The 57,671-nt window shown below is 44.5% G+C and carries 45 protein-coding genes and 2 tRNA genes (1 of these 47 running past the window's edge); 32 read left to right on the top strand and 15 right to left on the bottom strand.

The features are described 5' to 3' along the window. Window positions 1–490, bottom strand: the 5' portion of a protein-coding gene (locus FBF61_RS19995) for a hypothetical protein (protein ID WP_138480612.1). It extends 41 nt beyond the left edge of the window; 490 of the gene's 531 nt are visible here — the first part of the coding sequence; its start codon is at window positions 488–490; the stop codon falls past the left edge of the window. A gap of 154 nt (window positions 491–644) precedes the next feature. Between FBF61_RS19995 and FBF61_RS19990 the strand changes: the two genes are divergently transcribed. The 4 genes from FBF61_RS19990 to FBF61_RS19975 all read left to right on the top strand — a co-directional run bounded on the left by FBF61_RS19990 (window position 645) and on the right by FBF61_RS19975 (window position 6,011). Further along, the gene (locus FBF61_RS19990; protein ID WP_138480609.1) at window positions 645–2,885 is read left to right on the top strand and encodes a M28 family metallopeptidase; all 2,241 of its coding nucleotides are present in this window, start codon (window positions 645–647) and stop codon (window positions 2,883–2,885) included. After that, window positions 2,882–3,622: a hypothetical protein gene (locus FBF61_RS19985; RefSeq protein WP_138480606.1), complete on the top strand. Its 741-nt coding sequence runs from the start codon at window positions 2,882–2,884 to the stop codon at window positions 3,620–3,622. Before FBF61_RS19990 ends, FBF61_RS19985 begins: the two co-directional genes overlap by 4 nt. 6 nt (window positions 3,623–3,628) lie before the next feature. After that, entirely contained in the window at window positions 3,629–4,174 is a 546-nt protein-coding gene (locus tag FBF61_RS19980) for a class I SAM-dependent methyltransferase (RefSeq protein ID WP_138480604.1), read from the top strand. A 187-nt stretch (window positions 4,175–4,361) separates the two neighbouring features. Beyond that, window positions 4,362–6,011: a hypothetical protein gene (locus FBF61_RS19975; RefSeq protein ID WP_138481297.1), complete on the top strand. Its 1,650-nt coding sequence runs from the start codon at window positions 4,362–4,364 to the stop codon at window positions 6,009–6,011. Window positions 6,012–6,203: 192 nt separating this feature from the next. Here FBF61_RS19975 and FBF61_RS19970 read toward each other — a convergent pair whose 3' ends face one another. The 6 genes from FBF61_RS19970 to FBF61_RS19945 form a co-directional block, all read right to left on the bottom strand. Next, on the bottom strand, window positions 6,204–7,487 hold the full coding sequence (locus FBF61_RS19970; protein ID WP_138480602.1) for a hypothetical protein: 1,284 nt from the start codon (window positions 7,485–7,487) through the stop codon (window positions 6,204–6,206). A 39-nt stretch (window positions 7,488–7,526) separates the two neighbouring features. Continuing rightward, window positions 7,527–9,080: a hypothetical protein gene (locus tag FBF61_RS19965; protein WP_138480600.1), complete on the bottom strand. Its 1,554-nt coding sequence runs from the start codon at window positions 9,078–9,080 to the stop codon at window positions 7,527–7,529. A gap of 219 nt (window positions 9,081–9,299) precedes the next feature. Beyond that, window positions 9,300–9,929 (bottom strand): response regulator transcription factor, encoded by a 630-nt coding sequence (locus FBF61_RS19960; protein ID WP_138480598.1) that lies wholly within the window; start codon window positions 9,927–9,929, stop codon window positions 9,300–9,302. 83 nt (window positions 9,930–10,012) lie between these two features. Further along, the gene (locus tag FBF61_RS19955) at window positions 10,013–13,030 is read right to left on the bottom strand and encodes a ligand-binding sensor domain-containing protein (protein ID WP_138480596.1); all 3,018 of its coding nucleotides are present in this window, start codon (window positions 13,028–13,030) and stop codon (window positions 10,013–10,015) included. Between the two features lie 106 nt (window positions 13,031–13,136). After that, a complete protein-coding gene (locus FBF61_RS19950) occupies window positions 13,137–14,369 on the bottom strand; it encodes a hypothetical protein (protein WP_166444572.1) in 1,233 nt (410 codons plus the stop codon). A 91-nt stretch (window positions 14,370–14,460) separates the two neighbouring features. Beyond that, the gene (locus tag FBF61_RS19945; RefSeq protein WP_138480592.1) at window positions 14,461–14,841 is read right to left on the bottom strand and encodes a hypothetical protein; all 381 of its coding nucleotides are present in this window, start codon (window positions 14,839–14,841) and stop codon (window positions 14,461–14,463) included. 818 nt (window positions 14,842–15,659) lie between these two features. Between FBF61_RS19945 and FBF61_RS19940 the strand changes: the two genes are divergently transcribed. The 4 genes from FBF61_RS19940 (at window position 15,660) to FBF61_RS19930 (ending at window position 17,571) form a co-directional block, all read left to right on the top strand. Further along, on the top strand, window positions 15,660–16,115 hold the full coding sequence (locus FBF61_RS19940) for a DUF1493 family protein (protein ID WP_138480589.1): 456 nt from the start codon (window positions 15,660–15,662) through the stop codon (window positions 16,113–16,115). 69 nt (window positions 16,116–16,184) lie between these two features. Continuing rightward, the gene (locus FBF61_RS35780) at window positions 16,185–16,421 is read left to right on the top strand and encodes a DUF7683 domain-containing protein (protein ID WP_445438735.1); all 237 of its coding nucleotides are present in this window, start codon (window positions 16,185–16,187) and stop codon (window positions 16,419–16,421) included. Window positions 16,422–16,512: 91 nt separating this feature from the next. Then, window positions 16,513–16,977 (top strand): SMI1/KNR4 family protein, encoded by a 465-nt coding sequence (locus FBF61_RS19935; protein WP_138480587.1) that lies wholly within the window; start codon window positions 16,513–16,515, stop codon window positions 16,975–16,977. Between the two features lie 276 nt (window positions 16,978–17,253). Continuing rightward, entirely contained in the window at window positions 17,254–17,571 is a 318-nt protein-coding gene (locus tag FBF61_RS19930; RefSeq protein WP_138480584.1) for a peptidase associated/transthyretin-like domain-containing protein, read from the top strand. A 322-nt stretch (window positions 17,572–17,893) separates the two neighbouring features. Here the strand turns inward: FBF61_RS19930 and FBF61_RS19925 are convergent, their stop codons facing one another. The 6 genes from FBF61_RS19925 to FBF61_RS19900 form a co-directional block, all read right to left on the bottom strand. Next, window positions 17,894–18,448, bottom strand: coding sequence for a hypothetical protein (locus FBF61_RS19925; protein WP_138480582.1), 555 nt, complete (start codon window positions 18,446–18,448; stop codon window positions 17,894–17,896). Between the two features lie 122 nt (window positions 18,449–18,570). After that, the gene (locus FBF61_RS19920) at window positions 18,571–19,323 is read right to left on the bottom strand and encodes a hypothetical protein (RefSeq protein WP_138480580.1); all 753 of its coding nucleotides are present in this window, start codon (window positions 19,321–19,323) and stop codon (window positions 18,571–18,573) included. A 126-nt stretch (window positions 19,324–19,449) separates the two neighbouring features. Next, window positions 19,450–19,716, bottom strand: coding sequence for a transposase (locus FBF61_RS19915; RefSeq protein ID WP_205748305.1), 267 nt, complete (start codon window positions 19,714–19,716; stop codon window positions 19,450–19,452). A gap of 105 nt (window positions 19,717–19,821) precedes the next feature. Then, a tRNA-Arg gene (locus FBF61_RS19910) sits at window positions 19,822–19,895 on the bottom strand. An 85-nt stretch (window positions 19,896–19,980) separates the two neighbouring features. Beyond that, complete coding sequence (locus tag FBF61_RS19905; RefSeq protein ID WP_138480578.1) at window positions 19,981–20,760, bottom strand: enoyl-CoA hydratase/isomerase family protein; 780 nt, start codon at window positions 20,758–20,760, stop codon at window positions 19,981–19,983. 21 nt (window positions 20,761–20,781) lie between these two features. After that, window positions 20,782–21,420 carry a hypothetical protein gene (locus FBF61_RS19900; protein WP_138480576.1) on the bottom strand — a complete coding sequence of 213 codons (639 nt, stop codon included), beginning with the start codon at window positions 21,418–21,420 and terminating at the stop codon, window positions 20,782–20,784. 193 nt (window positions 21,421–21,613) lie between these two features. On the opposite strand from FBF61_RS19900, the gene asnS reads away from it, so the two are divergent. The 14 genes from asnS (at window position 21,614) to FBF61_RS19835 (ending at window position 38,512) form a co-directional block, all read left to right on the top strand. Beyond that, complete coding sequence (gene asnS / locus FBF61_RS19895; protein WP_138480574.1) at window positions 21,614–23,050, top strand: asparagine--tRNA ligase; 1,437 nt, start codon at window positions 21,614–21,616, stop codon at window positions 23,048–23,050. A gap of 99 nt (window positions 23,051–23,149) precedes the next feature. Continuing rightward, window positions 23,150–26,230: a DUF6443 domain-containing protein gene (locus tag FBF61_RS19890; RefSeq protein ID WP_138480572.1), complete on the top strand. Its 3,081-nt coding sequence runs from the start codon at window positions 23,150–23,152 to the stop codon at window positions 26,228–26,230. A 178-nt stretch (window positions 26,231–26,408) separates the two neighbouring features. After that, a complete protein-coding gene (locus FBF61_RS19885) occupies window positions 26,409–26,666 on the top strand; it encodes a hypothetical protein (protein WP_138480570.1) in 258 nt (85 codons plus the stop codon). Window positions 26,667–26,809: 143 nt separating this feature from the next. After that, on the top strand, window positions 26,810–27,310 hold the full coding sequence (locus FBF61_RS19880; RefSeq protein WP_138480568.1) for a hypothetical protein: 501 nt from the start codon (window positions 26,810–26,812) through the stop codon (window positions 27,308–27,310). A gap of 450 nt (window positions 27,311–27,760) precedes the next feature. Continuing rightward, on the top strand, window positions 27,761–28,624 hold the full coding sequence (locus FBF61_RS19875; protein ID WP_138480566.1) for an RHS repeat-associated core domain-containing protein: 864 nt from the start codon (window positions 27,761–27,763) through the stop codon (window positions 28,622–28,624). After that, window positions 28,621–28,977, top strand: coding sequence for a hypothetical protein (locus FBF61_RS19870; RefSeq protein WP_138480564.1), 357 nt, complete (start codon window positions 28,621–28,623; stop codon window positions 28,975–28,977). Before FBF61_RS19875 ends, FBF61_RS19870 begins: the two co-directional genes overlap by 4 nt. Window positions 28,978–29,167: 190 nt before the next feature. Continuing rightward, a complete protein-coding gene (locus FBF61_RS19865) occupies window positions 29,168–29,464 on the top strand; it encodes a hypothetical protein (RefSeq protein ID WP_138480561.1) in 297 nt (98 codons plus the stop codon). Window positions 29,465–29,644: 180 nt separating this feature from the next. Continuing rightward, window positions 29,645–29,911, top strand: a complete 267-nt coding sequence (locus FBF61_RS34905) for a transposase (protein ID WP_205748304.1) — start codon at window positions 29,645–29,647, stop codon at window positions 29,909–29,911. Window positions 29,912–29,928: 17 nt separating this feature from the next. Next, window positions 29,929–30,774: an IS3 family transposase gene (locus FBF61_RS19860; protein WP_205748309.1), complete on the top strand. Its 846-nt coding sequence runs from the start codon at window positions 29,929–29,931 to the stop codon at window positions 30,772–30,774. Window positions 30,775–31,161: 387 nt separating this feature from the next. After that, a complete protein-coding gene (locus tag FBF61_RS19855) occupies window positions 31,162–32,253 on the top strand; it encodes a hypothetical protein (RefSeq protein ID WP_166444571.1) in 1,092 nt (363 codons plus the stop codon). 81 nt (window positions 32,254–32,334) lie between these two features. Next, window positions 32,335–33,474, top strand: a complete 1,140-nt coding sequence (locus tag FBF61_RS19850) for a hypothetical protein (RefSeq protein WP_138480555.1) — start codon at window positions 32,335–32,337, stop codon at window positions 33,472–33,474. Between the two features lie 97 nt (window positions 33,475–33,571). Beyond that, complete coding sequence (locus FBF61_RS19845) at window positions 33,572–34,783, top strand: serine hydrolase domain-containing protein (RefSeq protein ID WP_138480553.1); 1,212 nt, start codon at window positions 33,572–33,574, stop codon at window positions 34,781–34,783. Between the two features lie 62 nt (window positions 34,784–34,845). Continuing rightward, window positions 34,846–36,807, top strand: coding sequence for an NADH-quinone oxidoreductase subunit L (gene nuoL / locus FBF61_RS19840; RefSeq protein ID WP_138480551.1), 1,962 nt, complete (start codon window positions 34,846–34,848; stop codon window positions 36,805–36,807). A gap of 37 nt (window positions 36,808–36,844) precedes the next feature. Beyond that, window positions 36,845–38,512, top strand: coding sequence for a complex I subunit 4 family protein (locus FBF61_RS19835; protein ID WP_138480549.1), 1,668 nt, complete (start codon window positions 36,845–36,847; stop codon window positions 38,510–38,512). A 4-nt stretch (window positions 38,513–38,516) separates the two neighbouring features. Here the strand turns inward: FBF61_RS19835 and FBF61_RS19830 are convergent, their stop codons facing one another. Together FBF61_RS19830 and FBF61_RS19825 are read right to left on the bottom strand one after the other, a co-directional pair. Continuing rightward, the gene (locus tag FBF61_RS19830) at window positions 38,517–39,644 is read right to left on the bottom strand and encodes an ATP-binding protein (RefSeq protein WP_138480547.1); all 1,128 of its coding nucleotides are present in this window, start codon (window positions 39,642–39,644) and stop codon (window positions 38,517–38,519) included. Between the two features lie 226 nt (window positions 39,645–39,870). Further along, the gene (locus FBF61_RS19825; protein ID WP_138480545.1) at window positions 39,871–40,281 is read right to left on the bottom strand and encodes a hypothetical protein; all 411 of its coding nucleotides are present in this window, start codon (window positions 40,279–40,281) and stop codon (window positions 39,871–39,873) included. Between the two features lie 263 nt (window positions 40,282–40,544). On the opposite strand from FBF61_RS19825, the gene FBF61_RS19820 reads away from it, so the two are divergent. From FBF61_RS19820 to FBF61_RS19775, 10 genes are all read left to right on the top strand, one after another. Beyond that, window positions 40,545–41,660: an acyltransferase family protein gene (locus FBF61_RS19820; RefSeq protein WP_138480543.1), complete on the top strand. Its 1,116-nt coding sequence runs from the start codon at window positions 40,545–40,547 to the stop codon at window positions 41,658–41,660. Between the two features lie 48 nt (window positions 41,661–41,708). Further along, window positions 41,709–42,416: an ATP-binding cassette domain-containing protein gene (locus FBF61_RS19815; protein ID WP_138480541.1), complete on the top strand. Its 708-nt coding sequence runs from the start codon at window positions 41,709–41,711 to the stop codon at window positions 42,414–42,416. Window positions 42,417–42,605: 189 nt separating this feature from the next. Next, window positions 42,606–45,662: a serine hydrolase domain-containing protein gene (locus FBF61_RS19810; protein WP_138480539.1), complete on the top strand. Its 3,057-nt coding sequence runs from the start codon at window positions 42,606–42,608 to the stop codon at window positions 45,660–45,662. Window positions 45,663–45,738: 76 nt separating this feature from the next. Continuing rightward, window positions 45,739–49,398: an Ig-like domain-containing protein gene (locus FBF61_RS19805; RefSeq protein ID WP_138480537.1), complete on the top strand. Its 3,660-nt coding sequence runs from the start codon at window positions 45,739–45,741 to the stop codon at window positions 49,396–49,398. Window positions 49,399–49,515: 117 nt separating this feature from the next. Further along, complete coding sequence (locus FBF61_RS19800; protein ID WP_138481294.1) at window positions 49,516–49,932, top strand: nucleoside deaminase; 417 nt, start codon at window positions 49,516–49,518, stop codon at window positions 49,930–49,932. A 63-nt stretch (window positions 49,933–49,995) separates the two neighbouring features. Continuing rightward, the gene (locus tag FBF61_RS19795; RefSeq protein ID WP_138480535.1) at window positions 49,996–50,601 is read left to right on the top strand and encodes a superoxide dismutase; all 606 of its coding nucleotides are present in this window, start codon (window positions 49,996–49,998) and stop codon (window positions 50,599–50,601) included. A gap of 115 nt (window positions 50,602–50,716) precedes the next feature. Beyond that, window positions 50,717–50,792 (top strand) — tRNA-His (locus FBF61_RS19790). 248 nt (window positions 50,793–51,040) lie between these two features. Further along, window positions 51,041–52,261 (top strand): site-specific integrase, encoded by a 1,221-nt coding sequence (locus FBF61_RS19785; RefSeq protein ID WP_138480533.1) that lies wholly within the window; start codon window positions 51,041–51,043, stop codon window positions 52,259–52,261. Window positions 52,262–52,924: 663 nt separating this feature from the next. Beyond that, complete coding sequence (locus FBF61_RS19780; RefSeq protein WP_138480531.1) at window positions 52,925–56,587, top strand: hypothetical protein; 3,663 nt, start codon at window positions 52,925–52,927, stop codon at window positions 56,585–56,587. Window positions 56,588–56,744: 157 nt separating this feature from the next. Beyond that, window positions 56,745–57,560 carry a hypothetical protein gene (locus FBF61_RS19775; RefSeq protein WP_138480529.1) on the top strand — a complete coding sequence of 272 codons (816 nt, stop codon included), beginning with the start codon at window positions 56,745–56,747 and terminating at the stop codon, window positions 57,558–57,560. The last annotated feature ends 111 nt before the right edge of the window (window positions 57,561–57,671 follow it).

Genomic DNA, 57,671 nt, shown 5'->3' with positions numbered 1-57,671 from the left:
GCACCCACAGCAGGCCACCCAGTATCATAACGACAATCTGTCTGGTATTAAAAGAAGTTCTTTCGATTGTAGTAACTCCCGGATCATTAATTTTAGCAAAGTTGAGGGCCAGGAACGGCGGAATAAAAGCGGTAAAACCCAAGATAGAAATTAAAAAATAGGGAACAGGAAGATAGCCCAGTAATCCGATAATCACAGCAACAGCATGCAGCAAACTAGAAGGATATGATTTCGTGTATCCGTTGTTTTTCGCAAATAAAAGTATCTTGTTAAAAAGGCTGTATAAAAAGATAATGCTGAACAATGTGCGTGCAGCAGGCATGACTTCCAGATTATGCTCATCGCGAAAGAACCGCCACGCTTTGTAAGTCCACCAAAATGGATAGAGGCAAAAAGAAAGAATAGATAGGATTACAAATTTGTTCAGGCTGATGATTTCCTGGGTTTCAAGACCAGAGTCTGCTGATAAAACGCTTTCAGAATTTTCCATTAAAAATGAGGGGGATAAAGTTTTTACTAATGTATACGCTTTGAATTAAAACGTTACAAATTTTGCTATAATATTGGCTGTAAAACCGCTTTAATCAAGGCCAATCACTATATTAGTCAGATCCTTTACCTAACAAAACCTCACTCCATTGCCAATGCAGCCGATTTTCAAAAAAGCAGCCTCCGTTCTCTTGATTTGTATTGTATCAACCGGCCAGCTCCTGGCGCAGCAGCTGATGGGCTTTGGCGCCGAAGCTGCCAGAAAAGAAATTGATCTCGAAACCACATTCGACAAACAATTACAAGCCAACAATCTCCGCGACTGGATGAAGCTTATGACGGCATATCCACACCAGTTGGGGTCACCTTATGGGTTGAAAAACGCGCTCTTTATCAAAGAAAAGCTTGTTTCCTGGGGTTTTGAAACAAAAATCGATACGGTACATGTGCTTTTCCCGACCCCGAAAGTAAGGATCGTGGAAATGACAGAACCAGTGAAATTCAAGGCGTCGCTGACGGAGAAGCCGTTTAAGGAAGATGCCACTTCTGCGCAGACCAAAGATGTGCTCCCGCCCTATCATGCCTACTCGGCCAATGGTGATGTTACTGCGGAACTGGTGTTTGTAAATTATGGAATTCCGGAAGATTATGAGGAGCTGAAAAAGCTGGGGATCGATGTAAAAGGGAAAATTGTGATCGCCAAATACGGGAATTCGTGGCGGGGTATCAAACCCAAAGTTGCCTATGAAAACGGCGCGATCGGCTGTATTATTTATTCCGATCCAAAGGAAGACGGTTATTTCCAGGGAGATGTATATCCCAAAGGTCCGTATAAAAACGAAACGGGTGCGCAGCGTGGCTCGGTGGTGGATTTGCCCCAGGCTCCCGGCGACCCGCTCACAAATGGATTTGTAGCCAGTGCCGAAAACAAACGTCTGTCGGTGGAGGAAGCCCCTGCAATGATGAAAATCCCGGTTTTGCCGATCTCCTATTCGGATGCATTGCCACTCCTGAAAGCATTGGGCGGACAAGTTGCGCCTGCTGCCTGGCGTGGTGCCTTGCCGATTACCTATCACATCGGCCCCGGCCCTGCGAAAGTACATTTGAAATTGGAATTCAATTTTGATATTGTTCCCTGCTACAACGTGATCGCGACTTTGAAAGGGAGCGAATTCCCGGACCAGTGGGTAGTTCGGGGCAATCACCACGATGCCTGGGTATTTGGGGCGGCTGACCCGGTGAGCGGGGCGGTGGCCGAACTGGAAGAGGCGCGGGCACTGGGCGAGCTGGTCAAAACAGGCTGGAAACCCAAAAGAACGATCGTATACTGCTGGTGGGATGGCGAGGAACCGGGCTTGCTGGGTTCTACGGAATGGGTGGAAAAATACAAAACGATGCTTTCAGAGAAAACCGTGGTGTACGTCAATACCGACGGTAACGGGCGCGGCTACCTGGGCGCGGGCGGATCGCATACTTTGGAAAAATTCATCAATCAGGTCGGCCGGGATGTGATCGACCCGGAAAAAGGTACCAGCGTGATCGAGCGGCTGCGTTCGCGCACCATCGTCAGCGGCAACCCTGCTGCCAGGCAAGAAGCCCGCAGCCGGCCAGATCTCCGGATCGGTGCGCTGGGTTCCGGTTCAGACTATACGCCGTTTATCCAGCATTTAGGCATCGCGTCTCTGAACCTTGGCTACGGCGGTGAAGACAGCGGGGGCGACTACCATTCTATTTTTGATTCTTATGACGATTACATTCGGTTTAAGGACGGAGATTTTGCCTATGGTGTAACGCTGGCGAAAACCGTCGGCCGCTCGGTGTTGCGTTTTGCGAACGCAGAAGTACTGCCGTTCGATTTCAGCAATTTTTCCAATACCGTGCAGATGTATGCGACGGATGTGAAAAAGCAATTGGAAACAGCCCGCTCAGCCGCCGAAGAGCATAACAAGCTCCTGGCAGAGGGCCGCTTTGAGGCCGTAGCCGACCCGAAAGAGCCAAAAATGAACATTATCCCAATGCCCGTGGCGCCCTACCTGAACTTCGCCCCGCTGGACAATGCGCTGACGAAGTTGCAGGAAAGCGCGGATGCCTATGCAAAGTTGATTGGCAAATCCGAAAATATCCCAGCCGAAAAGCTCGCGCAGCTAAACCAGATCCTCTACAAAACAGAACGTTACCTTATCAACCCAGAAGGCCTGCCCGGAAGACCCTGGTACAAACACCAGATCTACGCACCAGGATTTTATACAGGTTATGGAGTCAAAACGCTGCCCATGATCCGAGAGGCAATCGAGCAGAAAAACTGGACGGAAGCCGAAGCCGGAATTTTGCGGGTGACGGAGGTTTTGAAGAATTTTAGTGCGGAGGTTGATAAGGCTGTGGGGGTGATAAAATGAACAAAATAACCTTTCTCCTGCTACTCTTTTCCGCCGCCGCTGCGTCGGCTCAGGTTTCAATTGTATCGAAGCATAATTTCAATTTTGTTAAAGGGGTTTATTCTAAAAAGAGCCTGGATTCGCAAGGTTTGCAGGATGTAAAGGAAGTAATTTCGCCTCAGCTGGAAATGGGTGCGGATCAGGGAACATTCGCTTTTATGTTTCCTCCTGAAACCGGGGTTTTGCTTTTTAAATCCAAAAATCTGGGTGATACGGGTAATATTTCTGGCAAGTTGTCGGCGGCCACGGTTGTGCGGATCGATACTATTTTTTACAATCAGGCCTATTTGAGCCCGAAAGATTCACTTTTTAGTTTCGATATCTGCTACGCATTGAATATCAACGGGAAGCGATACTATACTGATTTTCGGCCTCACGATTTTATTCCGTTCAAACGGCCGTTGCTGGATCATGGTCAGTTACTCTGCCTGGCCGGCCAATCGACAGGCTATGATATGTATGCAGACAATGGTTACCCCGATCTTATCCACATCGTAGTTTTTCAAAAAGCCGGTAATTCCCTACAATTAATATTCGAAAGCGGGCAATTGCCTTTTCGTTACGAAGATGAATTCTGGGAAGATGAAGAAAGCATGAAGTGGAACTACGATACAGGTAAGAAGGAGCTTCGGATGGAGATTAAGGGGAACCCGGGGTATGAGGGGGTCTGGGATGGAAATCAGCTGAAACAGAACTGATTACTTATGACAATCAAAGAAGCCGTCGCGCTGATCAGCAAAGGAGTTTACGGGGCCGGTAAACCCCAGAAATGGGTCGATCTGGGCTGTGGAAGCGGCACATTTACAAGAGCACTGGCAGATATATTGCCTTACGAAAGCCAAATTCTGGCGGTAGACCAAAGCATACAGCATCTGGAAAAGACAATGGGGAACAGCGTATCCGTTGATTTCCTGCACGCAGATTTTGAACGAACCGATCTTGGCCTGTTAAATCTTGATGGGATCCTGCTGGCCAACTCACTGCATTACGTAAAAGACAAAAAAGCATTGGTCAGCCGGCTTGAAAAATATTTGTCCACCGACAAAAGATTTCTGATCGTAGAGTACGACTCATTAAGCGCGAACCAATGGGTACCCTACCCGATTGATTTTATTCGGTTGAAAGAATTGTTTACACAACTGAATTACAATAAAGTAGTCAAATTATCGGAACAAAAATCAGTTTATGGCCGGGGTAACATTTATGCTGCAAGTATATTGCCTACCTCCCAAAAAGCAACCCCACCGTAAGCTCTAGTCTCCCCAAACCCTCAACTCATCCTTATCGAGTTTTACGGTTTCTTTTTGGCGGCCGGTTTCCCTTATTTACTTTGGAGTCGCGGACTTGCAGTGCCACGTTTTAAATAACCTCGCTACAGAGTAGTGAACAGACAATCTTGCTTTTTTGAAAGTAATGATCACCAACCTAATCCTTATGATGAAATACACACTCCTGGTATCCCTCCTATTTTTCACATTTGCAACACAGGCCCAGAATAAAGGCCCTCTTGAAAATATCGTAGTCACCTCGCAAAAGGGAAAAACCCAAGTTTCCGCAGGTGAAAATGGCGAATTGCAAGTCAATGTATCTCCAAAGGATGTGCGTAAATATAAAGCTGCGGGATGGGTACATTATAGTGATTTTGGCGCGGAAGGCGATGGCAAAACCGACGATATAAATGCTATCGCAGCGACCCACGCATTTGCCAATTTGCACGGACTTCTGGTAAAAGCCGACGATGGCGACACCTATTACATCGGAGGGAAAGAACGCACGGCTATTATCCAGACCGACACCGATTTCGGTAAGGCGGCATTCATCATTGACGATACCGAAGTGCAGAATCGAAATGCCTCCGTTTTTACGATCAGTTCGGGGCTGCAATCGTTCAAGCTGGAAAAGATTACTTCACTTAAAAGAAATCAGGAAAAAATCGACGCGACTTTGCCGGGTCCGTGCCTGGTTACGGTTACCAATTCCAATGTAAAACATTACATCCGATTTGGCCTCAATCAAAACAATGGCTCTGCGCAAACGGATATATTTATCGTTGATAAAAACGGAAATGTGGATAAGAACGCTCCTATTATCTGGGATTTTGACCAGATTACCCAGATTACCGCACTTCCCATCGACGAAAAACCGTTGAAAATAACCGGCGGGCGTTTCACCACAATTGCCAACAAGGCTGAGTCGAAATACAATTATTACAGCCGGAACATCGCGATCAAAAGATCCAATGTACTTGTCGAAGGTCTCGAACACCGCATTATGGGCGAAGGCGACCACGGTGCGCCTTACGGGGGATTTATCTACATCGGTGACTGTGCTTATGTCACCGTAAAAAACACCATTCTGACCGGGCACAAAACATATAGCACCATCGGCGCGGCGGGCAAGCCGGTTTCTATGGGCACTTACGACCTTTCCGCAAGCCGGTCGCTGAATGTATCGTTCGTGAACTGTACCCAAACCAACGACATTAATGACAGCAAATACTGGGGTATTCTGGGCTCTAATTTCTGCAAAAATATGCTTTACGATCATTGTACCCTCTCCCGTTTTGACGCACATCAGGGCGTCGCCAACGCCACCATCCGCAATTCGACCCTCGGGCACATGGGGATCAATGCCATCGGCAGCGGAATGTTGCTGGTCGAAAATTCCACCATCCGCGGCCGGAGCATCGTCAACCTGCGCTCCGACTACGGCAGTACCTGGCAGGGGGAGCTGGTGATCCGCAACTGTGTTTTCGTACCGGCGGACGGCAAACCAATCACTGCCTCCCTGGTCAGCGGATCCTATTCAGGCCAGCATGATTTCGGTTATACCTGCTATATGCCCGAAAAAATCACCATTGAGAATCTCCGTATCGATGATTCCGGGCATCCGGAAAATTACCAGGGGCCCGCCATTTTCACCAATTTCAATCCGGAAATGACTGACAATACTTACCAGGAAAAATTCCCGTATGTCAAAACCAAAGAGGTTATTCTCAGGAACGTGACGACTGCCAGCGGGGAAGCGGTGAGGCTCAGCGACAATCCTTTCATGTTCAGGGAAGTAAAGGTCAGTACCGGTCAGTGACGTCCTTGGGATCCGGCCAGGCTTTTTAGCCTGACAACGACAAGATATATCTGACTGCTTTGTTAATCCATGCTATTTGCGTCAACGGACAGTACGTTAATTGAATGAACTAGTGCTTATAAATTAGAATTATCTGACTTTCAGTCTGAAAAACCTGTATCGGCACCGGTGACAGATGCTCTGTTTATTGCTCTACCGGACAAACAATTTCGCTTTAAATCGCCCGCTTGCAGTAGCCTCCGGCCTGAACTGGGTACCCACCCCCACATTTGTTACGGTAAAACTGCCCTCCGCAATACCCTTGCTCAACTTCGTAACATTTACGGTTCCTTCGCTTGGCCTCAACGGCATATCAGGGCCCGGTATGTACATGCTGTTATAACCGGTCCCGGGCGGTAAAAAATGGAAATGAGTTCCGTCCGCGGCCAGGTCATACGGATGACTTCCCAGTTCACCCTTCCAGGTAAGAAGAAAATGTCCCCCGCCTTCATCTTCGGGGTTGGCAAGGATATACCTGGAACCCATTTTCACAACAGGTGATGCTGGAAAACGGACCGGCGCGCTCCCGTTAATACTTAGTTCGATCCATCCATCTCCCATGATTGAAATGTTGGATACCAGTAGAAAAGTACCTGCAACAGGAGAATTAAGCTCCATGGTCACCGTAGCACTAGCTGTTCCGTTTACCGACGTCGGCGCTGTGTACGCTACAGTCTGCTGGGTGGCTCTGGTGAGATCGCCCGGGCCGGTCAGCTCCCATGACTTGATAAACCGTGACGGCAAGGGCGCAGGCGTCCCTACCGGATAACCAGGCTCATTGTACGGACCTCCGGGGTTATTTACCAACGGAACAAACAGGTTATCCCAATCGGCCTCGGTAAAGATCATTGCTTTGATGGTTTGCTTCTGTCCGGTCTCCAGTTCCGCTTTGTAGGGAGAAAGTGAGATCCTGTTCATGAGCGACCAGTCGCTGAAATGGGTGGTTTTAAAACTAACAGTTTTGGACTGACTGCTGAAGCTGTCTGCACCCACAAACTTCCACACACCATCGGCCATCTGGTAAGCCAGCCCCAATGTTTGCAGCAAGCCGACGCTGTCAGCATAGCTGGCCCAGGAATAGGTGATCGTCACTGGCTTGGAGAATACCTGCCCGTGCGGCGTGAGCCGGAATGCCGCCCCTATGCCTGCAATATTGGTATTCGAAACCGGCTCGATACCCACGGTAGTGTTTGATGTAAGCGCCCCCTGCGGAACTTCGATGCTGATCTTTCCGTCCTGCGACTGCAGCGAACCGCCTGCCGGGCCGATGGTTTTCGTAACCGCTGTGCCGTTGGACGCTCCGGTGGGACGTACCAGCGGAGCAATTGTAATCGGCTCATCGGGCCCTCCCACATCCCCCCGTTCACAGGCAAGCGGAAGATACATAACGACTGCGATCAGGAGGAAACAGGAGATTCTTTTGAATGAATTTTTCATGGCTCTAATAGAAAAAGGATTATTTAACGGAGGTTTTTGTCAGAAATAGGAAAAGACGGTGCGTATGGCATACGTATCCTCTTTGCTTGCAACAGACCGATATTTGGTCAGGAGCTCTTTCGGGTAGCCGTCGCCATCATAGGTGTATTTGAAATTGTATGGTTCATGCAAAGGGCGGGCGCCCTTCCAGGTTTTCCGTGGGAAAACCATGTTATGTTTTGTATACTGGGTAAAGAGCAGTTCAGGAATTTTAAGATGCGCATAGGGATTGATACAAAAATCGTAATCATAAGTACCCTCTTCACTGCTTCCGCTATTGCTCACATAAATGTCGTGAAGCACACTTCCCCCGCGCATGGTTTTGGAGTAATAATCCGTGAACCTCCCGTTTTCATACTGAAATTGCGCATCGATGCGGTAGTCCTGGGTGATCCCTGATCGCGTGTCCAGTGGCAGATAGCTGGCCTCAACGGTGATCTTGCTCAAATTCTTGTTTTCTTCGAAAGATACAACACGTCCTGCCGCATTGTAGCGGGCTGTTAAAGTTTTCAGAGGAGTGTTACTTTCGTCATAAGTCCGGATAGAAGTTATGTTACCATTTGTGTAGCCGAAGATGTCCTTTTGCATGAGATAGGTCGATTGGTCCGTCCGTTTTCCCCAAACCAGTCTCTGGCTGATTTCTCCGTTAGGTTGGTATTCATAATCTGTTTTTGTCTGAGGCTTGGCTATTCCCCCGGTAATCTTTGCCTCGATAACAGATTTCAATTTCTTGGCGGCCACGTATCCACCGATATCGTACACTGCATTTTCCTGAACGTCTGTTTGTGACAAAGCGAGCTGAGAGTAGGTTCCCCATTTCGACACGGAAAGTTGGAACCTCACCGCTTTGGCGGATAAATAAATCGCCTGGGTACCTGCTGCGAGATAATGGATCTTATAATCCATCTCTTCCTTTGCATCCCAGCTTTTTACGATCAATTGTGCCGGAATGCTGTCATATACTACATCGCCGACTTTGATCAACGGCCGGATAAATACGCGTTTGTCCATGGGTGGCTGGGGATTGCCGGAGCCTTTCCCAAAGCTTCCGGCGGGATACCCAAAGCTCAGCGGGGTATCACTATTTCCCACAGAAACGACTTCCAGCCTGACTTCTTTGTCTGTTTTTGCTTCCAGGGTCAGTGAAACACTGAGCGGCGTACCGCATTGGGCGGCCTTGGATGAACCCGTTACCGGCGTGGCAAATCGTGTCGTCCCGGAAGCGTCATTGATCACCAATCTCTTGATCTTATAGGAACCTTTGGGCAGCTTCATCAAGGGCGTGCCGCAGAGGTTTTCGAAGATCACAGGGCTTGTCAGGTGGATTGGTTTTTGGGGCTCCTTCGGATTTTCAACCGTTACAGAAGCAGTAAGGCTTTCCGAACTATCCCAATGCTCGCTCAGATTAACAAAAACCAGCTTAAAATTTCTCTGGACGGTGGTGTCAGAAGGATCAGGTATATTGACATCCGGTAACTCGATCAGGTCTTTTTTACAGGAGAAAAAAGCAAAAAGCAACAAAATAAAAGTGACGAAAATGATTGAAGATTTCATGGCTGTTGTTTATGTAATACTAACTTTTGTGAATGGATATAACTTTTCGGACATGGCAATTCCCTGACGGAAAACCGCCTCAAAAGACATAGGGAACAAGACTTCATTCAGATCAACGGTGCGCACATTGGTTACCCGGTGAACATGCCACCTTTCCCGCCGGGCACCCATAGCAGAAAATACAAACGCGCAACACTATACGAGTGCCACATTGCCCGGTCAAACTATCCGGTTTTTCAAGGCTTTGGCCACAGCCTCACTCTTGGAATTAACCTGAAGTTTTTCATAAATGTTACGGATATGAGTCCGGACTGTGTCAATGGATATGTTCAATGCAGCTGCAACCATCTTGTAGCTGTTACCATCCACGAGGGATTTGAGTACGGCTTTCTCTTTTTCGGTAAGGCCGTAGTTTTCATCACCGGGAGACATTCCGGCAAACATCTGAAGTACCTGTGTGGCTATGGATGAGTTCATTGGTGCCCCACCTTCATAAACATCTCTGATCGCACTGATAATGGCCGAAGGAGCGCTCTTTTTCAGAACATAGCCATTCGCGCCGAGCCGGATCGCATCATAGATATTCCGGTTATCATCAAACACGGTCAGCATGATAATCTTAACCGCCTGGTTCTTTTTCCGGATCATCCTTACACCGTCTATTCCACTGGCCCCCGGCATATCAATGTCCATTAATACCACGTCAGGTTTCAACAGGGCTACGTCTGCTGACGCAGATTCACAATTCCCAAACTGCCCGACAATACTGAACTCATCAGTGCCGTCCAGCAGCAGTCCCATCGTTTCCCGGAATTGCTCTACATCATCGTAAAGTATTACTCGTATCATAAGTTCCTGATGTTTCGACTTCGCTTCTAACAGCGATTGACAATGCAAAGATCATAGCTACCAGACTGGGAAACAACGCATATTCATGCGATGGGCATCAATAATTTAACGGTTGTCCCCTTGCCAGGTTCAGAAACGACCGACAATTTCCCGTTTATATTCCCTGCACGGATCTGCATGTTTTTCAAGCCGTTCCCTCTTACCGAACTTCCCGGCTGAGGCATCGTGAACCCCACTCCATCATCTACGATCGCCAGCATCAGCTCTGAACCCTTTTTTGCCAACTCCACTACCACCAAACTGCTGCCGGCATATTTCACAATGTTATTCAGCGCCTCTTTAAAGATCAGAAAAATCTCCCGCCTGGATTCCATCGAAAGATGCAGTTCCAGTGCCGATGGGTCTGTTTCAAAGCGGTAATCGATTTGTTTGGGTTCCAGAACGGATCCGGCTGTTTCCTTCATCCGCGCCACAATTTTCCCGATGCTATCGTTTACTGGATTGATGCTCCACACAATATCATCCATCGCCTCCATCATCTGATGGGTGCTCTGGCTGATCGTAGTCAGGTATTGCTTACTTTTCACTTCATCAAGGGATTTCTGCTGCAGTGCAATACTGCTGAGAATGTTGATCGTACTCAGGGTCGAGCCCATATCATCGTGGAGGTCACGGGCCAGCCGGTTTCGTACCTTTTCAATGTGCAGCAGTTTCTGAAGCCTCAGTCGGTGCAGATAATAGAGCACGCAGCCCGTAACCACGGCAACCAGCATGTAAAACCAGATTGTCTTCCAGAATGGCGGCTTGATGCGTAAGTCAATATTGGTTACGGTGGAGGAATAGTCCCCCTCCTCGTTTTTGGCCTTCACCATAAAACGGTAGCGCCCGTGTGGCAAAAAATTATAGTTCACCTGCCCTCCCCTTGTCAGCAGGATCCAATCCTGATCAAGCCCTTCCATCTTATACTCATAGGTGATCCGTTCTCTGTGAGCAAAGCTGATCGCTGCAAAATCTATCCTGAAACTGTTGTGCGTATAAGGCAATACGATGGTTCCGGGCCGCAGCAGCGAATCGACAGAAAGATATTGGTTATTCAACTGAAAACCGGTGATCGTTACATTGGGTGGGCGCAAGGATGTTTTGTACTCGTCGGGTTCAAAAATGACCAGGTGCTGGTTTCCTCCGAATGCCAGTCTTCCATTGGTGAGCGCAACACTACGTTCCGGAACGTAGCTGTTATTATGAATGGTGACCAGCCCGTCTTGTTGGGAATATTTCGTCAATACCTTTGTCTTCGGGTTCAGTTTGTAAATACCCGTAGCCCCACCGACCCAGATATTCCCATTCCGGTCCTTCTGAAGGGCGAATAAGGTCCCGGATAACCGTCCGGTGTGCGCGTAATCAAAACTCACCTTGTATGTCTTCGGGTTAACCGTGCCCAGGCGCTCTCCTGCAATGAATACCAGTGAATCATTAACCGGCAGTATATCACGAAGACCTGCAATATGGCTCGACCCGGTCTTCCGGATATCTATCGTCTGCAGGAGCTTGGTTCTTTGCGCGTCGATAATGAATATACCTTTCCCGCTCACTGCCACCCATAGCCGGTTGCCTGGTAAAAATACCATCCGGCTCACCGGCCCGCCCAGGGAGAACGACTTCCGAAGTGCGTTGTCCGAAAAAGGCTTGGAAGGGTCATACAACCACACACTTCCATTTTGCAGTGCTATCCACAATTTCCCTGTTTGGTCTTTGACGATTTGCCTGACGCCGCTGTTTTCAAATACTTTCGGAACATAGAGATCGGCCTTTTTGCTGTGTGAGTTATATCGGGCGATCCGCCCCTGGTCACAACCTGCCCAAACATTGCCCTCGTTATCCTCACAAAGTGATAACATTCGCTGCATTGCAGCCCCCAACCGATTAAATGCCCCGACCGGGGCCACCTGCGCGCTGTCCAATTCATTGCTTAACAAAAAGGCGCCCCTTCCCCACGTTCCGATCCAAAGCCTGTTTTGTTGGTCTGCCAACAAACTGCTGATCGAAGCACGGTGTTTTTCCTGGCTCAGGAGGATATGTGTATACTTGTTTCTGTTCCCGGCCGTAGAATACAAGCCATTGTCCGTTGCCACCCATAAAATGCCCTCCCTGTCCTGAAAAATCCCGGCAATGGAATTGAAATGAATACCGTATGGATTATTGATCGGTGACCTGAGATCCGCAAATGATTTGCCGTGGTGCCCCCGGAAGTAGTTGAGTCCGTAAGCAACCGTAATCGAATCCTCGTAGCTGCCAAAACCATACACTTCAAAAAAGCCGTCGTCCCGGTTGTTCATTCCCAGGGTATCGTTGCTGAATGTACCCTTGTTCGCATCAAAGCAGAAAAACCGGGATCTTGATGGTTCGGTGGCGACCATCCAGTACCGGCTTTTCCGGTCAATATACAGCCTGGCGATCACGGGCGGCAGCTGTTGGTTGCTGAGCATTGGGTCCGATGGCTTACTCCGTGAACGGGAATGGTAGGATCTTGTTTTTTTATCCCAATAGCCAAAATCATTTCGTGATAAAACCCAGTACCTGCCCATGCGCGGGTCGGGCACGACGTCTGTTACGCGAAGGGAATCAGGTAGAGAAAAGGGATTGTAGCTTCGTGAAAAACCACCTTTCGCAGCATCATAATATTGGCAGTTTTGCCCCACATGAACCAGGAAAATCCTACCCGCATCGTCCTTCCTTAGCCAGACCTTGAACGGGCCGTACACTTCTTTGCTGCCCTCATAAGAAACATAACGCACTGAAAAGTTGTCGACATTCAGGATACCGAGCCGACTTCCCGACCTGATCCAAACCCTGCCGGCCCGGTCTGCCAGCATCTGATCGACCCGTTCTTCCAGCATGGTCCGCATAGTGATTCCGTCAAAACGCTGCAAGCCACTTTGCGTACCGATCCATAAATAACCTGTTTGATCCTGCCATACACAAAGTACATGGTTGGAAAGCAGGCCCTCACCCATGGATAATCGGTTATAAATATAGTTTTGCCCGCGGCCATAGCTACTTACCAGCAGGGCGATCACGACGAGAAGCGCTCTGAAAATCATACTACAAAGTTAATGGAATATGGAAACGCGCTTATCGCATAAATATGTGGTTTAATTGATTACCGACGATTACCTGTGATATGTTAATCATCCCAGCGGTAGTAATTCAGACTTGGTAATCCGGCATATTAAGCCTTCCCCCTGAATTTGAACTCAGCCGAAGTAAAGCAAGGTACAGGCAGGCAGGGTATATATGATGCAGCAGCCGGTCGAGCGATGCGCCCAGGTGCCAATCCAGATCGTTCGGCGTGGTAAGATAGATGACAAAATAACCTGAAAGCATCAGGGCAAAGACTATAAATGGCAAAGTCGTCAGAAATGAAGTTCTTTGTATTACCAGCCCAGCAAGCAAAACAAGCAGGATCCAGTAATAATTAATGGATGTCACAAAAACGTGTTTTGCAATCAGCATATAACGGGCCGGGTTTACGATCATCGACAATATGTCCGAGCCTCTTCCTGAGTTAATCAGATCATTTTCAGGAGCAAATGCAACTTTAAAATGCATTAAAATCAACACTGGGGCCAGACCTCCGGCAAGATAACGAATGGCTGTTTCCGGCCTCCGGTAATGAAAGAAAATGAATGCACACGAAAAAACAAGAAAAAATAAAAGCCCTTCATTCTTCACCCAGGTGGTGCTTCCTGCAATGAAGCCAAGTAAAAACACGACTGTCGGACCACTTCCATTTTTGACTTCTCTGTAAAGAACAAAAGTTACAAGAATGAAAAATGCGACCAGTGTGTCGGCATATTGCGAACCAGCGATATTGATAAACTTGGCATCCAATGCAAGGACGAACACCGAAAATATAGCTGAAAAACGACGGTCAAATCTATTCAATGCCAGGAATAGCGTCACTGGGACTGCAACACAGACTAAGCTTGCAACTATCATTGGCACGATCGGAGTTACAAAACCAACTCCTCTCCACATAAAAGCGATAAGGGACGGCAACATCAGCGGATAGTCAGGATGACTTCCGGATAGTTTATTCGTAAACATATTACTCCAATATTCCGGATAGAAAAGAAATTTGGCATGAAGAGTCCAAATTGCCCAGGCATCCCAATCGCCCCACCTATGCAGCTGCTTGTTGAAACGAAGCGTAAGGATCAAAATACCGATAGCCAAAATCAACATGTTGCCCGCACCCCGGCACTTTGGGAGTGAAAAAGCCAAACCTTTTTCACGCAGCAAAGAGGGAATAAGAAATGAGGCTGGGATTAAAATGATGCAGATCAACAAAAAATCATAGCTAACCACAAAGAGCAAGCTGAGATAATATAAGTACCCTATCAGGGCAACAGTTACAGCAAAAGCAATTGGATAATTCAAACAACCCGCCAACGGATGTTTCTTATTCAAATAAAAGCCTGCCCCGAAAAACAAAGTCAAAATGGCGGCGACCAAAGCGAAATTCAACATGTCATTCTTTAATACGTACCAGGCTATAATTCAAATACTTGCCTCCTCCATTGTGGATACATTCATATTGATCCAGGGGTAGCGCCGGAAATTGATGGTCTTGAATCAGGAGCATCGTATCATTTTCTCCGCGCCCAACAACTATTGGCGCCAAGACCAGCGCCGATTTGAAGTACAGTACGTCTTGCCTGCCAACCGGGGCATTTGTCCTGAACCCGATTGTCGAATTAGCCGGAAGTTTCATTTTGGCATCGGCAAGCATGATATCCAGGCTATCCACTTCTGTATATGATTTGGGCAATGTCAGCTTTCTGTATTTGTTTAATACACTGAAACAGAGAGATGACAGCACCAATACAATCGCGATTTTTAGCAATTTCATGACACTATTTTTAATCAACCGGCACAAAGCAAGTATAATTCTAGCAACAATCAGTAGCTAATAATAATACTTTTAAAATGAACCGGAGTTCACGATGCTGTTTCAGGCGCTTTATTAGTTGGTAGCTGGTAGCTGGTTGTCTATTACTCATGAAATAGAACTAGATGTCAATTCGCAGTAAATCAATAACACCAAAACAAGAATATTTCTATTAGTCGGCCAGGTATTTTCACCGCACTAAATTGACATTCGGCCCGGGTGTATTTCCTAAATTCGCATCCGTAATAATAGTGTCAATACAGAAGCTGAGATTCGCGGGTATGTCGGACTGACCACAATTTAAATTTATGATTTTTGGATGCGAGAAGCCTTTCACAATTATGAAAATAATTAGTAATGTTAAACAGATGGCATGTTTTAAGATCATTTTCAATCAATGCTAAGTAGTCTTCTCAATTCCGGCTCCAAAAGCATTGGCCTTGTTTTAATTTTTGAAAATACGTAAATTTTCAAATCTCCAATTGAGTTCACCTGCCTAAAAGTTGTTATAATTACCTCATTGAAAAGTCTCTTGAAGTGCTCGACATCCTTCCCTGCTAAAATTTCCAGATCTAAAAAGCGATTCATAAAAGTATTGTCCTCAGGATGAGATGTGTTAAATTGCTACCAGCATATCAACCACAACTGGATTACTCTAATACTTAGACTGTATATCCATATAGTTTTTTGTAGAACTCCGGATATATTTAGCCAGATCTATCCGGTCAATGAGGAGGTAATTGGTAGATTTACTCATGTAATCGGCATATTGTCAAGAAATGGAAAGGATTATTCTTACGGACTTCGGATATGCCAGACAGGCATATATTGAAGTAAAAACGTTCATTGAAGTTGAAACCAGCAGCAAAGTATCTTCATTAAGCACTAGAATTGAAGATGATCTTGGCTGTTCGGGAGATGACAATTATTACCTCTTTGAAAAGTTTATTGCTAAATATAACTTAGACTGTACGGATTTTGATTATTCAAAGCATTTTCTCTCCGAAGGTGAATTGATCACCCCATCATGGATGGTTTTAGCTTTACCAATTTTTATATATGTGTTAATTATCAGACTATTAGCATTCGGCAATAGTAAATTTTTTGAAATAAATCTTTTCCCTCCACTGCAACCAACACTTGATATGACCTTTGGAGACATGTTAACTTGGTATTTGGCTGGGAAGTATTGTTTAAGATCAGAAGTCAGGTTCAAACTGATTGGAAAATTATGACGAACTGTAACTGGAAAACTCTGCTACCCTGGAAAGTTGCAGGTATTGATACATTACATACAATATATTATGGCATATTCGAAGATCATTTCTGAATTTGATAAACATACTGAGGAATTACATAGAGAATGGGAGGTCATGATGGACGTTGCAGTATTGAAACAAATATTTAAACCATATCCCGATGATCCAGACCTTATTATGGTGTATTCGATCGATAAGGCCCAAGCAGATTATTTGTTGAAATATCAAAATTTTGAGTTTGATTTTGACTGTTATACTTATGAGATTGGAACCTTTCAATAACTATGTAACAACTTATGACTATAACTGCACAAAGTTATCATTGGGTATCTCCTAGGATTTTCAATGCGTCTAAAAGAACAAATACAATTTTATGGTAATTTTTTCGGAGACCGAAGCCCCAGTCAAAATAAAAGATATTGCAGATATAGAATATTTGGTCGGGTTAAAATTTCCCACTGAATATCGCGAGCACATACTGAGAAATAATGGAGGAAAATGTCATCCGAATAGGTTTACATTTAGTGAAAACGCGGCTAAGTCAGATTCCATAGTAGACTGGTTTCTAGCAATTTATGATGGTGAATATGATAGTTTGCGAACTTATAGCAATATCTATAAAATTCAGGAACAACGCCTACCGTTTCATATTTTACCGATTGCACATGATCCTGGTGGTAATTTAATTTGCATTTCTTGCGGTACCAGGGATTATGGATATGTATATTTTTGGGACCATGAAAAGGAAGTTGACAACAAAATATTTGCGGATAATAATTATTTTAATCTTTACCTAATAGCAAAAAATCTTTTAGATTTCTTTGACGGGTTAGAATAGATCTCCTTATGATAGCATTTAACTAAATATCATCTACTCAATTACCTAGTTGAAGTCTCTTATTTTGCTCATTTAGATGGTAGGATGTATTACATTAACAGGATAGATTCTACATATCTTTCATTCTGATATATAAGATATCTATATATTAATAGCGTTTTAGTGAATCAGCGTACCAAGTCTTGTTATATATAGAAATCATTTTTTCTGGGGTGGGCTCACTACCAATAAAACTGTGTTTCTTTTTTACGTACAATCAAAATAATAGAAATGTCTATGAATAAATCAGTTGAAACTCGGTTTATAATTGTATTCCTAATCCTTACTGGCATAGGCAGTTGTAAAGATAAGCTTCCAGATACCCCAACTGTGGTAAGTGGAAAATTTATTGATGAAGCAGGAAAACCAATAGAAAATGTTCAGCTGCAATATTATGGAGTTGATCAGTTGGGGTTTTCAGCAAGAAATACATTTGATTTAACCACGTCGACTGACCAAGATGGAAATTATTCCTTTAGCCAGATAGCACCTACTGGTACGGATCATATTGAGATACTAGCTCAACAACCCGATTCTATGAGTGCCTATGAATAGCTCATCTATTTTGAAGTTTCAGGAAAGTATCTTCCTCAAGGTTCCCCTTACCGAATTCCTAAAAATAGCTGGGGGAAATCTTTAAATTTTAACTATCAGATCAGAAGAAAATGAGGTTTTTTTACGAGATCGTATCTCTTGGCCTAGGGAGTATTATCATTGCGTAGTAGGGAATAGAGTAATCCGACTATATTTCTTCAACTACAGATACTCATTTTTAAGCTTGGAACTTAAGTATATTGTTGTCATCCTTTCATTTCTATTAATTCCAGTAGACTTGAATAGCGGGTTAAACCACTTTCCCTACATTATTGAAAATGTCTCAAGGAAGCATTAATGTTGTTGGGACTGTATCGCATGGATATTCCTTATCCTTACATTCCTTCTCAAAAGTTATTGAATCATTAAAATATTTGACATACCAACAACTTCTAGAATAGGAACCGCCCTCGAATATATCTGCCACGGGAATTTGATGCTTTTTAACTAATTTTTGAAATTCTTTCTTAGAATTTTTAGATGAATATAAAGCATCGCTACCATCGAGGACTATACACAGCATTCCCTTATATTCAAAGTACTTAGAAGGTGGTATGCGATCGTATAAGTCTTTCAGCAAAAAGCCCACCGATGAAAGATAGTAATCAGTTTGACAACTTCTACTATTGAGTTGGGTTAAAGTGATAAGCCGAGTATCAGTAAATGCAGTGTCCATTTTTACATACTGATCAATTATAAATAGTAATCTCTTATCGGGCAGCACTACATGTGTTTCATTTGAGTAATCTTGATTGCACGAATAAAACAAAAGAATCACCAACATTACAAGTTTACACACTTTGACTGATGAATTACTGCCTATTGGTTCTTCCTTCATTGTACTCCAAATTTTGCTAATGAACATCGCTTACTACCCAACTATGTCTTTATTAACAAACCGATGCTTCGATATCTTGAATCTTTATATATAAGTTTTCAGATCGTCATTTACCTTGGTTATCACTTTTTTGACTCTTTACGTAGATGTTTGTCAGTAGGATTATATACACCTGTACCTGTCTGCTGGCAAATTAATAATATTTCTTTTTCAATATTTTCAAAATCACCTGCCTGTGCATAACCTCTTATCGTTTCCAAGAAAGCTACCTGATCAATATCCCTCCCGTCAGGCTTTTGAAATTCACTTCTAGTGATTCTCATTGCGGGACTTCTTAGCTTTACATCTAGATAAAAAAGTAATAGTGATAAATTTCTTGTCCTGATGGCAGCATAAATTAGAAGTTCATATTTGTTGTCTAAATCTAAGCTTTTTGGTTCAATCTCTTTACGCCTTTTAATTATTTTACTATATGAGTCATATCGTTGAAAGTAATCCTCCACTTCGGCTTTGATTATTTTAGATAAAAATACACTTAATTCATCCCACTCTTGTGTCAAAGGGTATGATGTTCTTCGATAATTATTTAATATTTCTCCCAATGGAACAATATTAACCATGGAAAATTTGTGCTTTCTATAAAAGTCAGTAGGTTTTATGCAAATTGTAACATTTAAGTCGTATGACCCTGATGTTTTTTCGATAAATATGGATTGTTCTAAATGATTTTTCTGTCTGAACAATTTAATTATTGAGTTTGTATGTTCAATTGAATAACCGTCTATCCTAGCAACTAGTGATTTTCCAAGTTGTCTGAAAATAGGATTGATTTCCCTTTTATCTAGCTGTCTATATACTTTGATTTCTTCCCACATTTTTTCACTTCACTACATTCTTTAAATTTCCTTTAAACTGTTGCTCTTAGTACTTCCATCTTAATTTAAAGGGTTGAGGTATTACTATACTCTTCAGATCCAAGAGAGGCTGGATCAATTCCCTTTTCATGTCCCGATTTTGCACTGAGTATTAAATGTCCTGAAAATTTCTTGATAACCAGCAAGATATTCTAAATTGTACATCTGGGGATGGTAGCTGGATGATCCTTTTGTATGATAAGCAGCATTCAGCGGCTTTAAATTGATGTTATTGATCACCTCGTTGACTACACGGCAAGCATGGTCTTTGGGAATCAATTCGTCCAAACCGGGAGGAAGCAGCATTAACTGCTGCTGGTAATAGGGCTTAAAGGTCGGTTGTCGTCTGGCCATCGGTCCTGGATTGCTTATACCTAAAGATAATCAATCCAAACAAACAGTGCAAGGCTGTAAACGAAAAGAGGCTGCCTTTTAAGACAGCCTCTTTTAAATTTTCTGTGGTCTCGTAGGGATTCGAACCCCAAACCTCCTGATCCGTAGTCAGGTGCTCTATCCAATTGAGCTACGAAACCCTGAATTGGACTGCAAAGATAGGGAATGAAGTGGGTTCGAGCAATAGTCGGTTCCGAAAATTGCTGAAAAAAGTTTGAGATAATATCATTTGCCCTGAAAATCAGGCTTTTTCTTTTGTAAAAATGATGAAATTCCTTCTGCGGCATCCTGGCTTTTGAACAGTTTATCCTGGTTGGCAACTTCCAGATTGAGCATTTTTTGTAAATCTGATTCGTAGGATTGGTTTAAAACTTGTTTCATTGCGCCGATAGCAAGTGTCGGAGCTGTCCGGTAGTAGCTGGCAAGTAACGCGGTTTCTTTGTCGAGTTCACCGGCCGGGACAGATTTGTTGATCAAACCTATTTGCTCGGCTTCCGGCGCGTATACTTTTTTGCCGGTGGCCGCCAGTTCGAAAGCCCGGGCCATTCCTATTCTTCGCGGGAGAAAAAAGGTCGCTCCTGCGTCTGGCATCAATCCGATTTGGACAAAGAGCAGGCTTAAATAAGCATCTTCGCTGGCAATGATCATGTCGCATGCGATGGCAAGGGAACATCCCGCACCAACAGCCAAACCATTCAGCCGGCAGATCACGGGCTTTGAAATGTTCCGGATCGCGAGAATCATGGGGTTATAATACATTTCGAGCATGTCCCCGGCACTGCGACTGGAGTTGACAGCATCTTTCAGATCGGCACCGGAAGAAAATGCTTTATTGCCTTCGCCGGTGATGATAACCACGCGTGCAGAATCATCTGTTCCAGCCTCCCCGATTGCCTGCGTGATTTCCTGCATCATCGCAGCATTAAGCGCGTGGTAGACTTCCGGGCGGTTTAGAGTGATAGTTACAATGCCGTCATTGTTCGAAAAAATGATATGCTGGTACATTGGAATTTGAAGTGTTTGCTGTCAAAAGAAAAAATAGACAGCCATACTACTCACAAAAACGCCGCAAACAAAACCCACCAGAATCTGCGCAGGAGTGTGGGCATTCAGGTGTAACCTTGCGCTGAGCAGCCAGCCTGCGATCACAATAGTTACCAATAAAGGATAAAAAATGGAAGGTTCCCCTGACCTGATCATCAATCCGGCGAGCATGGTAATTGCGCCGCCAATGCCGGTAGCATGGGCGCTCACTTTCCAGAAGAGCGTGATAACGGTCATCAATGCCAGGGATACTGTTACACTACCGAGGATGATCGAAATCTGAGGCGCGAGCTCGCCTATCGGTTCGAGCTGCCAGCCAAATAAATAGGTAGCCAGGGCGTAAATGATAATACAGGCAAGGTAAGGCAGCCTGCGCTCCGCCAGATCGTCTACATATAAGGAACTGATGATACCGAGCTTCTGGAAATAATATATCACCAGTGCGGGAGCGATAAATGTGTTGAGGCACAAAAGCAGCAGCAGGCTTCCCAGGGCTGGCAGTTCCAATGCACTTACGCCCACCAGCTCGGGCGACAGCATGAATAACAATGCAAAAAGGTATGTCGTGAGGATCAGGGGATGAAATATTACGGATAATATTATTGCGATGCGGTTATTCAAAACAGGAAGTCATTAATCTGGAATAAAGGAACAAAAATAAATTGAAAACCAGACTGTGCAACGTCTGTGGAAGCAGAAAAGTAAGTTGCCGTTTCAGAATAGGTTTTCGGAACGTAATTTGTAATTTTGCGCCTCATTCGGGAAACCGGTGCAATTAAGAATACAGAAATCAAAAGATTGAATTTATAACAAAATGGGACCTCTGCAGATCAAAGAATTATTAAAAGCCTCTCCTGAGCAACAATCCGTTACAGTCAAAGGCTGGGTAAGAACCAAACGCGAAAGCAAAAACGCGATTTTTATCGCGCTGAATGATGGTTCGACCATCCATAATATACAGGCGGTTGCTGAACCAGGACAGTTTTCTGCGGAGTTGCTGCTGACGGTAACTACAGGGGCGTGCCTGAATATTACCGGCCAACTTGTAGAATCGCAGGGTTCTGGTCAGGCTGTGGAGGTAAAAATCCAGGATATCCATGTGTATGGTGCGGCTGACCCAGAGGTTTATCCGTTGCAACCCAAAAGGCATTCGCTTGAATTTTTACGTGAAATTGCCCATTTGCGTCCGCGTACCAATACTTTTAGTGCAATTCTCCGGATCAGGCATACGCTCGCTTTTGCGGTGCATAAATATTACAATGACAAAGGGTTTTTCTACCTGCATACTCCGGTGATCACGGCTTCGGATGCGGAGGGTGCCGGGGAGATGTTCCGCGTTACTACTTTAGATCTGAACAAATTGCCAAGAACCGAAGAAGGTGATATCAATTTCAAGGAAGACTTTTTTGGACGCGAAGCTAACCTTACAGTTTCCGGGCAGCTCGAAGGCGAACTTGGTGCAATGGCGCTTTCCAAAATTTATACTTTCGGACCTACGTTCCGGGCCGAGAACTCCAATACAACCCGCCACCTTGCGGAATTCTGGATGATCGAGCCGGAAATGGCTTTCTTTGAATTGAAAGACAATATGGACCTTGCTGAGGATTTTGTAAAAACGGTCATCAGTTACGCCATGGAAAACTGTAAGGATGACCTGGAATTCTTGCAAAACCGGCTTGCTGAAGAAGAGAAAAACAAACCGCAGAACGAAAGATCCCAGCCTTTGCTTGAAAAATTAAGCTTTGTAGTCGACAATCCTTTCGAGCGTCTGACTTACACCGAAGCCATAGAGATCCTGCTGAAATCCAAGCCACATAAAGAAAAGAAATTCCAGTATCCGGTAGGATGGGGAATTGACCTTTCCAGCGAGCATGAGCGATATCTGGTTGAAAAACATTTCAAAAAGCCGGTAATCCTGACGAATTATCCGCGAGAGATCAAGTCGTTTTATATGAAACTGGACGAAGACGGCAAGACGGTTCGTGCGATGGATGTACTTTTCCCTGGTATCGGGGAGATCATCGGCGGAAGCCAGCGTGAAGAGGATTATGATAAATTGCTGCAGCGGGTACATGAAGTAGGTATTGATCCCCAGAACCTGTGGTGGTACCTGGAAACCCGGAAATTCGGTACTGCGCCGCACTCCGGTTTCGGACTGGGCTTTGAACGTCTGGTTCTTTTTGTAACAGGAATGAGCAACATCCGCGATGTGATCCCTTTCCCGCGCTATCCTAAAAGCGCTGAGTTTTAAAATAGTAATAGCCCCGGTTCAAGTCGGGGCTTTTTTTGTGACCTGAGAAAAGAAGCTGCGTCTAAATGAAGATTTTATTCATTTAAACGCAGCTTTTTTATGGATTCTTTATTGAGAGCTTTATTTCGAACGTGGCGTACACACCTGCATCACGCTCTAAAATCCCTGCTGTTCCTGGCAGCATTGCAGACTGCCTTCGCCCAGAGCGGCGACCGCAATTATGTCCTCTCTCGGACCTACAAACAAACCGGTGCCAACCCCAACGATGTAAGCAAAGTACAGCTTCAGGTCCGGTATTTCGATGGGCTGGCAAGGCCTGTCCAGACGGTCCAGGTAGGCCAAAGCCCCTCGGGTGCCGATATGGTCGCCCCGGCCGAATATGATGAGTATGGCAGGGAACCCCGGCAGTACCTGCCCTACCCCGTCACTGGCGGAGGCGGGAACTTCCAGGTAGGGGCCGCCGCTTCCCAGGCATTTTTCTACACCGCCAACACTGCCGGCCTGAAAGCCGACAACCTCTCCAGGGCCTACCAGGAAACCTTCTTTGAAGCATCCCCCCTGGGCAGGTCCACCGGCAGCCAGGCGCCGGGAGGCAAAAGTGCTGCCGCCTCCATAGTATTGGGCTCCAATGTGGCCGGTGAAGTCAAACGCTACGACTATGTCCCCAATGCCGACATCCTGCTGACGGTTTCCCAGCAAGGCAGCTATGGTGCAGGCACGCTCTTCCGGAAACAATCCACCGACGAGCAGGGCAATGTTACCCGCGAGTATACCGACCGGCAGGGCCAGATGGTCTGCCGCGTCATTGCCGGGGCCGTGACACTGGCCACCTACTATGTATACGATGACCTGGGACAGCTCCGGGCCGTATTGCAGCCCCAGTACCAGGACGATGCCAATGCGGCCAATTTTGCCTTTCTCTACGGTTATGACGACAGGGGGCGGGCAGTTGTCAAAAAGCTGCCCGGTGCGGGACTTTTGGAGACGGTATTCGACCAGTACGACCGGCCCGTTTTGTCCCGCGATGCCAACCAGCTGGCCCGGGGCGTATGGGCATTTACCAAATATGACGCGCTCAACCGCCCGGCCGTTACCGGGGAAATTGCCTCTGCCGCCACCCGCCAAAGCTGGGCGGGCACTGTCGATGCCGGCGCCCAGCACCACGAAGACCGCGCCAACGGGACCCTGGCAGGCTATACCCTCAACAAAACAGCGCCGCTGAATGCCACCGAGGCCAACCTGCTGACCATTGTTTTTTATGATGATTATGCTTTTTCAAAAGCGGCGGGCTTGTCCTATTCGCCGGTGTATTACCCTGCTTTCAATAATTTGGTCAAAGGGCATATTACCGGCGGCAGGGCGAGGGTAATGCCGGGCAACGGCGGGGCGGGCGGCTGGCTGACCAATGTGACCTATTATGACAAAGAGTACAGGCAGGTCCAATCCGTCAGGCAGCTGCACGAGCTGGGGCCTACGGCCATGGAACGGGCCTCCATGCTTTATAAATATGACCTGGCCCCGGTGGTCGCAGAACAGAAAACCGAGCAGGTTCTAGCCAGTGGCACCCAGGTGCATTGGCAGACTTTTACCTACGACCATGCAGACAGGCTGCTGGAAGTAAAAGAGAAGGTTTCTGCCGGTGGGGAGGAGAAAGTGGCCGTGACCCAGGCCCGGCGTTACAATGCTTTGGGACAGCTCTCGCAAAAATGGCAGCATTCCGGCGATGGCATCAAGTTCAGGAGGAGGACCGGGTATACCCACAACATCCGGGGCTTGCTGACCGATGTCAAAACGGCTTACAAGATCAAGGAAAATCGGGCGGACTCTTCTTTTTACAACATCGGCCTGGATTATGCCAACGGCAACAGCTACACCAACGGAAATATCTCCCAAATGCAATGGTCGGGCAAGGCAGAGGACACCTTTACCAAAGGGCTGGTATTTGCTTACGACAATGCGGGCAGGTTAACCGGCAGCACGGGGCTTTTTAATTACAAGGAAACCGAAAGCGGCATCACCTACGACAAAAACGGCAACATCAAAACGCTGGTCAGGAATGGGACGGCGGGGACCATCGACAACCTGGCCTATTCCTACACCGGCAACCGGCTGTCGGCCCTCACCGACGGGTCCGGCAGCGGACTGGGCGTGAAGGCGGGCGTGAGCGGCTATGGTTACGACGGCAACGGCAACATGCTCACCGACGGCAACCGCGGCGCTGCCATCACCTACAACTACCTGGACCTGCCCAGGACCGTGACCATCGGCGCCAAAACCTTCAGCTACGACTACGACGCCACCGGCACCAAACACCAATACATTGCCGACACGCTGACCATCAAATACGCCGGGGGCTTCGAGTACAACGGGGCCAATGTTTTCAAACGCCTTGCCCTCTCCGACGCCCAGGCCGTTTTCCGCAAAGATTCCCTGTGTTTTGACTATTATCTTAAAGACCATCTGGGCAACATCCGGGTCGTTTTCAATGAGAAGGGCAAGATCTTGCAGAAGACGGATTATTATCCCTTCGGCCTGCCCATCAACCGCGACGGTGCCCCGCCACAAGTCCAGAATTGGGTGAACAGGTATTTGTATAATGGGAAGGAGCTGCAGGTTGGGAGCGGGTATCTGGATTATGGGGCGAGGATGTATATGGCGGAAGTTGGGAGGTGGGGGGCTATTGACCCATTAAGTGAAGTGGCCAGACGTTTCAGTCCATATACCTATGGCAATGACAATCCGCTTATATTTATTGATCCGGACGGCATGTCATCCTGGCATTTTGAAGGAAAGGCTGCGGAGGAAATGTTCCGGGAAGTGCAGCGGGAGCAGGAGGAACGGGACAGGAAACGGGGGGCGTCTGATTCGCCTAATGTCCGGGCGGCGGAAGCGAAAGCACTTGCAAACGACACTTTCGACGCTTCAAAGCCAAGGGCTTCCGGTCGTGTAGAAAACGATTACACCTTAGAAGCTTTCGCTATTCCGCTGGAAAGAGGAATAGTACTTTTGAAGGGAGCAAGAGGGCTTCTTGCAAAGTTTCTTAAGTTTGGTGGAGAGGAGTTTGGGGAAGCTGGTGCTAAGGGGGGTCTTCAAACAGCGAATAGCATTAAAATTACAGGGTTTGCCAAACATGGCTTAGATAGAGCCATAGAACGAGGCGTAAAACCTAACGCAATTTAAGATGCAATAAAAAATCCTTTAAAAACAGGAAATGTTGTTACAGACCAATTAGGTCGCAAAACCAAAGATTTGTCGGTCAATTTGGAGAAGTTATTATTAATCCCCAGACTGGAAAGATAATATCTGTTAATCCAACATCTTCAAGTAAAGCAGCGAAACTTTTAAAACAATCAGGGCAATGATAATTAAACTAAACAAGAATCAGTTTGACTATCTGATTTATAGTCTTTCTGAAGAACAAAATTTATTAAGATTAAAGCTGAAGAAAGTCAGTCAAGAAAATCAATTTGTCTTTATAGAAATTGATGAAGAAACGTCCGATGAAATCCGTGATTGGGCAAGTGATGAATTGCAAAGAAGGGGATTTGATATAAATTATGAGTTGACTCCAGATGGTAAAATATTAGAAGATCTAATAGATCTATTTTATGTATAATAATGAAGAAGTGGCTGTAAGCGGGTTGTTCAATAACATTCCAGTAAATGTTGGACGCTCAACTGTTTTAATTCGAGGTAATGTGATTATTGGAGTTCCCAGACTTGGTACAATGTATATTCCTTAAACTATTAAACTATGAGTTGGAGAAGACGATTATCAGAAATAGAAAAGGATTTTTCTTTCACAAAAAAAGAGACTGGAAACCCGCAATTGCACTAGTTAATGATTTATTAACCGAGTATCCTGATGATGTTGATCAAAGCATAAGAGCTATATATCTTTTGCATAATATTTTAGTGGAAGATGAGTATCCTAATGAAGAGCTAGGTAGAATGATTGATTTGTTACAAAAATGGTTTAATCAATCAAAAGAAAAATTTTCAGAGAATGCAGAGTATTTATTTTTTATGTGCAAAATACTTCATATTGCTGAATGGTATTTTGGTCTAGAAAATAGCCATTTGGGAATGGAGTTTCAAAAGAAGGCTATGGAAAAAGAACCTGAAAACTTGTTGTATGAATCGGCCTATCGCCTTTCTTGTGAAGGGGATATGGTAAAAGGATATTTATCTCATCAAATAATTGAACATTATAAGAGTAAAATTGATTGGCTAAAAACGAAAGGTTTTCCAGGTAATTAAGTATTGGAACACTTAACTATGAGCAATGACGAATATTTAAAAAATGGAAATTAGAATGAAGTTATATATTAGAACTACCGAAGAAAATACAGTGAAAATACCTTCACAACTTACATTTAAAATCAACTAAGTCATGGCAAAAATTACATTTACCGGATGGGAGCCTGGTATAAAAAAAACTTTTTATCAAATTACTTCATGAAAAAGCTGGATTATCATTGGTGGATGCTAAAATATTTAAAGATGATTTAGTTGACAAAAGAAAAAATTATTGTTGTCGAAATCAACGACAGAAATTTGGCCGACTTAATTCTTAAGGAAGCACGCGAATTAAAAGTAACAGGAGATATAGAAGAATAAGCTGAATTATCCGATTTATTGAAGAATCCAAAAATTGAGCGTATTTCAATTCAATGTTAATCACCTCAATGTACTCATGTCCAGAACTGAATGAACAGGTATTTGTACAATGGGAAGGAATTGCAGGTTGGGAGCGGGTATCTGGATTATGGGGCGAGAATGTATATGGCGGAGGTGGGACGCTGGGGCGTGGTGGATGCTTTGGCGGAGATTTATGAGGGTTGGTCAACATATGCTTATGTTTTTGACAACCCGATAAATTGGACTGATCCAGATGGCCGCTGCCCTACTTGCCCACAAGGCAGTGAAGCCAAGAAAACTTATGCAGACGGTGCTATTGTAACCAATCAATACGGCTCGTGGACTTGGACGGGAAAAGAGTGGCAAACCAATTTGCCTACATCGGTTCCTTCCGGCTCGCAAGCCATGGCAGCCGTGTCGGGCTTCACAGGTTGGGCCGACCAGATTTGGAATGGCAACCGTGCTTGCAGCGACGGCCGACAAGTGAGTAGTGATGGCATCTTACTCGATAGGATGACACCGAGAATGGGAACCCCGCCTGATATTGGTATCGGGAAAGTTGGATCAGTTGTCAATATTGGAGGCAGTCTTAGAAATATCTTGGGCACTTATAGCTGGTCAAACAGTCGGCTTGCACAAGCAGCCAAAGAACTAGCAAGTGGCAAAACTGCAATAAAAGTTGCTACAAGAGCGGATGCCGAAGAACTATTTTTGGGTTTGTTTCAACAAAAAGAATTTAAAAATACTACTGGTTGGAACCCGTTAGATGCTAAAAGTTGGTTTAGAAAGGGTGGGCATTATCACTGGGATGATAACTTTGACGGCGCAGGCAGACTTGTCGGACACGGTCCAGCAAATCCACATGGGGATATTCTACATCTGCAAATTCATGATGAAGGCAATAAAATCATTAGAATCTTTTTCGAAAAATGACAAGAGGAGAACATTATACAAATGGTTTTGTAACCAAGATCTGGAATAACCTGATTTATTCTCAGAACAATATTTCTCAAAAACTTGATGATAATCCAGATTACACAATTTGGATTTCGATAATCCCCAATGCTTTGGACGACAAAGGAACCAGATGGATGTTTAAGATACTGATATACAAGGTTAGCAGTAAGAATAACCTTGATGATTATCCCTTAGATATAGATCTGTTTGTTGAAATGGAATCAGAATATTATTGTACTGCCGTCGACGATTTGCTTGTTTATTTGGCTAAGAAAAATATAAATAATTCGAATTTTGACGCTTCTTGGAAAGTAGACGCCCCGCTCTAAAATATAAAGAATTTTAGCAAAACCGTCTGGAACAGACTCTATTACGAAGGGCAGCATATTGCTGCTGAATTGCAGCCCACGATGCCAGGTTGCAGGCGGTGGGCTGCAATATACAAAGCAAGGCCTACCCACCCCTTATCCCCCTGGGAATTTGGCATTTTCAATATAGTCCAATTAAACCGTAACTAAAATGTACAGTAAACACGATAAACGAAGATTATATTGGCTTATAAACCAGTATTTATCAGGTAAAATTAGTGAAACTATATTTTGTGATGATTTTCATGATACCCTTGTTAATGAGATGTACTACGAAGGTCTTACAGATATTGAATATGAAACCTTTTCTGATTTAAGGGATGTATCACAACGGTTTTCAGAATATGAAGAAGATTTAACATTGTGGAAAGGATTCTATACCGCTAAACAATTAAAACAAAAAATAATAGAGACTAAAGAGAAGTTACAAGAGCAAAGCCCGATTTAGTTTGAGATTTTAATTTATTGAAATAGGCTATTGTTTGATTGAGATTATGTAGGTAATGGAATTTATGAAGAAAGGTTCAGGCCATTTAGCGGAGGTGTTCTTATGAGTGATACGAAATTGTATGCTTCCCTAAAAACAGAGTGGTGATGAATTAGACAAATTTTCTAATTTTAATCTGCTATGAAACGGAACACATTCACAGAAACTCAGATCGTCAAAATCCTCAAAGACCTGGATTCTGGCAAACAGGCAAATGACGTCGCTCGGGAAAATGGCGTCTCCAAAGCTACACTGTACAATTGGCGCAAGAAATACAGCGGTATGGGTGCTTCGGAACTAGCGGAATTGAAGGCTCTCAAAGAGGAGAATCGCCGTCTTAAACACATGTATGCAGAATTGGCTCTTGACCACAGACTGGCAAAAGAGATCATCGAAAAAAAGCTTTAAAGCCTGCTCAGAAGCGGCTGATAGCTTCCGATATTTCTCAGGAAGCTGGATTTAGCATTGAGCGGGCGTGCAGAGTTTTGCATTTAAGTACCGGCGTTTTCTATTACAAAACTGTCAAGAACGATCTGCCTGTTATAGACATGCTTAATGAGCTAGCAGAAGAACATCCGACAAGAGGTTTTGATTGGTATTACGGCAATTTAAGAAACAAGGGCCTACCGTGGAATCGCAAACGGGTGCTTCGAATCTATCGAAATATGGATCTCAAATTAAGACGTAAGCGAAAAAGGCGTATTCTGAAAAGGCCAAAGCAGCCCTTAATCGAGGCTAAAACGTTGAACGAAACTTGGAGTATGGATTTTGTCAGTGATGCTCTTAGTTCCGGCAGACGTGTGAGAACATTAATAGTCATGGATGATGCCAGTAGAGAAGCACTTGCAGCACATGCGGATTACTCTCTTTGTGCCGGTAAAGTCATACAAGTATTGCAGCAGTTGGAATGCGAACGAGGGTTGCCACTATCAATAAGAACTGACAATGGCCCTGAGTTTATTAGCAAGAAACTGGCTAATTGGTGCGAAGAAAAGCAGATCGAGCAGAAATTTATCCAGCCTGGAAAGCCAATGCAGAATGGGTACAACGAGAGACTAAACAGGACTTACCGGGAAGATGTTCTGGACGCATACTTCTTTGATTCTCTGGAGCAGCTGCGCATTTTGTCTGACAAATGGCTCGACAATTACAATAGTAAGCACCCGCACAGGTCAATGAAGGGACTAACACCGAATCAGAAGCACACACTGTTGAAAGAAAGTGCCACGAAAAAAGAAGTAGTAACTATTGAAATCAAAAGCCAAGTCTAAATCACAACCCCTCTAAAAATGGGAAGCTTACAGAATCATATTATCTCACTGACTCGATTAATTTTAGAATTCTGCTAGGGCAATGTGAGGACTATGAGCTATATCGTTGCCAATCAACTGGTAATACTATTATGGCTGTAAAATATTCAAGAAGAATATATTATGGAAAAGAAACGCCAATTGATACTCTCTATTTTTCAATAAGTAAATTAAAAGAGGAAGGCGATTTCGATTAGTTAAAATAATTCACTGAAATCAGGTGTCACGTTAGTTGACACCTGATTTCAGTGAATTCTTATTAATTAACCAAACATCAATCACACAACTATGAAAAATGTATTTATGCACACTTTGAAGACTGCCATTTTAACTCTACTATTTCAATCAATGTCATATTCAAACACTCTTGCACAGGGGAAATGGGTTGAAGGTTATATTATTACAAATCAAAATGATACCATACAGGGTCTGATCAGAGATGCCGACTGGGCAGAAAGCCCTGAAAGCATTCAATTTAAAGGCAAAGACGGGCTTGTTACCATGATTTCGGCTACGAATGCAAACGCATTCAATATCGGTCCTGATCATGACATTTATAAAAGCAAGAAAATAGGCCTATTGCGTATAACAGTGACCGATACATACAAAGCAGATCCTTCATTAGAGACTTTGGATTCGGTACAGGTGTTTTTGCAGGAAGTGGTGGCAGGTGGCAAAGCATCTTTGTATCTATATTTAAATGCTAAGGAAGAACCACATTTTTTTATTGAAAATAATCATTCGTTAAAAGAGCTTTATTACTATCCTTTCAACAAAATAATTCGCAATACCACTTACCTATTAACGATTGATGAGTACAAAAATCAGCTTAAAAAATTAACAGAAAATACAATTTTATCGAATGAACCTATTCCTGTATATCAGGAAAAATATTTAAAAATATATCTGGAAAAGTACAATAATATATTTCCAGATCATCATCAGATATATCAGTCTAAGGATAACAAATTGACTTTCGATGTCGATATAAATACCGGTCTTGAAAATTGGAAAGAGGATCGCCTGGTTCTCAATAATAAATTTACTTTTGGCGTAGGTATCAGAATCAATTTACCGCGAAAACATTATAATCGTCACCTGAAAATCAACTATTTTCTCACACCCAATTTACTGGTACGTGATCAGAATTCTTACCGGAAAGTTCTTTTGAAGACACTTGAAGTAGGCGTGGGAGGTTATTTTGGTGCGAAAAGCGTACGTCCTTATGTTGGCTTGCATTACAGCATTGCAAGCGGTGGGTACCGCTTCGACTTCCTCGGACTGCAGGCCGGAATAAGTTATAAGCGACGATTTAACCTGGAAATCGGGCACTTCGCAAACTTCATCTCACCTTTTTACGGAACCCGGTTTTTAACACCTCCAAGGATCAGCCTGCATTATCTTGTCAATTTGAATGATCAGCGTAACAAATCACGCTAAAAAAGACGTGCTCCCCCCGTTACCTTTTCAAGCTTTACCGTATTAGTAAAGTAAATACCGTGAATCCAAACCATCACAGACTTGAAAAGGTTATTCCAAATTCCGACGAATTGCATCGTTTTGATGTTTCTTTTTTCATTATTACTCGTTTCTCCGGCGGCGGCGCAGGAGGATTTTCAAATTAAATGGAGTATGGACGAACATTTGGCTGGCACATCGAGCCATGCTAATTTTTCACCGGAGGATGCGAAGCTGGCTGGCGGGGCCAATACCAATGCCTTAAATGGGGGATATGGCTACACCAATGCCGTGGTGGCTGCGCATGTCGTCAAACCCTGGCCGGTTGCTTTTTCCAGTGGACGTTATATTGAATTTATGTTTGCCGCCAATACATTCAAGTACAACATCAATTCTATCTCGTTTCGATTAAAAAGATCCGATACGGGTCCCAAACAAATAAAACTTCGCAGTAGCATCGATGGTTTTACGTCCGATTTAATTTCCTCTACCCTCGTCAATGAAAATGTATTCTACCCATTCTCAGTGCCGACCAGCTTCAACAATCTTTCCGATAATACATTTGCGATAAGGATTTACGGAAATAACCCTTTCAATACGACTCTTGGCGTGCTGTGGTTTGATGAAATCGTTATTAATGGTCAGGTTTTACAAATAATTTTGCCGGTAGATCTTACCTATTTCAAAGCCGAACACATTGAAAATAAGGTGAATCTGACCTGGGAGACGGCCTTGGAAAAGAATAGCCATGAATTTGTTGTAGAGAGAAGTAGCGATATGGCCCGGTTTGAAGAGCTTGGCAGGGTTACTGCCTCGGGCGAAACAATGGGCAGAAAGCAGTATAGTTTCACAGATGACATGCCTGTATCGGGTGTCAGTTACTACCGGTTGCGAATGGTCGACCTGGATCAGTCATTTTCATTTTCTCCAACCAGGGATGTCGTCATTCGTGATCCGTCAGCTGGTTTGCAAGTCTTGCCCAATCCGGCCTCTCCGAATTACATTAGCATTAAAGACAATGGCATTGACCCGCATCATCTTTTATTTACCGATTATGCCGGCCGGCCGATTAAGGGTTTTTACGAATACAGCGTGCCTGGTTTCATAAATCTGGTGCCGCAGCAGCCACTTTCTTCGGGTTTATATCTTTTGATCCACAACAAAAACGGACGGAAAGAACATGTGAAAGTATTAGTTCCATAAGCTTGTGTGCCTTTAATTTGTAAGAATTAATATAAATAATGCCTGCGACCTGTCGTTAGCATAACAACGTTCTTAAAAAATTAATGGCCAAAAGCCTATGTTGAAAAAAGTGCAGCCGAAAGTGTGGTGGGCGGCATTAGCTGTCCTGGTAATCCTGAGTGTATCCTGGGGGTTGGTTAGAAAAAACAGGTCGGAGCCGGAAGAAAGGGTCATTAACGCGAAAAAAATAGCGAAGCTCGATCCCGTTCCGGTCAAAAATCCTGATCCTGCAACTGCATTAAAAATCAGTAAGATTGAAGATATTTTCCGGCGGAAAAAACGCGCCGGTTTCAACGGAAATGTCCTGATCGTTCAGAAAGGACAGATCCTGTACGAGAATTCTTTCGGGTTCGCACACCTTAGGGATAAGGATTCCCTGACCAGCAATTCCCGCTTCCAGCTGGCTTCTTTGTCCAAACCTTTTACGGCCATAGCTATCCTCAAATTGATTCAGGAAGGACGCGTGAGCCTGGACGATTCCGTTCAGCGGTTTTTTCCCGATTTTCCATATCATGGTGTAAAAGTGGATATGCTCCTGAGCCACAGGAGTGGGCTGCCCAATTACATTTATTCGTTCCCGGACAGCGTACGCCGCGGCAGGAAGTTCCCGGATAACATGACAATCCTCGACTGGTATGCCAAAGTGATCCCGACGCCCACGCCTTACAACCGGCCGGGAAGGTCATTTAATTATTGTAATACCAATTACTGTGTGCTCGCCGCGATCGTTGAAAAGATCACCGGTGAAGATTTTGGCAAATATCTCAATGCACAGATTTTTGCACCTCTCGGTATGCTAAACACCTTTTTGGTGACAGATACATCTTCCGCCGCATTGCAGTTCAGGACGGCGGGGCATCAATATGGAAGAAGGCTTGAAAAGGATTATTTTGACGATGTGGTCGGGGACAAGGGACTATACTCAACTACCGGCGACATTTACAGATTTTACAACGGGTTGACGTCCGGTCTGTTACTGGACAAAAAGCTTTTGGATGAGGCGTTCAAACCCAGAAGTTTTGAACGCGCAGGTATCAGGAATTATGGCTACGGTTTCCGGATGCACACCAAGCCTGATAACACGCCGCGCTTCCTCTACCACGGAGGCTGGTGGAAGGGTTACAATACCATGCTCTGGGTATGTCCGGAGGATGAGGCGGTAATAATTGTCCTGGGAAACAGCTACAACCGGTCCACATACGATCTGCGGGAATTGCTCGAAGTGATCCATGGTGAAGGTAAAATTGAAGATATTGAGAAAGAAATCTAGCATTGTTTGAATTCGGTCTCGAATTCAGGATATTTGCCGACATAAACGAATACCAGCCTCTTATGCCCGATTCCGCATACTTCTTACCCGCTTGTCTGCTGTTGGGATTGCCTTTTCTGGTTTTTCTTTTGCTTTGGCTGGGAGGGAAAAGCTTCAATAAAATTGCGGGATGGATAGGGGCGCTGACTACCGCCGCCGGGCTGTTTGTTACCCTGAAATATGCCGACCCAAACATACTGCATACCATCCGGTTCGACTGGCTTCTGATCGGGAGCACCACCATTGAACTTTCGTTCCAATTCGATACGCTTACCTGCGTCATGCTTTCCGTGGTACATTTCGTGGCGCTGCTGGTGCAGCTGTACAGTACTGCCTACCTGCACGACGATAAAAACCTGCACCGGTACTTTGCATTCATACAGCTTTTCCTTTTTTCCATGATCGGAATAGTGCTTGCCGGCAGTCTGCTGGTGATGTACATATTCTGGGAACTGGTGGGGCTTTCGTCCTATTTGCTGATCGGATTTTGGTATTTGAAAAAAAGACCTGTCTGGGCCGCGCAAAAAGCGTTTGTCCTCAACCGTATCGGTGATGCTGCCTTTCTCACAGGTATTTTAATGCTGTTTTACTATATTGGTTCTACCGACTTTGAGGTTATTTCTCTCCAAATGGATATGTTGAGCCCGGGCATTTTAACAGCTATTGGCTTATGTCTTTTTGGAGGTTGCATGGGCAAGTCGGCCCAGTTCCCTCTTTCAGGCTGGCTGCCGGATGCGATGGAAGGTCCTACTCCGGTTTCAGCGCTTATTCACGCAGCCACAATGGTGGCGGCCGGTATTTTTTTATTAGCAAGAATATCTTTTTTACTCACATTTGATGCGAAGATTGTCATTACCGTTATCGGGACAATTACGATGGTGATCGGAGCATTGAAGGCCACGCAGGTGTGGGATATCAAACGCGTTCTGGCGTATTCAACCATGTCGCAGCTGGGGCTGATGGTGATAGCAGCGGGTTTCGGCAGCTGGCAAACCGCGCTTTTTCATTTGACCACTCATGCGTTTTTCAAAGCAGGATTATTTCTTTCAGCAGGCTCTGTGATCCACGCAGTGACACCTTCCCAAACTGACGATACTTTTGATCCGCAGGATATGCGGACAATGGGTGGCTTGAGAAAACAGCTACCTGTTACTTTTATATGTTTTTCAATTTGTGCGGCATCTTTGGCGGGTTTACCGTTTTTTTCCGGCTTCCTTTCCAAAGACGCGATCATTACCGAAGGCTTTTTATGGGCTGGTCAGATCGGAGCCTGGGGATACGTATTTCCGATCATTATTCTGCTTTCAGCGGGTTTGACGGCTTACTACATGACCCGCCAGATGTGGCTCGTGTTTTTTGGCGAAAAAAGATATCAGGTTTCTCCTTCGGTGCATCCGCACGAATCTCCCGTCATAATGTGGGCGCCGATGGTTCTGCTTTCAATCCTTTCCGTTTTTATATGGTTCGCATGGAACCCGGTCGATGCCGGAAGCGGCTGGTTTCTGTCTTTTATCGGCGTACAGGAAGCGGCGCATTTGACGTGGGTGCCTTTCGCAGCGGGTGCGGTGACGTTCCTCTCTATTTTTCTGGCGTATAAAGAAATTAAAACTGAAAATCCATTTAAGGTCGGCAGGACAGAATCGTCAGTTGATATATCCACAACCCGGCTGGCCTGGCTGAGGGATTATTCAAACGACCAATACTTTATTATTCCTTTTAGCTTTATTGCGGCATTCCTGAAAAAAGTTGAAAAGCGTATTATTGACACCTTTGTTGACAATCTGGCGAAAGGAAATGTAATTCTCGCCCACCTGATCAGCTGGTTTGATAAGAACATCGTCGATGGCGGGGTAACGCTGACTGTATTTCTGATACGTTCGTCGGGGCAGGGAGTCCGGAGCCTTCAGAACGGTCAGATCCAATCTTATTATGTAGTTTCGGCTGTTGGGGTATTTTTGTTGATATTGTGGTTGGTTGCCATGTAACCAGGATTGGGCCGGGCAGCTTTTAATTTATTTTTTGATGATTGATCATATACTCAGCTTATTAATTGCAATTCCTATACTAGGCGCAGCTGCGGTGGCCGCCTGGCCTTCACGGCGTCCGGAGCATTTCAGGTTGATCGCACTTATCGCCCTTATACTTGAATTTGTCGTTGCGGTTTTCCTTTTTACTTCATTCGACAATCAGAATCCTGGTTTTCAGTTGAGCGAAACCGTCGACTGGATCACCCTGCCGATCGGCTCGCTGGGTATTGTTTCCATTGATTATGCTCTTGCCGTTGATGGTATCAGTTTTCCACTGGTGCTGCTGGCCGTGATCGTGCTTTTTGTCGGGGTGGTCAGTTCTTGGAATATTCATCAAAAAACGCGTGGCTATTTCTCGCTTTATCTGCTTTTGACCGGCAGTGTGATTGGCTGCTTTCTCGCGCAGGACTTTTTCCTATTTTATCTGTTTTTTGAATTCATGCTCCTGCCTATGTATTTTTTGATCGGGTTATGGGGTGGGCCACGGCGTGAGTATGCAGCATTGAAGTTCTTTATTTATACTTTTTTCGGTTCGCTTTTGATCCTGATCGTGATGATCGGCCTGTATTTATCTGTGATCGATCCATTAGAAACGGCCCGGACTGTGGGTATTTTGGGAATTGAGGACGCGGCGCATCCCGATATCATTCCACAGATACAGCAATGGCTTGCCGACGGCCGGATCGCGCCCGAGCAGCTGGTACATACTTTTCGTTTCGCATATCTGGCCGACGCCGCCAATTACATCCAGGGCTCTGCATTGAGTTTTGTTTCTCAATATACGATACTGGATATTCCTGTAAGGCTCCTTGCTTTCTGGTTTTTATTCATAGGTTTTGCTGTCAAATTACCGGTTGTACCGGTTCATACATGGCTGCCGGACGCGCACGTGGAGGCTCCTACGCCCATCTCCGTGGTTTTGGCAGGAATTCTTTTGAAAATAGGAGGTTATGGTTTTATACGCATCGTCGACGGCTTCTTCCCACTCGAAGCATTATACAGTGCAATTCCGCTTGCGGTCCTCGGATTGATTTCTATAGTTTACGGAGGTTTTAATGCTTTAGGCCAAAATGACCTTAAAAAAATGATCGCCTACTCCTCTGTTTCCCACATGGGTTTTGTTCTGCTTGGTATCGCGGCTTTTACTGCAGAAGGAATTAACGGGGCTATTTATCAGATGGTAAGCCATGGTGTACTTTCTGCCATGCTGTTTTTATTGACAGGCGTGATATACGACCGCACCCACGACCGGAGTATTGATCACTACCGCGGGATTATTGGCGTAATGCCTAAGTATACAGTTATTACCGGTATCGCTTTTTTCGCTTCCCTAGGATTGCCTGGATTTTCCGGCTTTGTCGGAGAGCTGTTTACGTTGATGGGTGCATTTCAGTCTGACGCTTTGCCGGTATGGATACCTGCATTGTCCACACTCGGAATTGTACTCGCGGCCGCCTATTTTCTCTGGACTTACCAGCGTATGTTTTTCGGTTCTTTTTGGTATAAAAACGGAGGCGAACACGTACTCACGGATTTGACTTTGCGCGAAACCTGGCTCTTAGTCCCGCTAGTCGTTCTTACAATCTTACTCGGGATTTTACCGGGCATTCTTTTCGATATGACTGGGCCTACGGTTCAGGTTTGGCTGAAGGGGTTGCGGTGATCGTTTAGCCAGCTAAAAAATCGTCTCTGTTAGCGGGTGTTACCGATATTGTTTCTGCCTCAGGATAAGCATTCAGAAATGTAGTCGGAAATCTTTTTTTTGTGTCCGTGTTCCATTTGAATTCTGCAGCCAGCAACCCTTTGGAGTTTTCTTCGATATAGTCAATTTCCTGCTGCTGTGTTGTCCGCCAGAAATAGATCTTAGTGTCGGCTTGCTTTTCTTTGAGCACCTTAATCCTTTCGCTGATAATATAATTTTCCCATAATGCCCCGGTATCGCTGCGGTTTTTTATATTGTTGAAATTGTTTGTAATAGCATTGACAATGCCATTGTCATAAAAATATATTTTCTGCCCTTTCTTTATTTCATTCCTTAAATTCCGGGACAAGGCTGGCACACTGAAAAGCACAAAGGCTTTTTCCAGCAGATTGATATACTTTTCTACGGTTTTATTATCTGCCTGAACCAATCTTCCAATCTCCGTGATATTGACCTCACTTCCAATCTGTAAGGCAAGTGCCTTCACGATTTTTTCCAGCAACACCGGTTTTTTTATTTGTTCCAAAGTGAGCAAATCTTTGTATAAATAACTGTTCGCGATGAGTTTAAGGTGCTTTTCTGCATTTGTGGGATCAACAATGATCTCCGGATAGGAGCCGTAGATCAGCCTTTGTTCAAGAAGTCGCTGTTCGGTTAAAAAATCTGTGTTTTTTAATAATTCCCCGTAGGATAGTGGCAATAATTCCATTTCATAGCGTCTGCCGGTAAGCGGTTCATTGATGTTACCCGCAAGCTCAAAGGAAGAAGAGCCCGTCGCGATGATCTGGACTTGTTTGAATTGGTCGACAATGATTTTGATCAAAATCCCTACCTCCTGAATACGCTGGGCTTCATCCAAAAAAACGATTTCATTGTCGCCGATGATCCTGCCGAGCATCGTCGCATTAGGCCGGGAAAGCAACTCGCGCGTGTCGGCATCGTCGCCATTGAGACGTAATGTTTTTTTTGCAATTATATTCAGCAGCTGTTCGGAAAAAGTTGTTTTGCCTGCTTGTCTGGGACCATAAATAATAAAGGCTTTCCCTTTGAATAAATGGTCTTTTGCAAACTGAAGCTGATTTCTTTCTATCATAACCTGATGGTTTTACCCATTAAAGTTATAATCATTTTGGATCGTAATCCATAATAACCATAATATTTTTGGATTTGAATCCACAATAATTATAATCATTTTGGATTTGAAAGGATTTTGGGCTGTCGGCTATCAGCTTTTGGCCATCGGAAATTTAATGTTGCTATAAATGACAATACATGACCACACATGACACACACTTGGCCGCTGATAGCCGGTAGCCCCTTCATTTCCCAAACCATTGGTCAAAACTGAATCTGCCTTTTTTCATGAGTGCTTCAAGCTTTTCCTGCTGCTGAGGGGAGAGCACTTCTATTATTTCCAGGCGCTTTTCCTCGGCTAGTCTGTTTTTATGACGTCGCTTGGTATCGCTGCGCCTTGAAAGTTTTCTTTCCATGCGGGCGTATCTTCTGTCAATTTTTTTAAGCTGCTTTTGCTGCCGTTTCGTGAGACCAAGCTCGGTGGCAAACTTGTCAAGATTTTTTTCAAGTCTGCGATTATTGAGCTTACTTTTGGCGAGCGTTTCCTCCGATTGGTAGGAATCGTCCCGGCCGGAATTGTAAGTTGAATTGGATGTCGCGCAGCCGGTAAAAATGAGCAGGGCGGCGAGGAAACAGACTATCGATAATTTTTTCATGGGGCGTAGTTGCTGTGTTAAAAATATTGATGCTAATAACGCAGACAACTATCCCGGAAATATATAAACCAGCGGATACTCCTGTAAAACCTGCCGGATTTTTTTCATTATCCTCCCGACTTATATGTTTATTTAAATAAATGTACTTTCGTTGAACGGTATGAATGGTATTTTTTACGAACTTTCCAGTAAATAAATTTAGATTTTATTTTAAACTATCCTATATTTTCCAAATTTTATTTCCTTTTACCCTTATTTATCAGATGAAAGAAAGTTCTTCTTCGCAAAGGTTACTGTCGCTGGATACTTTGCGCGGGTTTGACATGTTTTGGATTTCAGGAGGCGAAGAGATTTTCGCAGTACTGGCAAAGGTTACGGGTTGGTCCTGGGCCATATTTCTCGCTCACCAGTTTACACATCCTGATTGGAACGGTTTCCGGGCTTACGATCTGATTTTTCCTACATTCCTTTTTATGGCGGGTGTCTCCACCCCGTTTTCTCTGGGCAGCCGTCTGGAAAAAGGTATCCCGGCTTCTGACCTGGTAAAAAAGGTAATTCAGCGTGGTATTATTCTGGTGATTCTCGGCATCATTTATAATAACGGTCTTTTTCATACAGAATGGAGCAGGATGCGCTATCCCAGCGTTTTGGCACGGATCGGATTGGCCGGCATGTTTGCGCAGATCATTTATTTATATACCGGAAAAAGGGCCAGATGGATTTGGTTTGCCGGCTTGTTGATAGGCTACTATCTCTTCATGGTGTTTTTTCCCGTACCGGGCTGCGGCGCCGGGCTGCTTACGATTGAATGTAACCCGGCAAGCTACATTGATAAAATGATAATACCGGGACGTTTGCACCAGACGATACATGACCCGGAAGGCCTGGTCTCAACCATCCCGGCGATTGCAACCGGGTTAATGGGGATATTTGCAGGGGAGCTTTTGCGGACAAGCGAAGAGTTAATTTCTAAAAATAACAAGGTGGTTTACCTGATATTCGCAGGGATAGTCAGTCTGCTGCTGTGCCTGGTTTGGGATTACTTTTTCCCTATCAACAAGAATTTATGGACGAGCTCGTTTGTGCTTTGCGCAGGAGGATTTAGTACACTATTGCTGGCTTTGTTCTATTGGATTGTTGACGTGCTTAATTACCGGAAGTGGACACTGTTCTTCGTTGTAATCGGTATGAACTCCATTGTAATATATATGGTAGGCAGTTTTATCAATTTCGGTTTTACTGCCGAAGCGTTGTTTGGAGGAATATTAAGTTACTTACCCGAACCCCTAGAAGCCTTGGGAGAAGTCTTCGCATTCATAGCAGTCCAGTGGGCATTTATGTATCTATTATACAGAAACAAACTCTTCCTAAAAGTCTAACACTTAAAAATTCAGTCATTCAAAATTCACTCATTCACACATTAAAAAATGTCCATCGAAGTCACCAATCTTACGAAAGTCTACGGATCGCAGCGTGCTATTGACGGAATTTCATTTTCCCTGAAAAAAGGGGAGATAGTAGGTTTCCTGGGTCCAAACGGAGCCGGGAAATCCACTACGATGAAAATTCTCACGGGCTATCTGAAGCCAACGGAAGGTGTGGCAAAGGTTTCGGATTATGATGTAACGCAGCAGTCTATGCCTGCCAGAAAAGCCATTGGCTATCTGCCAGAGCATAATCCGCTCTATCTGGATATGTATGTAACGGAGTTTCTGCTTTTTTCAGGAAAATTATATGGAATGAAGGGTGCGGCACTGACGGCAAGAGTGGAGGAAGTTATTACTATGTGCGGTCTGGAGGTTGAAAAACGAAAAAAAATAGGACAGCTTTCAAAAGGATACCGTCAGCGGGTAGGACTTGCGCAGTCTTTCCTGCACGATCCTTCGGTACTGATCCTGGATGAGCCAACGACCGGCCTGGACCCCAACCAGATCCAGGAGATCAGGGAAGTGATCCGCACAGCGGGAAAAGACAAAACAGTTCTTTTTTCCACGCATATTATGCAGGAAGTGGAAGCGCTTTGCGACAGGGTGATTATTATTAACAAAGGAAAAGTCGTCAGCGATAGTTCGCTGGATGCACTCAGGCAAACCGGAAATTCTCTGGAAGAAATTTTCCGAAACCTGACGAATTAACATAGGCTATTCAAACTAATTGTTAAGTGGATAATTCGTAAAGCAAATATTAGAATTGCCTTAAAACAGTATTTATTTGGATTTAAAGATAAATTTTAAGTGTTATTATTGTAACCTTGGTTAAACTATTATAAGCGTGTTGAAAGCAGTATTGCCCAATATTCCCTCGTTAATATCAGTGATTTGAATATGAAAAATTGGTTGTTCAACCGGTTTCGTTTGGTGGTTGGTATCGTTGTACTGGTTATTTTGACCTCGGTGGTTTCCGTTGCCTGGAAGCTTATTACCATCAAAACAAAACCGACCAAACTGGAAGCTCCTGCTATGGCAGAGAAGAAGACCATTGCGCCGAAAAAGCGCATTGATCCTGTTCTGGTGCTCCCCGAAAACGAATGGGTGGACAGCACGTTGAAGTCACTTTCCATTGAGCAAAAGATCGGCCAGCTTTTTATGGTCGCTACATTTTCCAACCGGGACGAGGCCCACTATCGGTATATCGATCGCCTGATCAATGAGTTTCATATTGGTGGGCTGATCTTCTTTCAGGGCGGTCCCCTGGGCCAGGCCCAGCTCACCAACAGGTACCAGTCAATTTCGAATATCCCGCTTTTCATCGGCATTGACGGGGAGTGGGGACTGGGCATGCGGCTCGACAGCACTATTTCATTCCCTAAACAAATGGTGCTCGGCTCCATCCAGGACGATGAGCTCGTATACCGTATGGGCAGTGATATTGCAAAACAATGCGCACGCCTGGGTATTCATATCAATTTCGCGCCGGTTTCTGATATCAACAGCAATCCGGCTAACCCGGTGATCGGTATACGTTCTTTTGGCGAAGACAGAGAGAATGTTACACGCAAGGCAATTGCCTATATGAAAGGCCTGCAACACAACCGGGTCATTGCCACTGCCAAACATTTTCCAGGACATGGCGATACCGACGCCGACTCACATTTTACCCTGCCTGTGCTTGGTCATTCCGCCGAGCAAATGAAGGAAACGGATCTGTACCCTTACAGACATATGATCGCAGATAGCCTGATGGGTGTATTGAGCGGCCATTTATACATACCCGCTCTGGATAATACACCAAATCTTGCAAGTTCTTTGTCGGAAAAAGTCATCACCGGCCTTTTAAGAAAAGATCTTGGTTTTCGCGGGCTGGTATTTACAGATGCCATGAATATGAAAGGCGTGCTCAAAACCGGTCGTGCCGCCGAAGTGAATTTGAAAGCATTGGTAGCCGGAAACGACGTGCTGCTCTATCCGGAAAGCATAGCAGAAACTGTGGCAAAAATCAAAGATGCTATCAATCAGAGGATTATCAGTGAAAAGATCATTGATGATAAAGTCAAAAGAATCCTTCAGGCGAAATACTGGGCCGGGCTTAGCAGGTATAAGCCGGTTGATACGACCAATCTTTACACAGACCTGAACAATGAAAGCAGCAAGGAGCTTTACCGCGAACTTTGCGAAGCTTCGGTAACTGTAGTCAAAAATGATAACGGTATCCTGCCGATAGGTTCGGTAACAGACCTTAAAATGGCTTCGGTAAGTATGGGTGAAGGTAGCAGCTCATCTTTTCAGCGAATGCTTTCGATATATAAACCTACCCGGTCTTTTACTTTCTATGACGGCCCTTCTAGCCAGGAACAGATCACAGAGATGCTCGGCTACCTTGAATCCTACAACACAGTAGTGGTAGATGTGCATGGAATTTCGTCAAATCCGCGCAGGAACTACGGTATCACTACGGGCATGACGGATTTTGTAGGTCAGCTGAAACAGCAGGGCAAAAAAGTGATTCTTTGCTTGTTCGGTACGCCTTATAGTATCCAATATTTCCCCGAAACCGATGCTTTGATCTGCGCCAGCCAGGATGGCCGGGACCAGCAGGAAATTGTACCTCAGATCATTTTCGGAGCGCTGGAATCGCAGGGAAGGCTGCCTGTTTCGGTACTTGGCTATAAATCCGGCAGTGGGGTCAGTACTAAATCTGTGAACCGGATTGCCTTTGGAACACCGGAGAGCGTGGGTATGGACGGTTTGATGTTAAAGAAAATCGATCAGATCGCCACCGCAGCTGTGGACGACCGCGTGTTTCCGGGTTGCGAAGTTTTGGTGGCAAGAAGAGGTAAAATTATTTATGAAAAACAATTCGGCGGCCTTAACTACCGGACAGCCGAACGTGTTACTCCTGAAACGATTTACGACCTGGCTTCGCTGACCAAAGTTTCGGCTACGTTACAGGCTATTATGTTGCTCTACGATCGCCAGCAAATTGATCTTGATGCAAAAGCTTCAATATATCTCCCTGAACTTTCCGGTACCAGCAAGCAAAATTTTACGGTTCGCGACCTTTTGCTGCATAGGTCGGGGATGATATCGTTTTACCCCTCATTATGGGAAAGAACAAAAACCAGTGCCGGCGGCTTGCTTCCTGAATATTACAGTTCGAAAGCCGATACTTCCTACTATCTGCAGGTGGCGCCTAAGCTTTTTGCAAAAGGTGCATTGCGGGATTCCGTCTGGAAATGGGTGGTACAATCGCCTATGAATAACAGAAAAGAGCGGGCCGGATACGGATATCTGTACAGCGATCTCGGGTTTCTGACTTTACAAAAAATCGTTGAAAAGGTCACTGGCCAGCCCCTGGATATTTTTGTTTCGTCCAATATTTATGAACCGCTCGGCTTGTCCTATCTTGGTTTTAACCCGTTGCGCCGCTTCTCAGAAAAACAGATTGCGCCGACCGAGCAGGATTACCGGTTCCGCGGTCAATTGCTTCAGGGTACCGTGCATGACCAGATGGCAGCTGTAGTTGGAGGGGTTTCCGGCCATGCAGGATTGTTCGGTACTGCCCGTGACCTGGCGGTACTTTTTCAGATGAACCTCTGGAAAGGAAATTACGGAGGCACAAAGTTCTATCAGGCCGCTACCGTCCCCTTGTTTTCAAGAGTTTATGATGAGTCCCACCACAGAGGCTTAGGCTGGGACAAGACCCCTCTGGATGGAAACAGCTCTTATGTATCGGCTCAGGCTTCTGTGAATTCGTTTGGTCATACCGGCTTTACGGGAACCATGGTTTGGGTAGATCCAGAAGAAGATCTTGTGTTCGTATTTTTGTCCAACAGGGTAAACCCTGATCCCGAAAACACAAATATTACTACGCAGCGTACCCGAAGAAAAATACAGGATGTTGTATATAGTTCGCTGATCGAACGTAAGAGCGAGGTACATTAAATGTGGTGGAAGGTATTTAAAAAATATCTCTAACTTTACCAGTCAATCGGTAGCGGAAAGATATTTAGACAGATACATGAAAAAAACATTTATTAAAAAAGGAGTTTTTACCTGCATAGCCACCATTTTTGGAATAGTTTCTTCACTAGCCCAAACTATCACCACAGGGCTTGTTACACCCACAACAGTCTGTGCCGGAAGCGACATCTCAGTCGCATTTACCACAACCGGAACATTTGCTTCCGGTACTGTTTTCACTGTTCAGCTTTCAAATGCAGCAGGAACATTTGGTTCTCCTGCCACTCTCGGGACCGGCACTGCAACACCCATTAACGTAACGATACCGTCTGCCACAGCAGCCGGAGCGGCATATAAAGTGCGGGTTATTTCCGTAACCCCGGCGGTTACAGGTTCCGCCAGTGCAGCTCTGAAAGTAAATGCAGTGCCCGGCCCTCCTACCGGAACTGATGATGTGGTTTATACAAAAGGCGCAGTAGCTGAAGTACTCGATGCTACCGGTACCAACCTGAAATGGTATAAAGACGCCACCGGCGGAACCGAGTTGGAAACCGTGCCAACACCTCAGACAACCACAGTAGGAACAACCAGCTATTATGTGACGCAGACCATTGCGACTTGTGAAAGCGAGCGGGCAAAGATCGACGTGATTGTTAACTGTCCTACTGTTGCAGCTCCTACTGCTACCAATAAAACATATACTGTCGGAGACGATGCTGATCCTTTGACCGCAACTCCGACAACCGGTTTGCACTGGTATAAGCAGGCTACCGGCGGCACAGGTGAAACAACCGCGCCTACACCAGAAACAACCGCTGCCGGAACAACAAGTTACTGGGTATCCCGCATTGTTGACGGATGCGAAAGTGCAAGGACGAAGATTGATGTGGTTGTATCATGCGCGCCGCCGGCTAAACCCACCGTTACAAATAAGACCTACACAGTAGGTGAAACGGCAACGGTATTAACAGCGACAGGTGTCACGGGCGCTACATTTAAATGGTATGAAACATTAGGTGGTACAACACCGCTTGCTTCTGCACCCACCCCTTCGACAACCGCCGTCGGCAGCAGAAGTTACTTTGTGACACAGACTGTAGGCGGATGTGAAAGCGCAAAAACTGAATTGATCGTAACTGTTAATGCATGTGTTGCACCGGCCAAGCCCACCGTTGTTTCACCGGTGAATTATTTTGTCGGAGATGCCGCAATTGCTTTAAAAGCTACCGCTTCAAGTGGCGGGACGCTCAATTGGTATGGTACGAACGAAACGGGAGGAACCCGTTCCGGTACAGCTCCTACGCCATCAACAACGAGTGACGGAGAAACTTCCTATTACGTGAGCCAAACTATCGGTGTATGTGAAAGCCCGCGTGCTAAAATTGACGTCGTTGTAACCTGTAAGGTTATTCCCAAGCCAACGGTTGGTGTAATTGCAGCTGTGTGTTTAGATGCCAATGTACCGGCAACCGTTTTATCGAATGCCGTAACACCTAAGACAGGCTTACTTTGGTACAAAAATGAAACTGGTGGAGTGGGATCGGCTACTGTGCCAACCCCAGACACTGAAACTGCCGGTACAAAGACCTATTACGTAAGCCAAACGGTTAGTGGATGCGAAAGCGCTAGACAAGCAGTTTCGATTGTAGTGAAAGCTACTGCGGCTCCGGTAGTTACAGCTCCTGATCCATATTGCCAGAACGTTAAAGCTACTGCGTTGACAGCAACCGGTACCGCATTAAAATGGTATACTGTTGCTACGGGGGGCGCAAGTTTTGCAACTGCCCCGACCCCGCAAACGACCACTGCCGGCACAACCAGCTATTATGTAAGCCAGACTGTAACAGGTTGTGAAAGTCCTCGCGCCAAAATCGATGTTGTTGTAAATCCGATACCAGCAGCCGTGACACTTACAAATGAGGTTTTATGTCAGGAAAGAGAGAATGAAAATTATTCTTTTCCTGTAAAGGCCACCACCGGAAATACACTTAACTGGTACACAGCTGCCACCGGCGGAACTCCATCCAAAACCGCACCGTCAATCAATCTTAAAACAGCTGCAACTTCCACCTTTTATGTTACTCAGGTTACAGCAAAAGGATGTGAGAGTTCTGAGAGGGTTAGTCAGAAAATCCGGGTAAAACCGTTGCCAGCACTCCCTGGTGTAGACAAGCCGCTGATCGAATACTGCCAGTTTTTGCCGGCACAACCTCTGACCGCCACACCGTTGGCTACTGCCACACTTAACTGGTACGGTACTGACGCAACAGGCGGTACATCTTCCGCTGTGGCTCCGGTACCTTCCACTGAAACCGGCGGGACCACTTCTTTTTATGTGGCGCAAACTCTAGAAGGATGTATCGGTGACCGTGCCAAAATAGACGTGAAAATCAATACAACCCCTAAACCTGCCACTACGACCTACCTGGCATATTGCCAAAATGAAGTGGCACCGGTTCTTGATGCGACCGGAACGATCTTAAAATGGTACCGCGAAGCAAATGGTGTTGACTGGCAAGGTGTTCCGTTTACGCCTTTTACCGAAAAAGTACAGGATTACTCATTTTATGTAACGCAGACTGGCACAAATGGCTGCGAGAGTCCGAAAGAAGAAATCAAGATTCATATCAAGTCACTGCCTTCGGCGACTATTTCGGGCAACTCGAATATTGATCTCGGACAAACGGCTACAATATCCTTGAAATTTACCGGAGATGGTCCGTGGGGATATGTTTTGTCAAACGGCATTACAGATACAACCGAGCAGGAAACGCAGCCTGTACAGGTGAAGCCGGCGGTTACTACTACCTACAGGGTAACGGAAGTTTCCAACGCATGCGGTAAAGGATTACCCATCGGAAGCGCTGTCGTAACTGTCAAGGTTCCGACTATCAGCTCGGGTAATCCATCAGTTGCAGAAGTTTGTGCTGGAAAAACCTTTACCCTGCCATTCCAGCAATCGGGTGATTTTCCTCCGGGAAATACATTTAAAGTGCAGATTTCACCGGAAAACGTGGATGGCAAATTTTACACCATTAACTCTGTGGCAACGGCAAACCAGGTAACAGCTACTTTTCCTGATACCACCACAGGAGGCAGTTATTTTGTGAGGGTGATCAGCTCGGGAACAGATCCTGACTATACGATAAAAGGCAGTGTGAGCGCCATAACCATTACGGCAAGTCCGCTACCAATTGGAACAATCACCGGCGCGCAGACAATTCTCGTAGGCGAAAGCGCGACACTTAAGGTTGAATTCATAGGGAAATCGCCCTGGACATTCACATTGGCCAATGGTACAAAAGACTCATTGATTACTGCGGCTATTTCACCTTATTCCTTCGAAATCAGCCCCCAAACCACTACAATTTATACTGTTAAACAAGCTGAAAACGGATGTGGCATCGGGAAAGGAGCAGGTTCAGCCCGGGTACAGGTAGACCCTATATTGGGCATTGAACCATCAACACCTTCCAATTGGGTAAAGGTCTATCCTACCCTGATTGAAGAAACGCAATGTACCATTGAACTAAATATTCCTGTTTCTCCAAAAGAGGCCACCATAGAACTCATTGATATGAACGGTCGGTCGAGATCAGTTAAACAGATCCGCCAAAAAACCACGCAGTTCAATCTATCAGGCTATCCCTCCGGATTGTATCTGATCAAAGTGAAAAATGGCAACCTGAGTGCCGTTCAGCGCATACTGAAGCCTTGAAGTAATTTACAGTAAATAATACCGGGACATTTATTGCGAAGCGATGGATGTCCTGTTTTTTTAACCCGACCTAAGAAGAGCGTGAATATCCAGGCCGACATTCTTGATAACTATTTCATGGCAGAGGCAATGCGTATGGCTGAGCTTGCCTATGAGGAAGGAGAGATACCCGTAGGGGCCGTGGTTGTCATCGGTGAGCGCATCATCGGTAAGGGTTATAATCAGACCGAAAAGCTTAATGATGTCACGGCACACGCGGAAATGATCGCGATTACAGCCGCCTCCGACAACCTCGGATCGAAGTATTTGCAGGACTGTACATTGTATGTAACGCTTGAACCCTGCGTCATGTGTGCCGGCGCGCTTTACTGGACACAGATGAAGAGGGTGGTCTTCGGGGCATCAGACGACAAACGTGGTTTTTCGAGAATTGGTAAGGTTATTTTACACCCCAAAACCAAGCTGACAAGCGGAATTCTGGCCGCCGAATCGGAAACCTTGCTGGTCAAGTTTTTTAAGCAATTAAGAACATAAACCGCTTTTCTGCTGTTAACCAACTATTGTACTTTTATCCATTAACCAATAAACTTTATTAAAATGGCATTTACACTGGATCCCTTACCTTACGCGAACAATGCATTAGAACCACATTTTGATGCATTGACCATGGAGATACATCACGACCGTCACCATCAGGCCTATGTTACCAATTTAAATGCAGCAGTAGCAGGAACTGAATTGGAAGGCAAAAGCATAGAAGAAATTATTGCGAATATCAGCAAAGCCCCGGCACCAGTTCGTAACAACGGCGGTGGTCACTGGAACCACGCATTTTTCTGGAAATCGCTTTCCGCCAACGGCGGTGGTGAACCAACAGGCGAGCTAGGCAAAGCCATCACAGCGAAATTCGGATCATTTGCAGCATTCAAAGACGAGTTCAAAAAAGCAGCAACAGGCCGTTTCGGTTCAGGCTGGGCATGGTTGATCAAAACAGGTGATGGCGTAGCCATTACTTCTACACCAAACCAGGACAACCCATTGATGGACATTGCGGAGACAAAAGGAACGCCTATCATCGGTTTGGACGTGTGGGAACATGCTTATTATTTAAAATATCAAAACAAGCGCCCGGATTACATCGACGCATATTGGAACGTAGTAGACTGGAAAGCTGCTGACGCTCTTTATGTTGGAGCGAACTAAGGGTTAAAAATATAGATATAGGTTTGGAGGTTGAAAAAAAAGTGCACATTTACTCTTGCAACCTTCAAACCTTTTCCTACTTTTGTATCCTCGAAAGGGGTTTTCCCCTCAGAACGGAGGTTGTAGCTCAGTCGGTTAGAGCGCTAGATTGTGGTTCTAGAGGTCGCGGGTTCGAGACCCGTCTCCCTCCCTTGAAATAAGTTCAAAGTCAAACAAAATGCCTGTAAATCAATGATTTGCGGGCATTTTCGTTTTTCAGATCATATCAAAAAATGCAAAAATTCCCATGTTTTCCAGCGTCATTCGTGTAGTTCAACGCTTGACGAAAAAAGACGCTGGAAAATGCCCGTAAGTTTCTGATTGACAACCTGTTTACGCCGTAAACATCTTGTTTGGAAAGGCCGGTAACGCGATATTTAACCACTTAAATGCTAGCGTCATGTTGGAAAAAACTTTCGGCCTGTTTTTCTATTTAAAACAAGCCAAGAATCAGAAGGACGGTTTACGTTACGTTTACCTCAGAATTACCGTCGATGGCAAGCCCGTCGAAATGTCCACAAAACAACTTTGGAGCCCCGCAAGGTGGAATGTGGATGCAGGCCGAGCCATCGGCCAAAAAGAAGACACCCGCACGCTCAATGCCTATCTGGACATGTTGAGCTCTAAAGTTTTTCAGGCAAAGAAGATGCTGATCGAGGATGACAAGGAATTAACAGCCGAAGCATTAAAGAATGTTCTGCTTGGTAAGAGCAATGAGACTCGCACTATCCTTGAAGTCTTCCAGCGCCATAATGAGCAAATGGAAGCGCTTGTCGGCCAAGAGTTCGCCCCGCTCACCTTGAAGCGCTACAAGACCGCCAAGGAGCATACAGCTTCCTTCATTAAATGGAAGTACAAGAAGGATGATATGGCGATCAGGGACTTGAATTATGAATTCATTACTGAATTTAATTTCTGGCTTCGTAGCGCACGAGGTTGTAACCATAACTCAGCGATCAAGTATATGAGCAATCTGAAAAAGGTTGTGCTGATCTGCGTCAATAACAAATGGTTGAAGAAGGATCCGTTCCAAGGGTTCAAGCTGACGAAGAAGGAAGTTGTGAAGAACCCGCTATCCAGGGACGAGCTCAAACGACTTACCGAGAAAGTGTTTGAAGTCGAAAGGATCAGCCAGGTGCGGGACATCTTTCTATTCTGCTGCTACACTGGGCTAGCTTATGTAGATGTGAAGCAGTTGAAGACAACGGATATTGTTGTCGGCATCGATGGCGAGCCTTGGATTGACACCACCCGCCAGAAAACGGATGCGCCTACACGTATACCGCTGCTGGATACAGCACTGGAAATTATTGAGAAGTATAAGGATCATCCTCAATGCTGTGCTACTGGCGTTGTGCTTCCGGTTCTGAGCAATCAGAAGATGAATGCGTATTTGAAAGAGATTGCTAGCCTGTGCGGGATTTCCAAGACACTTACTTTTCATATCGCCCGGCATACGTTTGCCACTACGGTGACGCTGAGTAATAAGGTGCCGATTGAGACGGTTTCAAAAATGCTCGGGCATCGGTCTTTGAAGCAGACTATGATTTATGCGAAAATATTGGATGTGAAGATTAGTGAGGATATGAAGGGGTTGAGGGAGCGGTTGAAGGTGATGTAGTCGTAGGAGCGAAACGCCAGGTTGGGAAACCTGGCGTTTCGCCTACCGCAAAAAGAGTATACCCAACATATCATATTATTTTATAACGAAATATTATTTGGTTGACAAGCTTTTGAAACTAGAATTTTTTTACTATTCAGGGTTTTCAATAAGTTCTCTGAAATTTTGAAAACACTGCTAAAAGCGTAAAGCTCTGTCTTAAATCTTCGATAGCTGAAAAGTGCAACATGTATTAGCAGTATGTACAACCAGCGAAGACCGCATGAAGGGCTCGGCAATATGACCTCTTTTGAATGGGAAAGAATTGCTGCTGAAAAAAGAAATACAAGAACAAATGGCTGTCTGAAAAATGGAGTACATACAAGCTACCTACGTTTGCCACACTTTCATTACTGCCGACCGTCTCCGACTGTGCTTCCAATCCCAGGTAAGAGTCGGTTAAAGGTAAATTTTAACTGTACATTGAAGCCCATATACTCATATGTAGGTGTATTTAAATAATTATGAAAGTGTCATGCGTCCTTCTACCGAATGCAATTGTAGCCTTGAGGATTAGTTGGTAAACAAATCAATTTTGCAAATGCCCTTGATCTGTCAAAATAATTCTTTGTAAATTTCCAAAAATCATAAAATTGATCAATACAAAAGGAATTTTCAACCCTCATGGCTGCTCCAACAAAAGAAAAAATCATTGAACAATTTAACCTAAGCATTGATGCTCTACGAAAAGCGCATGCCGCATCAACCATAAATGATCTTAATTCTGTATTAAATGAAATAGCCCTGTCGGGGGGCTATATCTATCAAACCTTGGAGTGGTTTTTGAAAAATTATCTGTATTCAATTTTTCCAGACCCTGTAATTCATTCTTCACAGCATGGGATAATTGAGGCACCCAGTTTTCCTACTAAGGTTAATTTGTTTGTAGCAAACGCATCACCGACAATTTCAGCTACCGGTATAGATGTCACAACCATTAAGGAGCTTAAAGCAGCAGTAAGAAATAATACAGAACACTCCGGCATTACACCTCACTACAATTCTCTTCTAGTTGTCCTTGAGACGACTAGAAGTTTACTTGAAACATATTTGAGAGTGCCTCCAATTCGACTTGAAAATCTACCAAATGTCCAGCCCATCAAAGTTGACACATCAAATGAATGGTTAAGCTTTTTTACCGCTGTCGAAAATTTTAGCAAGGAGTACAATTATATCTTAATCACTGATTTGTCGAAGGATACCCAGAACACAATTACGCCACTGGGATTAGTTGATTGGAACGCCGTTATTGATCTAGACCCGAATTCTGAGATATCAGGCTTTCATTCGATCATTTCTAGTGATTTAACTTTAAGAAGGTCTATTCATAAGTACACCTTGAATGATACACTTCCTTCGTCATTTTCACAGGATTCCTGCTACTGGATTTTTGCAAATGGATTAACTGGAAGGATTAATACTCATTTCCCTGCTTTAAGATTCTGGAATAGCCATTATGCCACTTTTTTGAACAGAGTATTTAGTAAATTACAATCATCGATCTCCTCAAAACCCACCATTGTAATCGTTCTTACTGATAATTCGGCGTTTGCCAGTGAAATTTCAAAAATTATTTTCAATTCATTTACGGTTAGTGCAAGGTTCGTGTTTGCAGTTACGGATCTCAATAGGTATTTGACATTTGCTGAAGAGTATGAAGGCGTCCAGGTTGAAATCAATGTTTCTCAAATTGCCACCGGATTATTAACTATCGGAAGATATTTTAACCCACTGTTAAGCAAAGACGAGATAATAATTCCCCACAAAAACTCAGGCTTCGCTCATATTTCGCACCCCAATTACGTATGGCTAAAGGAAGATCTTGAGCTATTGCACAGGAATCTACTAGATGACGTGGATGAATCAGAAAGGGTTGACTTCTACAAGGGTGGTAAAATCAGCTGGAAGGGCCTGATGCTAAACTATGATTTACAAAGAGATTACAATTCAATGTTAGAAGCCAGAGTTGACAAAAGCCTTAGGGAAAGGACTGCAAGGATGATATCTCTTTTTCACTATCCCGGTATCGGTGGAAGCACGATTTCGAGGCATGTAGCTTGGCAATTTAAGGATCGGTATCCTGTAGCTTGTTTGAAGACTTATCGACCTATTGAAACTATCAATAGAATTTATGAATTATTCCAGTTGTCTGCACTGCCGCCGTTAATATTAATGGATAGTGAATACATCGGTACAGAATCGCGCAAGAGGATTTTAGACGAGGCTTTGATTCGTAGTTTTCCTGTTACATTTTTAGAAGTTCAGCGGAAGGTGGTGAAGCCCAGCCATCTCACCTCGGATCAGGTGTACGTAACAGAAGTACTTTCTGATAATGAGGTTTTTGTATTTGCTAAATCGTATGGGGAACTTGCACCCGACAAAAAATCTGAACTTAATGGGATAATTAAGTCACCATTAATTCAAGAGAAACATCCGCTTTTTTTTGGTCTAACGGCATTCGAAGATAATTTTCGTGGACTTCATAATTTCGTTGAAAGTGCACTTGAAAGTGCGACGAACGAGCAAAAGAAGATAATATCATTTATTTGCTTTGCGGGTGTTTATGCACAGAAGGCAGTTCCAGCGCAGAGCTTTTGCAGCATTTTAGCGCTCCCGGAATCACAAGCAGTGAAATTAGAGAGTCATATACACGAGCTATTGCTTCATTTAATAGTTCGTGAAATTGATTATTCGTGGAAACCGCTACACTACTTGATTGCAAAAGAATTCCTTAAGACAATATATGGTGTCTCCCTAGAACAGATGCGGATTGGCTTGTCAGATTTATCTATCGAATTCATGGAGCTGATTGGCAACCGAGCATCAAAACCAACGACAGCAGAGTATGATCTATTGGACAGAATTTTTATAGGGCGTCACGATGAAGATGGTGAAGACGAAGATGAAAAACAGTTTTCCAAACTGGTGAGGGAAGGACTCTATGACGAGAATGCAAGGCTGCGTGTTTTCGTTAGACTGACTGAGGTGTTTCCTGACAGAGTCCATTATTGGAGCCATCTAGCACGTTTCTATAATTTAGTAGTTAAGGATCAAAATAGCGCCCTAAATTGTATTGACACAGCTCTTGAGCTTGATAGTGTTGAATTTAAAAGTAAAGATTCAACATTATATCATATAAAAGGCATGATTTTGAAATCTCAGGCAGCAGCATTAATGCAAAGAAATTGGCACAAAGCTGTAGCTGATGTCCTGGATATGACTACAATTAAGAACTTGATAACGCATAGTAATGAACAATTTGAGGAATCAAGGCGCTTAAATATCAATAGTGATTACGGTTACATTACAGACATTGATGCTATTACCCATTATCTAGACTTCAAGTTCAAGAAATCCAGTTTTCAGGACCGTTCCAAGTTTCTTGCCAATCTTGATAACTTCGACCTTAAATTATTCACTAAGGCGCGCATGTTATTGGAAGAGGTACGATCAAAACTGCATCATAACCCTGACGATTTTTACTATGTCAGGGCGCGAAATAAGCTTCAAGAGTATTTCAACAATTATAGCTCAATCATCCAATCATGGCAAAACTTACTTTCAGCAAACACTACTGTAGACAAATCGGCCATACGCCAGAGTCTTGCCCATGCATATGTTAGTCGTGCAAATGGTTGGGACAAACTTGACGCAAAGGATCTCGATAAAGTCTTACGCCTCCTTAGTGATAATGTAAGTCAAGAACCTGGTAATGGGAGGAATATTTTTTTGTGGTTCAAAGCCGCCCGTTATTCCAGTTCGCTTAAGGTTACTGATGTACTCCCAAAGTTAGCCCAATGGAAATCTTCGGATCAGTCTATCGAAGCAAGCTTTTATTTGTCAATACTATATGTTATTGAGGCCATTGATGGAAATTCTATATCGGCTAAAATGGCGGCCAATCTAATAAGAGAAGTGAGTGAAAAATCACGATCATATCCCTATCGTGCCTATGTCTCCGAATGGTATGGTAAGGGCTTGGAACTCGCACGCATCAAGAAGAGAAGTGTTGTGGTCTCTCGAGACGAAGGTGATCGAGAGCTTACGTTTGAGATGAGTAGTGTAAAGTTGGTGAATGGAAAAATAGCCATCATAAAAGGCCCTGAAAGCGGAGAAATTGAATTTGCTTCTGGCTTAATGGCATATTTTGTTCCGGCAAGAGCAGATGGAGGCAAAGGATTCGTCAAAGGACGGGATGAAAACAAGGATGTTACATTTATTTTAGGCTTTTCTTATGATGGATTAAGGGCATATGGTGTTAATTCTGAAGCTACAATCGGCTTGTGAAAGCTCTACATTTACATCTGCGTTGATTTGTTCTGTCTTGAACGTCATCTTATTGTTTGGACAGGCTACCAAGCGTTACAATTGTAGTCGAGTGAAAAGGCAATGGATCGCTGGGATCAGGCTAACTAGGCATTGCTGTGCCACAAATTGAAAATGGATGAACTATATCAATGAGAAGTACGTGCACAACCTTATTGGCAATCACTATTCACTAGGTATCAGACATTTAATCAAGCTGCTCGAACAACTTTTGTCTGATCTTGAAGTTGAAGGTGACCCTATGCCACGACAATTACTGAGACATAATTTGTCAGGTCATCGGAAGCGAGATCTGAGCGAATTTGCAAAAGTCGATGTCGACGTTGTTATAGAACTTGATAACGCAAGTAGGAAAGTTTCTGTTGATTTGAGGGACTACAGAAAGTTTACGGAGTTTCAGCGCACTTTTGAAGAAAGGCGTGTTGTATTGCATATTGTAAATAAGCATTCTGAAAAGACTACCTGGGTGATTCATCTTCCCTTGCAGGCTATCATGAAAGGATTTGGAGATCCTACCGAAGGCTACCAATGCTACTCGCATGCTATCACAATGCTCGATGAAAACGGCAAGGTGCGTGGGAACGAGATGTTTTATTGTGGGATTACTTCGCGTAGCTGGTTAACTAGAATGGCAGAACATTTCAGAGAAATAAATAGTGGCAGCAATAAGCTTTTTCACAAACAATGGCGCGAGTTTCAAGGTAATACATCTGTAATGTTAAATTCCGAGCTTATTGCATTAAACCATAGTTACGACGCTGCTATGGCTTGGGAAGAGTGGATCGTTGATCGTTATATGAGCGAAAATTGTTCATTGAATATGATTCCGGGAGGCTTTAAGGGGCTTAAGTACTTGCACAAACTTGGCTACTTATCGAGGCTAGATTCAGTCTCCTTCCAAGATCGAGAGGCCGCTATTGAAGCCTTACCCTAATGAGGACAGTGTACGTTTAGACTTTATCCATTTCTAGTTTCTTGACAAACGTTGCCGGTGCTAAGCCAGCCAGTGCTTGATGCGGATGAAAGCGATTGTAGTCTTCCATCC

This window comes from Dyadobacter bucti (assembly GCF_005869225.1).
In the GTDB taxonomy this organism is placed as follows: domain Bacteria; phylum Bacteroidota; class Bacteroidia; order Cytophagales; family Spirosomataceae; genus Dyadobacter; species Dyadobacter bucti.
Note: the sequence above shows the minus strand (reverse complement) of the source record. Positions and strands in the feature narration are given on the sequence as shown.

Excerpts from the sequence above, each read along its gene's own strand:
- FBF61_RS19990 (WP_138480609.1), top strand. The coding sequence starts at position 645 with ATGCAGCCGATTTTCAAAAAAGCAGCCTCCGTTCTCTTGATTTGTATT.
- FBF61_RS19985 (WP_138480606.1), top strand. The coding sequence starts at position 2,882 with ATGAACAAAATAACCTTTCTCCTGCTACTCTTTTCCGCCGCCGCTGCG.
- FBF61_RS19980 (WP_138480604.1), top strand. The coding sequence starts at position 3,629 with ATGACAATCAAAGAAGCCGTCGCGCTGATCAGCAAAGGAGTTTACGGG.
- FBF61_RS19975 (WP_138481297.1), top strand. The coding sequence starts at position 4,362 with ATGAAATACACACTCCTGGTATCCCTCCTATTTTTCACATTTGCAACA.
- FBF61_RS19970 (WP_138480602.1), bottom strand. The coding sequence starts at position 7,487 with ATGAAAAATTCATTCAAAAGAATCTCCTGTTTCCTCCTGATCGCAGTC.
- FBF61_RS19965 (WP_138480600.1), bottom strand. The coding sequence starts at position 9,080 with ATGAAATCTTCAATCATTTTCGTCACTTTTATTTTGTTGCTTTTTGCT.
- FBF61_RS19960 (WP_138480598.1), bottom strand. The coding sequence starts at position 9,929 with ATGATACGAGTAATACTTTACGATGATGTAGAGCAATTCCGGGAAACG.
- FBF61_RS19955 (WP_138480596.1), bottom strand. The coding sequence starts at position 13,030 with ATGATTTTCAGAGCGCTTCTCGTCGTGATCGCCCTGCTGGTAAGTAGC.
- FBF61_RS19945 (WP_138480592.1), bottom strand. The coding sequence starts at position 14,841 with ATGAAATTGCTAAAAATCGCGATTGTATTGGTGCTGTCATCTCTCTGT.
- FBF61_RS19940 (WP_138480589.1), top strand. The coding sequence starts at position 15,660 with ATGGAAAGGATTATTCTTACGGACTTCGGATATGCCAGACAGGCATAT.
- FBF61_RS35780 (WP_445438735.1), top strand. The coding sequence starts at position 16,185 with ATGGCATATTCGAAGATCATTTCTGAATTTGATAAACATACTGAGGAA.
- FBF61_RS19935 (WP_138480587.1), top strand. The coding sequence starts at position 16,513 with ATGGTAATTTTTTCGGAGACCGAAGCCCCAGTCAAAATAAAAGATATT.
- FBF61_RS19930 (WP_138480584.1), top strand. The coding sequence starts at position 17,254 with ATGAATAAATCAGTTGAAACTCGGTTTATAATTGTATTCCTAATCCTT.
- FBF61_RS19925 (WP_138480582.1), bottom strand. The coding sequence starts at position 18,448 with ATGAAGGAAGAACCAATAGGCAGTAATTCATCAGTCAAAGTGTGTAAA.
- FBF61_RS19920 (WP_138480580.1), bottom strand. The coding sequence starts at position 19,323 with ATGTGGGAAGAAATCAAAGTATATAGACAGCTAGATAAAAGGGAAATC.
- FBF61_RS19915 (WP_205748305.1), bottom strand. The coding sequence starts at position 19,716 with ATGGCCAGACGACAACCGACCTTTAAGCCCTATTACCAGCAGCAGTTA.
- FBF61_RS19905 (WP_138480578.1), bottom strand. The coding sequence starts at position 20,760 with ATGTACCAGCATATCATTTTTTCGAACAATGACGGCATTGTAACTATC.
- asnS (WP_138480574.1), top strand. The coding sequence starts at position 21,614 with ATGGGACCTCTGCAGATCAAAGAATTATTAAAAGCCTCTCCTGAGCAA.
- FBF61_RS19890 (WP_138480572.1), top strand. The coding sequence starts at position 23,150 with ATGGATTCTTTATTGAGAGCTTTATTTCGAACGTGGCGTACACACCTG.
- FBF61_RS19885 (WP_138480570.1), top strand. The coding sequence starts at position 26,409 with ATGATAATTAAACTAAACAAGAATCAGTTTGACTATCTGATTTATAGT.
- FBF61_RS19875 (WP_138480566.1), top strand. The coding sequence starts at position 27,761 with ATGAACAGGTATTTGTACAATGGGAAGGAATTGCAGGTTGGGAGCGGG.
- FBF61_RS19870 (WP_138480564.1), top strand. The coding sequence starts at position 28,621 with ATGACAAGAGGAGAACATTATACAAATGGTTTTGTAACCAAGATCTGG.
- FBF61_RS19865 (WP_138480561.1), top strand. The coding sequence starts at position 29,168 with ATGTACAGTAAACACGATAAACGAAGATTATATTGGCTTATAAACCAG.
- FBF61_RS34905 (WP_205748304.1), top strand. The coding sequence starts at position 29,645 with ATGAAACGGAACACATTCACAGAAACTCAGATCGTCAAAATCCTCAAA.
- FBF61_RS19855 (WP_166444571.1), top strand. The coding sequence starts at position 31,162 with ATGTCATATTCAAACACTCTTGCACAGGGGAAATGGGTTGAAGGTTAT.
- FBF61_RS19845 (WP_138480553.1), top strand. The coding sequence starts at position 33,572 with ATGTTGAAAAAAGTGCAGCCGAAAGTGTGGTGGGCGGCATTAGCTGTC.
- nuoL (WP_138480551.1), top strand. The coding sequence starts at position 34,846 with ATGCCCGATTCCGCATACTTCTTACCCGCTTGTCTGCTGTTGGGATTG.
- FBF61_RS19835 (WP_138480549.1), top strand. The coding sequence starts at position 36,845 with ATGATTGATCATATACTCAGCTTATTAATTGCAATTCCTATACTAGGC.
- FBF61_RS19830 (WP_138480547.1), bottom strand. The coding sequence starts at position 39,644 with ATGATAGAAAGAAATCAGCTTCAGTTTGCAAAAGACCATTTATTCAAA.
- FBF61_RS19825 (WP_138480545.1), bottom strand. The coding sequence starts at position 40,281 with ATGAAAAAATTATCGATAGTCTGTTTCCTCGCCGCCCTGCTCATTTTT.
- FBF61_RS19820 (WP_138480543.1), top strand. The coding sequence starts at position 40,545 with ATGAAAGAAAGTTCTTCTTCGCAAAGGTTACTGTCGCTGGATACTTTG.
- FBF61_RS19815 (WP_138480541.1), top strand. The coding sequence starts at position 41,709 with ATGTCCATCGAAGTCACCAATCTTACGAAAGTCTACGGATCGCAGCGT.
- FBF61_RS19810 (WP_138480539.1), top strand. The coding sequence starts at position 42,606 with ATGAAAAATTGGTTGTTCAACCGGTTTCGTTTGGTGGTTGGTATCGTT.
- FBF61_RS19805 (WP_138480537.1), top strand. The coding sequence starts at position 45,739 with ATGAAAAAAACATTTATTAAAAAAGGAGTTTTTACCTGCATAGCCACC.
- FBF61_RS19800 (WP_138481294.1), top strand. The coding sequence starts at position 49,516 with ATGGCAGAGGCAATGCGTATGGCTGAGCTTGCCTATGAGGAAGGAGAG.
- FBF61_RS19795 (WP_138480535.1), top strand. The coding sequence starts at position 49,996 with ATGGCATTTACACTGGATCCCTTACCTTACGCGAACAATGCATTAGAA.
- FBF61_RS19785 (WP_138480533.1), top strand. The coding sequence starts at position 51,041 with ATGTTGGAAAAAACTTTCGGCCTGTTTTTCTATTTAAAACAAGCCAAG.
- FBF61_RS19780 (WP_138480531.1), top strand. The coding sequence starts at position 52,925 with ATGGCTGCTCCAACAAAAGAAAAAATCATTGAACAATTTAACCTAAGC.
- FBF61_RS19775 (WP_138480529.1), top strand. The coding sequence starts at position 56,745 with ATGAACTATATCAATGAGAAGTACGTGCACAACCTTATTGGCAATCAC.